Raw genomic sequence first — 57,141 nt, 5'->3', positions numbered from 1 at the left:
GCCCGGATTGTCGGCCTTGAAGATAAGGTCGTAGCGTTCTCCCGGGCCAATAAGCACGGTGTCCGCAATGATCGGGCTTTTCAGCGGCTGGCCATCCTTGAACGCAATCAGGAAATCGTGTCCGTGGATATGAATGCTGTGCATTTTGTCGCCGGTGCCGATCAGGCGAATACGCACCACATCGCCTTCTTTCACGCGAATCGGCTGCACTTCCGGGAATGCTTTGCCGTTGATGGTGAAGTAATCGGGCTGATCGGTGGGCAGGCCTCCGAATCCGGGCTTGTCAGCCCATTTGGAGTCCCACTCCGAAAGCATCAGGATAAAGTCCGCGGTGACGGTCTTTTCCAGTGCGGTCGGGTGTTTCGGGCGAACGATCAGCGGGCCCCACATGCCGCGCAGGTCCACATGCTCATTGGTATTGACGTGGCAGTGGTACCAGAGCGTTCCGGCCGGCTCGGCCTTGAAGTGGTAGGTGAAACTTTCGCCCGGTTTGATCGCTTCCTGCGTTACGCCCGGCACGCCATCCATTTTCCAGTTGTTCTTCTGCAAAAGGCCATGCCAGTGGATGGTGTGGTTCATGGCGGTCAGGTTGTTTACGACAACCGTGACATCGTCGCCCTCATCCACATAAATAAGCGGGGCCGGTACCTGTCCGTTGAATGCGAACGTGTGGTACTTCTGGTTGTTGACCAGGGTGATTTCCGTATCCTGGATATTCATCTCGAAACTTCGACTCGCGGCAACCGCTGAGTTGGTAATGGCAAGAGCCATCATGGCCATTGCGACGATCAGGCATTTCACGTGGTGGTTTCCTTTCGGGCGGTGGAAGAATTTTTGGCGCAGGTTTCCTCCGCAGGGGCGAAATGCGCCCATGCGTGCAGAGGTGTTTGCGTTATTCCCTTGTGATGACCGGGTCTGCGATGACCGGGCCATCGCGATGCGATGCCGGCTAGCCGGAAAGCTCGCTGGTAGCGAGGTCCCGTTTCCATGAATGGCCTTGCAGGCGCAAGGATGGATTCAGGATTTCAGGATGCGCGGGAGAGTGCGACGTGATCATCGGGCGGGACACGCCGGCAGCCCGGCAACCCTGTTTCACAGGCATTCGGTGTGGCGATGGAGAGGCTGTCATCACGGGTCTTCGGGCCTGGCTGCGACGTTATGCACATAAGATGTATCGGTAATACATGTTATGCGCACGCGCCATTGTTGGCAAGGAAAAAAGGCGGAAAACAGCGGTTGCATTGATCGATGTCAGCCCCGGCATCACGACGCATGACCGAGCGGCCCTTTACCCATGCCAGCCGGATGCCGCTGCGACAATGTGTACGGAAACCTCCATCCCGCTCCGTTGTCCATTCACTGTCGTCATGCGGGGCGGCGGCTACAATCCGGAGATCGGCATTGCGAACGGCGGCGGTGCGGACCACGATGGTGCCAATGCAGTTCATCGCGTTCCCGCAGACGCGGCACCGGTTCAATTCGTCGAGGGCAGTGAAGGGCATGCAATGCGTCTGACCACATACACGGACTTCTGCCTTCGGGTGCTGATCTTTGTTGCCGTGCGCCCGGATCCGCTGCCAACCATCGCGCAGATCGCCGAGAGCTACGACATTTCCAAAAATCACTTGATGAAGGTGGTCCATGAACTGGGCCAGGCCGGCTACCTGGTCACCACCCGGGGCAAGGGCGGTGGGCTGCGGCTGGCGCGTCCGGCGGAGTCGATATTGCTGGGGGAGCTGATCCGCCGTACGGAGCCCGACATGGCGACGGCACCTTGCATGGACCCGGTCAAGGCCGATTGCGTGATCGTTTCCGCCTGCAGGCTCAGGAAGGCCATGCATGAAGCCAGGGTGGCGTTCTTCACCGTGCTCGACAGCTATACCCTGGCGGACCTGGCGCAGAACCAGGGCGTCTTGAACGAACTGCTTTCGGGTTTCGCGGTCGATGAGCCGGCGCGTGGACGTCGCCAGCCCGCGAAGCCGGTGGCCAAGGTTGCACGCAAACCGGCGGCGAGTACCGCGCGCAAACCCATCGTGGCCCCGGCGCGCAAGTCCGGGCCCAAGGCGAAGCGCGGCACGTCCTGAGTCGGGCAGCCTTGCGCGCATCAACGCAGCTTTGCCAATTGTTCCGGCGTCAGTGCGCCGCTCAGGCCGTGGCGCGAACCGTCGGCGCGGATCACCAGCGTGCGAGGCATCTCGCCTCCCCATTGCGGATCAATCAGGTAATTGATGCGGTCCGGCGTCGCGTCGGCATAGGCGCGGGCTGGCCAGTGCTCCATGCCGGCGGCGTCCAGGCGCGCGCTTATGGCGTCACGCTGGGCCATGCTGTCGGTGGCGACGGTCACCAGCTCGATCCGCTCCGGATGCGCCTGCTGCAGCCGGGCGAGGGTCTGCATGTTGGCCTCGCAGTACGCGCAATCCAGTGACCACAGCGCAATGAAGCGCTCGCCCTGGGCTGGCGGTTGCAACAGGACATTGACGGCATCGGCGTTCAGCGGCTGCAGCGAGGCGGCGGGGGAAAGGCCCGGCAGGGCGAAGGCGAGCAAAAACAACCAGGGTTTCATCGGGGTGCTCCATCGAGCTTGAGAAGTCGGAAGCCGGTCGAGGTGTTCCATGCCACATAGGCGCGGCGTTGGTGGAGCAGCCATTGGGGTGAGCCCACATCGCCGTGGCTGCGCGCCAGGGTCCGCGGTTCACTGAAGTGCATGCCGCCATCCGTGGATGTGCGCACGACAAGCGCGTAGCCGGCGGCGTCGATCTGGTTCCAGGCCAGCCACACATTCGGGCCGTCAGTCGCAACGTCCGCATGGGCCGCGCCGGCAAAGGCGATCGCCAGCTTGTGGCGCGGCGCGTGTCCCGGATCGAGCTGGCCGTACCAGAGCGTGGGGCCGTGGGCCGCCTCATACCAGACGGCATGGCGGACACCGTCGGCGCCGATCGCCAGGCCCGGTCCCTGATGCGGACACCCGGCGATCTGCCAGTTGCTGAAGGTGGCGCGTGTGGCCCGACCCGTCTGGCCGTCCGTACGCAGTTCGGCATACGCGTGGTCACGCCGGTTGTCGTCCCAGATGCCCCGGAAAAACGCCGCCACGCCACCATGCGCCGTTCGTGCCAGCGCGATGCGGCAGCATTCGCAGCTCTGGTCCATCAGCTTGCGCTCGGGGACAAAGTGGATGCCGTCATCCGCCCAGCTGTAGTACGTCGCCGCACCTTCATAGGGTTTGTCCGCGGCGTTGGCCGCTTCCAGATCGCGCTTGTCGATCCAGGCGATGACCACGCGGCCGTGGCCGTCCACGGCCATCGCGTCGAAGCGGTGAGTGATCTCGCGGCGGTCGCGGTGCACGGTCAATGGGGTGGAGAAATGGTCGCCGCCATCCAGCGAGCGGGCGAAGCGGACGAAACCGGTCCATGGTTTCGCGCGCGGTTGCGACCAGCTCACATACAGCTCGTCATGCGGGCCGAGCGCGATCTTCGGCCGGTTCTCGCCTTCGGCATAAATCGGCTCGGCGGTCATGTTCACGTTGACCGGCGCGCTGAAGGTGGCGCCCTCGTCGTCGGAGTGGCGCAATCGCACGTGGCCATCCGCCGTGTCGACCACGTACAGCCGGCCCAACGTATCGAAGGCCGCGCTGGCGCCCAGCGCCGGGGCGTCGGCAGGCGTCGGCATGTCCCGGGCGGGGATGGTCAAGGGCAACAAGGCCAGCGCGGCTGCCGTCAGCATGCGCGGCAAAGACCATGGGTGCGACATCACAGCTCCCAGCGCAGTTGGCCGAACGCGGTGCGGCCGGCGTACGGGTGGTAGACCCAATAGCGGGCGTTGGTGAGGTTGTCCACGCCGAGCGCGGCCGTCCAGCGCGGCGAGAAGCGCCAGCGCAGCTTCGCGTCGACCACGGTGAAGCGGCTTACCGCGCCGTAGGTGTCGACGAAATCGCTGTTGTCCAACGTGCCGTACTGATGCCCGGAATGACGAACGCCGAGCGAAGCATCCCATTGCGGTGCAAACCGGTAGTTGGCGAACAGGCTGGCGCGGATTCTCGGGATCCGCGGGAAGACCTTGCCATTGGCGGCCGGGTACTGGCGGTCGCGCCGTGTCGTTGCGTCGTTGAGGGCGAGGCTGGCGGAGATGTCGAGCCCCGCGATCCATGCATCGGTCGCGACCAGTTCGCCTTCCACGCCGCGCATACGCGTCAGGTCGATGTTCTGCACGCTGGTGACGGTGGGTGTGACGGTGATATCGGTCTGCGTGTACAGCGCGTCGGCTATGCGGTCCTGGAACAACGAGATGCGCCAGTGGCCCTGGCTCGTCTGCCGGATCAAGGTCAGGTCGGTGGAAGCGTCGATCTCGGGCCTGAGCCGGGGGTTGTTGTTGACGATCGCATTGCCCGAGATGGTGCCCTGGAACAGCTCGGCCACGGTCGGGTAGCGCACCGCCCTGCCATGCGCGAGCCGCAGCTGCCAGACGTCGGCGATGTCCCAGCTCAACGCGGCCTTGGGCGAGAAATCCGTGCGCTGGCGGGTTGCATGACGCAGCGTACTGCTGGCGTTGGCCAGCAGGCCGCCGTAGGCACGCCATTGCTCCAGCCGTCCGCCGAGGGTCAGCGCCCAGGCCGGCGCGAAGCTCCACACATCCTGCAGATAGATGGCGCGGGTGCGAGTGCGCCCGCCGAATGCGCTGATCGGCGTGCCGTCGGCATCGCCACGCCAGTGGCCGGCATGGCGTACCCGGGTATCCAGCACGTAGCGGTCGTCATGCACGCCGGCATGCAATGTGTTCTGTGCGCCGAGCGGGCCGTGGCTGCGCAGATCGAAGGTGTTCCAGCCCGAGCCGTGCATGTCGGCGATGGTGCCGGGGCCACCCGACGGCGTGCCGGCTTCGGCGTGGATGGCGGTGGCGGCCTGCGAGCGCAGGAAACCGTAGTGACTGGCTGCCGCACTCCAGTGCCAGCCGTTGTCGAAGTGGCCATTCAACTGCGCGCCGTAGAGCATGTGCGTGTCGCGCCGCGCCGTCGGCGCCAGGCCGCTGTCCGGCAGTGTCCAGGTCTGGCCCGCCGCATTGATCACGCCACGGCTGACCGCGTGGCCGCCGGCATCGCGGATCAGGCTGCGGGTGCGGCTCACGGCGTCGTCATGCCACCAGCCGAGCGTGAACAGCGCCGCGACACGGTCGCTGATATCCACGCCCAGCTTCAGCTTGGCCTGGGTCTGCACGGTGTGCTCGATACTGTTGGCGCCATAGACCAGTCGCGGCGTGCCATTCGGGTTGCGATCGAGTGTGGCACCGGTGACGGGTGTCGCGACTGCAACATCGTCGCTGCGGGTGGCGATCGCGTACTGCATGGGCTGGCCCTTGTTGTCCAGCCGGCTCAACGCCAGCAACCAGCTCCAGCGCCCCTGTTTGTCGCCCAGTGTTGCAGCGACCTGGTGGCCGCTGTAGTGACCGTCGCTGCCGTAGGCGTCGCGATGGTCCTGACTCATGAGCTGCGTGCTCACACTGGCCACCCGGTGCTTCGGCAGCAGGGTGTGGATCAATACCGTGGTGCCCAGCGAATTTCCCGGGTAGAGCGCCGAATACGGTCCGTAAAGCACGTCAACCGCACCGATTTCCCCGGCGGCCACCATGCCCCAGCGCGGCGCGCCGTCGTAGCCGTTGGTCATCAGGTTGGACAGCAGCAGCCCGTCGGCATAAACCAAGCTGCGCGCGCTTTGCAGCGTGCCGGCATTGCGCCCGCTGATCACCGCGTTCGGATCACCGATGTAGCGCGTGCGCACCATCATGTTCGGCACGTACTTCAGCGCGTCCGCGCTGCTGCTGACGTTCTGCTGCTGCAGCCGTTCACGGCTGACGTGCACGTCGACTGCGGGCGCATTGGCCAGCGGGCTGTCCCCCGTCTGGACGGATACCGTGGACAGGTTGGTTGCCGCCACCGATTCGTCGGCGCGGCATGGCCCAGCCAGCATGCTGGCGATGCAAAGAGCGAGAAGGCAGGGCGTTGCGGTGCGTCGGCGATGCGCAGACGCATGGCGCGGCCCCGGGCGAACGGGGCGACGGTTCTTGTTGGTCACCGGGCGGATAATCCAATGGTGCGCCTGTCGAATTCGCCGGGGGAGAGGCGATCGATGGCGAGCGGGGCGATGTGCCTTGTCAGAAGGCGCGAAACGGATCGCAGGGAGTGTGGAAGCCTGTGCCGATAAACATGTATTCATAGTACATGTTAAGAAATCAGTTTGTAAATGCATGCCGATCACGCGCCCGTGCGTGAGGAGGCTTGTTCAAATGGACGTCCATTCCGGAATATCCACAACGTGGCGGCGCGCGCGGGCGTGGGGTTGGTTCAACCCGAACGGTGGCGTGGAGCAGCCTTCGGCGTGATCACGGCAGAGGCATCTGCCGCGATCGCATCCCGCGTGCATGGATGAATCAGTCGGGCGTGCGGTCGGCGGCCCGATCCACCTTGCGGTCGCGCCGCAGCGCGCTGAGGATCAGGCCCGCGCCCAGCACGCCGGCCACGATGATGAACAGTGCGGACAGGATCGGCAGGCCGAACAGGGTGGCGCCGCCCTGGATGCGGGCGGTGAGCGCGGCGCCGATCACCAGCGCGGCCACGATCACGCCGGTGGCGATGCGGTTGGCGATCTTCTGCAGGCTTTCCATCATGCGGGATTCTTCCAGCCCGTCGATGCGCACGCGCAGCCGGTTTTCCGCCAGTGTGCGCAGGATGGCGCCCATGTGCTGAGGTGTGCGACGGGCCAGTTCCTGCAGGTCCAGCCATTCGCTGGCCAGGTTGGCGGGCGACAGCGACCCCAGCGCCTGCCGCCGCATCATCTGCTGCAGGTGTTGCTCGACCACGGCGCGGGTATCCAGCGCCGGGTCGAGCGCGGTGGTGACGGCTTCCAGGTTCAGCAGGGTCTTGCCCAGGATGGTCAGCTCCGGCGGCGGCCGCAGGCCACAGGCGGCGCCCACCCGGGTCAGCTCCAGGATCAGCCGACCTTCGGAGTACTGGCGACTGGCGTCGTGCAAGCCGGCATAGCCGGATACCAGCTGATCCACGCTGCGACGGTATTGGCTGTGGCGAAAATCCTGCAGCGGCGTGCCCATCGCTTCGCTGATTTCGCCCACCTGGTCGCCGTTGCCGCCGATCGCGCCCAGCATCAGCTTCAGCAGGCTGTGCCGCGTATGTGGCGGCAATCGCGCCACCATGCCCAGGTCGAACAGCGCCAACCGCTGATCGTCCATCAGCAGCACATTGCCCGGGTGCGGGTCGGCATGCACCAGGCCATGCACGAATACCTGGTCGAGATAGGCGCGCAGCAGTTCCTGTGCCTGCTGTTTCAGCGGATGCTCGATGCGCCGCACCGGTGGCACGTGGGTGACCTTGATGCCGTGCACGCGATCCATCGTCAGCACGCGCTCGGTGGTATAGCCGTCCATCGGCTGTGGCACGTACAGGTGGCGGTAGTCGTCCAGGTTGGCGGCGAAGCGGCGCAGGTTGTCCGCCTCCAGCGCAAAGTTGACCTCGTTGGCCAGGCTGTGGCGCAGCTCCTGCACCCAGTCGGCAAAGCCGTAGCGGCGGCCCATGTCGGTGAGGCGGTCGGCGGCGCCGGCCAGCCTGGCCAGGATCGCCAGATCCTCGCGCAGCGTCTGCGCGATGTGCGGACGCTGTACTTTCACCACCACCTCGCGTCCGTCGCGCAAGGTGGCCGCGTGCACCTGCGCCATCGAACCGGCGGCCAGCGGCACATCGTCGAAGCTGCCGAACAGCACGCCGATGCGCGCGCCCAGCTCCGCCTCGATCACCGCACGCACCTCGGCCACCGGCACCGGCGCCACGTCATCCTGCATCCGTTCCAGCGCCGCCAGATAGGCGGGCGGCACCATGTCCGGCCGCGTCGACAGCGCCTGGCCGATCTTGATGAAGGTGGGGCCCAGTGCCTCCAGGTCGTCCACGAAATGTTCCGGCTGGCCCGGCACCACCGGGTCGGCGTCCTGCGCCAGCGCCACCTCCTGCACATCCAGATCCAGCCCGTTGAACAGGCCCGCCTTGCGGTACCGCAGCAGGAACGCACCGATCTGGGCATAACGCGACAGGCTGGTCGATTCGCTCACATGCGTGCTCCGCTGGTTTGACCCAGCATGCAGAGGCGGCCGGCAAGGAGGCGTCAAGGCGCGCCACATCTTCACGGGGCGGTGATCGCCGCGTCGTTTCAATGATCGTCACTGCAAGATCGCCGTTGCCGCCACCAGCGATCGACCGCCCGGAGAATCCCCCGATGTCCTCATTCGCGCTTTATCTGATCGGCATGATCGTCGTGATCGGCGGCCTCGCCTACGTGGCTTTCCTGATGCACGTGCCCTCGCAGTGGATCATCGCCGGCGCCGTGGTGCTGCTGGGTCTGGGCATCGTGGGCGCGGTTACCCACACGCGTCGGCGCGATCCGCCGGAGTCGTGATCGGATCGCGCCGCGGCTGCCGGCTCAGTTCGTGGCCGGCAGGTATTTCTGAAACCAGCCCAGCGCCCGCTGCAGCACGTCGCGCTGATGCGCGGGGTCGACGAAGTGGTGGCCCTCGTTCGGGTACACCACCAGCGAGGTGGGCACATTCTGCGCGCGCAGCGCGTGCCACATCTCGAACGATTGCGGCGCGGGGCATTCGGCGTCGCGGTCGCCGACGACGATCAGCATCGGCGTCTTCACCTGCTTGATGAAGTTGATCGCCGAGCTTTTCGCGTAGACGGCGGGATCGTCGTAGACGGTGGCGCCGAAGAATGGCGGCATCCACTGATCGATCAGGTTCTGGCCGTAGTAGCTCTGCCAGTTGGAAATGCCCGCGCCGGCCACCACGGCGCGGAAACGCTGGGTTTGGGTGGGTACGAACATGCTCATGAAGCCGCCGTAGCTCCAGCCGGTGAGGCCGAGCCGCTGGTCGTCCACCGGCACCTTCTTCTCCACCGCGTCGACGCCGGCCAGGATGTCGCGCAGGTCGCCGTAGCCGAAGTCCTTGCGGTTGGCCTGCACGTACTTCTCGCCCTGGCCGAAGCTGCCGCGCGGGTTGGGCATGAACACGAAGTAGCCCAACGCGGAGAACGGCACCGGCCCGTAACCCACACCCGGCCAGCGCGGGATCACCGCGCTCGACGGACCGCCATGCACGCTGACCACCATCGGATAGGTCTTCTTCGCGTCGTAGTTGGCCGGGTACAGCAGCCAGCCCTGCACATGGAAGCCCTCGTTGTCCCATTCCACCGATTCGGCCTTGCCCCAACTCGGCTCGTGCGTGGCGTTGATCGACGTGACGGCGGGCGGCGGCGTAGAGCCCAGCGCACCGGCATGCACTTCCGGCGCGACGGCGTAGGAGCTTTGCATGAACGCCACGCGTTGCCGGTCATGCGACAGCGACATCGCCATGGCCGCGCTGCCGTCGCCGATGCTGGCCGGCAGCGTGAAATGCACGGCGGTCTGGCGCGCGCTGTTGCCGTCGACCGCGTAATCGGCCAGTTGGCTCTGGCCGTTGCTGATCTGGCTGACCAGCATCGACCGCGGTCCGGTCCAGGTCAGCCAAGACGGCGTGACGCGAATGCCCGGCGTGAGATTCGTCACCGCGCCGCCGCTGCTGGATACCGCATAGATGTCGCCGCCGGTGGCGCCCTGGTCGCTCATCAATCCGCCGATGAAGCTGATGCGAGCTCCGTCCGGCGACCAGCGCGGCAAGGCGATCTGCAGCTGATGCAGCGATCCGCTGTCGGCGCTGGCAGGGTCCGCCAGCACGGTGGCGGCCGCGTCGGCACGTGCAGGTTGCACGTAGAGTTTCGCGATCCACCAGTTGTTGTCGCCCGGCGGTTGCGCCGCGGTATAGGCGATGCGCGTGCCATCCGGCGACCAGCTGAACTCGTAGGCGTAGATGCCGGCCGGGGTCAGCGCATGCACCTGGCCGTCGGCCACGGTGATGCTGGCCACGCGTTGCACCTCCAGCCCACTGACGCCGATCTCGCCGGCGGCGGGTTTTGCGGCGGCTACCGCGCTGGCGTGACGGGTGGCGCCGGGCACGAACAGGAAGCCCAGCGATCGGCCATCCGCCGTCCACTGCAGCGACCGCACGTAGCCGCGCAGTTGCGCCAGCCGGGACGGCGCGGCTGCGCCGGCGGTATCGGCCAGGTACACGTCGTTGTGCATCACCGTGGTGCTGGTGAGATCCACGCGGCAATTCGACACGAACGCGAGATGGCGCGAATCCGGCGCCCACGCGATGTCCGATTCCGCGCACTGCCCGGGTTTCGCCGCGGCGCTGACGCGATGCGGATGGCTGCCGTCGGCCGCCGCCACGGTGATCGCGGGCTGGCCCTGTTGCTCGGTCACCCACGCCAGCTGCCGACCGTCGGGCGAGATCGCCACGGCGCGGATGGGTTGCACCGCGTCCAGCTGGCTCAGCAGCGATTCGATGCGTGGGTCGACGGTGGGCGTTTCGGCGGCGAGCAGGGCGGGCGTTGCCAAGGCCAGCAGCAGGCCGGCGCACTGAGGCAGAAACTTCGACATGGGCGACTCCGGCGCGAAAACACCGACGCTACAACCGGGCCCGCGTCCGGCCCAGTGCATGAAGGCATGCCCACCCGATCGCTGGCGTCGCCAACGCTCTCAATGCGTTGCTGACGCCTGCGGCGCCACGGTGGAGGCCTGGCGCGCCGCCTTCATCGCGGCCAACTTGGCGCGGATGCCGGGGATCGCGGCCAGGACCGCCTGCTCGCCGCGCATGATGGCCTGATCCTTCTGCGTGAAATCCGTCGCGCCCATGCCGTCCAGCTTGGGATGGATCACCACGTCGGCGCGGGCCAGTTCCTGCTCGCCCAGCTGGCGGCCCATGATGGTGATGGACTTGCCGATGATGCCCAGCATGTCGTCGGGGTTGCTGGCGTCCGGCTTCGCCGAGATGTCCACCGCGATGACGAAGTCCGCGCCCAGCCCGCGCGCGGCATCCACCGGCACCGGGCTGACCACGCCGCCGTCGACGTAATGCTTGCCGTCGATGGCGGTGGGTTCGAACACGCCGGGCACGCTGCTGGAGGCGCGCACGGCCTGGCCGGTATTGCCCAGCACGAACACGGTGCGCTGCCCGCTTTCCAGTTGCGTGGCCACCGCGGCAAAGGGCAGTTGCAGCCGCTCGATTGGCCGGTTGCCCACTTCCTTGTTGATGTAATCCTGCAGCTTGCGGCCCTGCACCAGCCCGCCGGAAAACAGCCGCACGTCGCGGATTGACGCTTCATCCAGCGACAGCGCCGCCTGCTGCAACTGGAACGGGTTCATGCCGCTGGCATACAGCGCGCCGACCACGCTGCCGGCGCTGGTGCCGGCCACCACCTCGGCGTGGATGCCGCTGGCCTCCAGCATCTTGATCACGCCGATATGCGCAAACCCGCGCGCCGCGCCGCCGCCCAGTGCCAGTCCGATCTTCAGCTTCACCGGCGCGGGGGCGGCCAGTGCGGGTGGAACGTCGGGCTTGCGCGATGCGAAACAGGCGCTCAGGGCGAGCGAAGCCAGCACGGGCAACAAGAAGCGGGTGCGATAAAACAACATGGTTCGGCCAGAAGGTGGCAGTACGACGAGTGTAGGGCACAACAATCGTGCCGAAAAATTGCCCGCGCGCGCGATGCGGCCAGCTTGCACCCACTCCCGGGCAGGCGATACTGACCCTCCCCACGACGCGCAGGGCCCCACCTGCCGTCTACCCGAGCCGGAGTCGCCGTGGCAACGCACACCCAACTGACCGCTCAATGGCACGACTGGATCGTCGAAAACCTGGCCCGCGGCTGCGCCGTGCAGGCGCTGGTGGAAGACATGTGCCGCAGTGGCTTCGACGCCACCTTCGCCCATGCCGCGGTGGAAGCCCTGGCCCGAGGCGAGCAGCCGCCCGCCGCCACACCGCTGAAAGCACAGGCCACTGCCTATGTCGCGGACGCGCCGCGACTGCCCGCGGGCAATGTCATCCCCACCCACGACCGCGACGTCCGCGTGCTGCTGCGCGTGGCGGCGCCCACCATCGCCGTGCTCGACCAGATGCTCAGCGACGAGGAATGCGACGAGCTGATCCGCCGCTCCGCCGACAAGCTGCAGCGATCGACCACGGTCGATCCGGTCAACGGCGGCTACGAGGTGATCGCCGCGCGCAGCAGCGAGGGCACCTTCTTCCCCGTCAACGCGGACGACTTCATCGCACGGCTCGATCGCCGCATTGCCGAACTGATGAACTGCCCGGTGGAAAACGGCGAAGGGCTGCAGGTGCTGCATTACGGCGAAGGCGGCGAATACCAGCCGCATTTCGACTACTTCTCGCCCGGCGACCCCGGCAGCGAGGCGCAGATGGTGGTCGGCGGCCAGCGCGTGTCCACCTTGCTGATCTACCTCAACGACGTGGCGCAGGGCGGCGCCACCGTGTTCCCCACGCTGGGCCTGCGGGTGCTGCCGAAGAAAGGTATGGCCGTCTATTTCGAATACAGCAACCGCGCCGGCCAGGTCGACCCGCTGACCCTGCACGGCGGCGAGCCGGTGGAAAAAGGCGAGAAGTGGATCATCACCAAGTGGATGCGCCAGCGCAGCTACGGCTTGGCGGCGCCAGCCGAGCCTTGATTCCTTTCCCCCGCAAGCGGCGGGAAGGAACAACATGTCGCCGCACGATCCCTCGCGACCATCCCTGCTGACACGACGTTGGCAGTAGCGCCAGCCCATCCTGTCACTCCAGCAGAGGAGGGCGAGGGTATGCGCGATACGGTTTACTTCCTGGTGTTCGAGGGTTTTGCCGACTGGCAGGCGGCGCTGGCGTTGTGCGAGATCCGCCGCCCCGGCGACTGGCTGGTGCGGACTGCGGGCTTCTCGTCCGCGGCGGTGGTGTCGATGGGCGGCCTCACGGTCTCGCCCGACGTGACCCTGGCGCAGATCGATGTGGAACGCGCCGCCTTGCTGGTCGTGCCCGGCGGGCACCTGTGGCAGCGCGGCGACGGCGACGCGGCGGTGGCGGCGATCCGCCGTGTCCATGATGGTGGTGCGCCGGTGGCCGCGATCGACAGTGGCGTGCTGGCCCTGGCACGCAGCGGCCTGCTCGATGGCTGCCGGCACACCGGCAACTGGGCCGGCCACATCGACAGCCATGTGCCGACGTATGCCGGCGCCACGCAATACGACGCCGGCGTGCTGGCGGTGAGCGATGGCGGCGTCATCACCGCCAGCCACCTGGGCAGCGTGGAGTTTGCGCGCGAGGTGATCCACACGCTGGATCTCTACAGCGCCAGCGACCGTGAACTCTGGTACCGCCTGTTCAAGCACGCGCAAATGCCGCCGTGGTGCGTGGGCGACGTCGCCGCCGCGGCTTGAGCGGCGAGGCTAACCCTGTGGGAAGTCGCTCCCACAAAAGCCGCTCCCACAGACACTCCTTGGAGGACCCCACCATGACCCATACCTTTCACGGCAGCTGCCATTGCGGCGCGGTACGTTTCGAAGCCGATATCGACCTGGCCGCGGGCACTGGCCGCTGCAACTGTTCAATCTGCACCAAGACGCGCCACTGGGGCGCCATCGTGCGGCCCGATGCCTTCCGCCTGCTGGCCGGCGAGGCGGCGTTGTCGGATTACCAGTTCAACACGCAGAGCGCGCATCACCTGTTCTGCAAACACTGTGGCGTGCGGCCGTTCGGTCGAGGATTTATCGAGGCGATCGGTGGCGACTACGTGTCGATCAACCTGGCCTGCCTCGACGACGTCGAACCGCAGCAACTGATCGATGCGCCGCTGCACTTCGCCGACGGCCGCCACAACAACTGGATGTCGCCGCCCGCCGAAACGCGGCACCTCTGAAACACCCTTCGCCCATCAGGAGAGCGCCATGAGCAAGCCCCACGTCAGCTTCTTCCATTCGCCGCAAAGCCGTTCCGCCGGCACCCGCGCCCTGCTCGAAGAACTTGGTGCCGACTACGAGCTGCACCCGCTCAACCTGAAAAACGGCGAGCAACGCCAGGACGCGTATCTGGCGATCAACCCGATGGGCAAGGTGCCGGCGATCCACCACAACGGCGCGCTGGTCACCGAGCAACCGGCGGTGTTCATCTACCTGGGCGATCTCTACGCCGACGCCGGGCTGGCGCCGTCCATCGGCGATCCGTTGCGCGGGCCGTATCTGCGCTGGCTGGTGTTCTACGGCTCCTGCTTCGAGCCGGCGGTGACCGACAAATCGATGCAACGCGAGCCGGCGTCGCCCTCGACCTGCGGCTATGGCGATTACGACACCATGCTGAAGACACTCACCGACCAGCTCGAGAAGGGCCCTTGGCTGCTGGGCGAGACGTTCAGCACCGCCGACGTGTTGTGGGGCACCGCGTTGAACTGGACCACCATGTTCAAGCTGGTGCCGGAGTTGCCGGTGATCCGCGCCTACATCGACCGCGTGTTGGCACGTGCGGGCGTGCAGCGCGCCGCGGCGCTGGACGCCGAGCTGGTCGCGGCGCAATCGGCGTAGGAGCAACCGGAGCAAGGCGCAGATGGCCACCGTGCTCTCCAGCCCGCCTCCCCCGGTGTTGCCGGGGGAGAGGGCCTCAAGTGCATGCTTCCCGTGACATTCGACGCTTTTCCCCATCGCCGGTCTCGGCGATGATGGCTGGATGCGCCGTGCCGACCGCCTGTTCCTCATCATCCACGCCCTGCGCGGTCGCCGCACCGCGCTGCAGGCGCGCCAGCTGGCCGAGACGCTGGATGTGTCGGTGCGCACGGTCTACCGCGACGTGGCCGACCTGCAGTTGTCCGGCGTGCCGATCGAGGGCGAGGCCGGCGTCGGTTACGTGCTGCGCAAGGGCTCGGATATCCCGCCGCTGATGTTCAACGCCGACGAACTCGAATCGCTGGTGGTGGGCACGCGCTTCGTGCGCGCGTTTGCCGGCGCGCGGCTGGCCGCGGGGGCGCAGGCCGCGCTGTTGAAGATCGAGGCGGTATTGCCGCCCGACCTGCGCGAGCGCTCCAGCCGCACGCCCATCTTCGCGCCGACCTGGCGCGACGAGAAAACCCTCGCCTTTGCCGCCCGCATCGACCAATTGCACGCGGCCATCGGCGGCAATCGCGTGCTGGAGCTTGGCTACCGCGATGAAGCCGGCAACCCCAGCACGCGGGAGATCGAGCCGCTGTGCCTGGCGTTCTGGGGCGGCAAGTGGACGCTGGGTGCGTGGTGCCGCCTGCGCGACAGCTTCCGCAGTTTCCGGCCCGACCGGATCGATGATTTCCGTGAAACCGGTGAGCTGTTCGACGAAGTCGCCGGCCGCAACCTGGATGCCTACCTGCAGGCGATGCGCGGTCATTACACGGTTATCGACTAGCCGCGGTTCGGGCGCCCGCAGCGGCATCGCCCTTCTCCATCACACGGTACCCATCCATCGGCACGGTGCCATCACGGCGTTCGGTGCGATGATCGGCGGATATTTTTCGTGGAGACCGTGATGATCCGTTGTTGGCGTTACCTGCTGCTGGCGGGCCTGGCGTGCAGCGCTTTGGCGCATGCCGGCACGGCCGATGACCGCTTTCGCGCGATCTACCAGCAGGAATGGTCGTGGCGCATCGGGCAGGCCGGCATCGTCGCGTCGGGCGAACCGCAACCCAACAACGGCCGGCTCGATACGGTCGACGCGGCCAGCCAGCAGCAGCGGCTGGATTACTGGCAGGACGTGCTCAAGCAGCTGGACGGCGTCGACGCCAGCGCGCTGTCGCGCACCAACCAGGTGAACTACGCGATCTATCGCGACCAGATCAGCAACTTCGTCGCCAACCAGCGCTTCAAGAACTGGCAGATGCCGTTCAACAGCGACTCGGCGTTCTGGTCGGACATCGGCTACGACCTGGGCAGCGACCGGCTGCGCACGGTGGAGGATTACCGCATCTACCTCGACCGGCTGGGCCAGATCCCGGCGTATTTCGACCAGCAGATCGCGAACATGCGCGCCGGCCTGAAGCGCGGTTTTTCCGTGCCGCGCGCCGTGCTGGACGGGCGCGACGCATCGATCGCCGCCGTGGCTGAGCTGACCGACCCCACCCAGGCCAGCCTCTACGCGCCGTTCCTGCACCTGCCGGCCACGTTGCCGGCCGAGCAGGCGCAGGCCATGCAGGGCAAGGCCTTGCAGCGCATCCGCGATGACGTGATCCCCGCCTACGCCAAGCTGCTGGCGTTTTTCCGCGACGAATACGTGCCGCAGGCGCGCACCACGCTGGCGGCCGAGGCGCTGCCCGACGGCAAGGCGTTCTATCGCCAGCAGATCCACGAATACACCACGCTCGATCTCGGCCCCGACGCGATCCACCAGATCGGCCTGGACCAGGTGGCGAAGCTGCACGCGCAGATGCTGGAGGTGATGAAGGAAAGCGGCTTCCAGGGCGATTTCCCCGCGTTCCTGCATTTCCTGCGCACCGACCCGCGCTTCTATGCCAAGACGCCGGAAGAGTTGCTGATGCGCAGCGCCTGGGTGGCCAAGGAAGTGGACGGCCAATTGCCGCGGCTGTTCGGCCACCTGCCGCGCGCGCGCTTCACCATCGTGCCGGTGCCGGCAGCCATCGCGCCGTACTACACCTCCGGCCGCGGCGACGCCAACGAGTACATGGTCAACACCTACGACCTGCCGTCGCGGCCGCTGTACAACATGCCGGCGTTGACCCTGCACGAGTCCTACCCCGGCCACGCGCTGCAACTGGAACTGGCCGAAGAGAACCCCGATCAGCCCGCGTTCCGCCGCGACAGCTACATCTCCGCCTATGGCGAGGGCTGGGGCCTGTATTCGGAATACCTTGGCAACGAGATGGGCATCTACAAGACGCCGTACCAGAAGTTCGGGTACCTCACCTACCAGATGTGGCGCGCCTGCCGGCTGGTGGTCGACACCGGCATCCATCACCTTGGCTGGACCCGCCAGCAGGCGATCGATTACCTCACCGTCAACACCGCGCTGTCGGCCCGCGAGATCGCCAACGAAGTGGACCGCTACATCAGCTGGCCCGGCCAGGCGCTGTCGTACGAGCTGGGCTACCTGAAAATCCGCGAGCTGCGCGCCAGGGCGGAGAAGGCGCTCGGCGCGAAATTCGATGTCCGCCACTTCCACGACACGGTGCTTTCCACCGGTTCGGTGCCGCTGCCGTTGCTGGAGCAGCGCATCGACCGCTTCATCGCCGAAGGTGGGCCGGAGCCGGATTACGGCTGCGCCTGCGCCAGAAAGGGCGATGCGAAGCGTTCAGGCCAGTAACGCCCATCCTGACGACTGCCGTCCCAATAACTGCCGGTATGTAGTAATATTTGACGCAACTTCACAGGGAGAGTAAGCGCATGACGGCTCATTCGACCCGCATCGCCGAAGCCGCGCCCCGCTACACCTCGCCGGATACGCTTGCCGATCCGGCGCTGCGCGCGTTCTTCAACCTCACCGAACAGTGGAAGCTGCGCATTGCCGACCAGCGCAAGCTGCTGGGCGATCCGCCGGAGTCCACCTTCTACAAGTGGAAGCGCCAGCAGGGCGGCAGCCTGGGGCGCGACACGCTGGAGCGGATCAGCTACCTGCTGGGCATCTGGAAGTCGCTGCAGATCCTGTTTCCCGACCCGGCCCAGGCCGACACCTGGCTGCACCAGCCGAACACGGCGCCGCTGTTCGGTGGCCATTCCGCCATGGAGCGCATGTTGTCGGGCAACGTGGCCGACCTGTACGTGGTGCGCCAGTACCTGGACGCGCAGCGCGGTTGAGCGAAGTGCAGATGATGGTCGCGCGCGGCGAGACGAACGCGCGGCATGCTTTTGCCCCTCCCGCGAAGCAGGGGAGGGAGCACATCCTGGAGCTTTGATGCCGACCGATCTGCCACCCGTCAAACGCATCCGCTGGAGCCGCGCCTGGCGCATCGTGCCCAGCCGTTTTCCGCCGGTAGGCGTGTACGACCGCATCGCCGACCCGGCCGATATCGATGCGCTGTTCGCGATCGAGGCGCTGACCAATCCGCGCCTGCGCGAGGAGGCCGACGCGTTGAAGCTGGTGCCCAGGGAGCGGCGCCTCAGCGGCCCGGGCGCCACCCCGGTGATGGCCGCGTTCACCCATCTCAATCCCGAAGGCAGCCGGTTTTCCGATGGCACCTGGGGTGTGTTCTATGCCGCCCACAGCGTGGCCACGGCGGTGGAGGAAACCGTCTATCACCGCGAACGCTTCCTGGCCGCCACCGCCCAGCCCGCCGCCGACATCCAGATGCGCTGCTATCGCACCAGCGTGGACGGCAAGCTGTATGACCTGCGGGGTGGCTGGGCCGCGGCGCAGGCGCCGGACAGCTACGCGGCCAGCGTGGCGCTGGCCCGCGAGCTGCGGGCCGCGGGCGCCAATGGCGTGGTCTATGACAGCGCGCGCGACAGCGGCGGCGAATGCCTGGCCGCGTTCTACCCCGATGTGGTGGCGCCCTGCGTGCAGGCGCAGCACCTGGTCTATCGCTGGGATGGCACCCGCATCGCGCAGGTGCTGGAGGTGAGTGAAGTCAAACGGTCGAGCCTGGACAAACCGTAGGGCCGACTCGCCGTCTTCCGGGCGCAGGCCCGGCTGGCTACAGCTTGTCGAATTCCCGCTTCAGGTCGTAACCCTTGTCGGTGACGATGCGCTCCAGTGTCTGTACGCGCTGCTCCAGCGTATTCATGCGCGCCTGGTATTGCGGATCTTCGCGCGGCTGGGTGTGCTTGAAGCGCAGGTGGTCGCGGAAGATGCGCGCGCCGAGGACGACGATGATGATGCAGAGGATGAAAAATTGACCGTTGTCCATCGTTGATTCCTAGGATTCCAGATCGCGAAACTGGCGATCGAGGTCGTATCGACTCGAGGTGACGTAGCCTTCCATGTGCTGCAGTTTCATGTCCAGCTCGCGGAAGCGGTGGCGCACGTCGCGAAAGGTGTCACCGGCCGAGCGCCGCACGCTGCGCCAGTACTCCTCGTCGGCGTCCCAGTCGTAGAGTGCCTCCGGCTTGGTCGGCAGCACGAAGCCCAGCACCAGGTACGCCGCCAGCGTCACCACGTTGAACCACAGCAGCGCGACGATCGCCAGGCCCCGCACGAGGGTGACGTTCCAGCCGAAGTAATCGGCCAGGCCCGCGCACACGCCCATCAGCTTGCCGTGGCCTGGGTCACGATAGAAGCGCTGCGCGCGCCAGTTGCCGTCGTGTCTCATGGCTCGGCCCGGTGGCGTGGCTGCCAGCAGCTGCGCTCGTCGCCGCGGCCGCAATAGCGCAGCGGCCGCTGCGGCATGACCATCGCGGCGACCACGTAGGCCACCACGGTGGACATCGGGAAGCACCAGAGCAGCACCAGCGCCCCGATGCGGGTCAGCCATGCCGGCCAGCCGAAACCCTCCGCGATGCCCGCGCACACGCCAAAGATCAGGCCGCGTTCCGAGTCGCGGTGGAGTCGGCGCTGATGATAGTCGTCCGTTGAACCGTTCATGCCTTGTCTCTCCAGTTGGGTACTTCGGTATCCAGGATGGTCTCCAGCGTCTTCACGCGGCCCTCCATCCGGTTGGCGAGCTGCCACAGATCCGACAGCATTTTTTCGTCTTCGCGGGTCAGGCACTGGGCGCGTCGGCGCTGGGTCGTGTAGTGCAGGATCAGCCACAGCGGCGCGACGAAAATGCAGAACATGGCGAAGATGGCGGTAACGTCCATGTCGCGTTACTCCTTGGCGGCTGCTGTCTCCGAGCCCATCCGTTCCTTCAGCGCGGCCAGTTCGGCCTCGACGTGGTCGTTGGTTTCCAGGTCGGCGAATTCGCGGTCAAGGTCGCGCTGCTTGCCCAGGTCGTAGGCTTCGACGCGGCCTTCCATGTGCTCCAACTTGCGCTCGTAATGCTCGAAGCGGCCCAGCGCGTTGTTGATGCGTTCGTCATGGGTGCGGCTGCGCGCCTTCAGGCGGTTGGCCGCCGTGTGGTGGCGCAGCTCGAACGATTTCTGCCGATGCTTGGCATCGGCCAGCTTGCCCTGCAGCGCGGCGATGTCGTCATTGAGCTTGGCCAGGCCCAGCTCGACTTCGTGGCATTGCCCCTGCAGCGCCTCGCGCGCCGTGTCCGTGTGTTTCTTCTCGACCAGCGCGGCCTTGGCCAGGTCATCGCGACCCTTGTTGATGGCCAGCTCGGCGCGGCGCTGCCACTCGTCGGACTCGCGCCGGGCGTATTCCACGCGCCGCTCCAGTTCCTTGCGGTCGGCGATGGCGCGCGCCGCGGCGGAGCGCACCTCCACCAGCGTGTCCTCCATCTCCTGGATGATCAGCCGCACCACCTTTTCCGGTTCTTCGGCCTTGTCCAGCATCGCGTTGATGTTGGAGTTGATGATGTCGCTCATTCTCGAAAAAACGCCCATGTCTGCTTGCCTCGTGATGGTGAAGGGGCCACGAAGTGTCTACAGCACGGGTCGTGCCAAACCGGCGCATGCGTTCAAGTCATTGATAGATCGAAACTTGTGGCTTCGAGGCTGAAAGTGGGCGTCGTCCGAGTCGGTTCTATCGACCGATATATGGTTATATTCACCAATACTGAGCGAAAACTAACCATCAGGTCGCGCTGCCTCGCTTCGAGTGATGCCCCATGCCAGATCCGCGTCCATCGGGTACCGAAACCACCGCCATGCTGGGCGAGTCCACGGCGTTCCTGGACTTGCTGGAACACACCTCGCGGGTGGCGGCGGTGAACAAGCCGGTGCTGGTGATCGGCGAGCGCGGCACCGGCAAGGAGTTGATCGCGGCGCGGCTGCATTACCTGTCGCCGCGCTGGGAGGCGCCGCTGGTGAAGCTCAACTGCGCGACTTTGACCGAGGCGTTGCTCGAAACCGAGCTGTTCGGCCACGAGGCGGGCGCATTCACCGGCGCCAGCCGCCGCCACATCGGCCGTTTCGAGCAGGCCCATGGCGGCACGCTGTTTCTGGACGAGCTGGCCACGGTTTCCCTGCGCGTGCAGGAAAAGATCCTGCGCGCGGTCGAGTACGGCCAGTTCGAACGCGTCGGCGGCAGCGAGACGCTGAGCGTGGACGTGCGCATCGTGGGCGCCACCAACGGCGACCTGCCCGCCGCCGTGCGCGCCGGAACGTTTCGCGCCGACCTGCTCGACCGGTTGGCGTTCGACGTGCTGACGGTGCCTCCGCTGCGCGCACGCACGGGCGATGTGATGCAGCTGGCCGAGCATTTCGCCGTCAACATCAGCCGCGAGCTGGGGCGGGACCTGTTCGCCGGCTTCAGCGAATCCGCCCGCGCCGCGCTGGTGCGCTACCCGTGGCCGGGCAATGTGCGTGAGCTGAAGAACGTGGTCGAGCGATCCGTGCACCGCACGCCGGCCGACGAGCCGGTCGACACCATCGTTTTCGATCCCTTCGCTTCCGCGTTCCGGCCAGCGGTCGAAACCGCGCCGGACGCGGAGCAGGGGACGCCGCCGGAACAGGCCTCGATCCGGCTTCCCTGCGATATCAAGACGGAATTGGCGCGGCTGGAAATCGATCTGGTCCAGCGCGCGCTGGTCGAAGCGCGCCACAACCAGGTCGAAGCCGCGCCGCTGCTGGGACTCGGCTACCACCAGTTGCGCGCGTTGCTGCGCAAGCACGGCATGGTGAAATCGCGCCGTCGGCGCGAGGGCCCGTAAAGCGAACGTCTTGCGCTGGACGCCTGCGTATCAGCTGTCCGCGTTGGTCGCCCAGCCCGCGCGATCGCCGCGGGTGAACACGCGGTCACCATCGAGTACGTCGCCGGCGGCGTGCGCGGGCGATTGGCGCAGCTTGGTGTAGATCGGCGTGAAGTCCGGGCGGGTGGCGTCGAACAGCTGCTCGAAGTTCTCGATGACGAAATAAGTTTGCTGGTAGGTGTCGATGCGGTAGCGCGTGTTCATCACACGCTCGATGTCGAAACCGATGCGGTTGGGCGAGGGCGAGTCCAGGCTGTAGACCGACTCGCCCTTGGAGCTGACGATGCCGGCGCCGTAGATGCGCATGCCGTCGGCGGTGCGGATCAGGCCGAACTCCACCGTGTACCAGTACAACCGCGTGAGGTTCATCAGCGCCTCGGGGCCGATCTTGAACGCCTTCATGCCGCCGCGGCCGTAGGCCTGCATGTAGTCGGCGAACACCGGGTTCAGCAGCAGCGGCACGTGGCCGAACAGGTCGTGGAACAGGTCCGGTTCGCTGAGGTAGTCGAGCTGGTCGGGTTTCCTGATCCACCAGCTGACCGGAAAGCGGCGGCTGGCCAGGTGATCAAAAAAAACCTCATCCGGCAGCAGGCCTTCCACCGCCACCACCTGCCAGCCGGTGGCCGCGCCCAGCACGGTGTTGAGCTCGGCGAACTTCGGGATGCCGCCGTCGCCCAGGCCGAAGCGCTCGACGCCGTCGAGGAATTCCTGGCAGGCGCGGCCGCGCAGCAAGTCGCGCTGGCGCTGGAACAACGTGTCCCATACCGCATGCTCGCTGCGGCTGTAGCTCGCCCACGGCTGCTCCACCACGCCGGTGGCGTAGACCGGCACGTAGCCACGGTCGGTCTGCTGGTGTTCGATCTTGCGGGGTGTGTTCATGGCCATTCCTGCGTTGGCGGAGCCTCCCGACAGCTTATCGACGATCCTCAGCACGAAGATTGCTTTCTTGCAAATATAGACCCGCAACACGCCATATAATTGCGCTAGTTGCCGAAAGCTTCGATGAAGGTTGTGTATGAACACGCTTGACCGCACGGACCTGCGCATGCTCGCCGTGCTGCAGGGTGAGGGCCGCATCACCAATGCCGAGCTGGCCGAACGCGTCAGCCTGTCGCCGTCGGCGTGCCTGCGCCGGCTGCAGCGGCTGGAGGCCGATCACGTCATCAGCGGGTACGCGGCGCAAATCGACCCCCAGGCCGTGGGGCTGGGTTTGCAGGCATTCGTGCGGGTGCAGTTGAGCAAACATGAGAGCACGGTGGTCGAAGGTTTTGTCGAGCGCGTCAACGCCTGGGATGAGGTGGTCGCCTGCCACGCGCTGACCGGCGCGATGGACTACCTGCTGCATGTGTACGTGGCGGATCTGGCGGACTTCTCGCGCTTCCTGCTCGACCACCTGTTGAATGCGTCGGGCGTGGCCGACGTGAATTCCAGTTTCGTGCTGCGCACGGTGAAGCGTTCGCCCTCGCTGCCGCTGGCGCATCTGGGCGGGCAGTAGCACTCCTGCAGGAGCGGCTTCAGCCGCGATGCTCTTGTTTGTGGCCGCCTGGAACAAAAGGCGTCGCGGCTGAAGCCGCTCCTACAGAAAGGCAGGTTGACGCGGCGTTCCGCGCGGCGGCGAACTACCGTTAAACTGCTGCGCTCATGAGCGACGCATCCCCCTCCGAACCACACGATCCGTTACGCCCGCTGCGTTATCTGTGGCGGGTGCCGCTGGTGCTGGTGCACATCGTGCTCGGCATCCTGCTGTGCGGCCTGCTGCTCAGCTGGACCCAGCAGGCGGTGATGAAGAACGGCCGCGAGCCGTTTCCCCACCGCATGATCCGGGCCTGGTCGGTGACGCTGCTGCGCATCTTCGGCATGCGCGCACGCCGCTTCGGCACGGCGCAGCGCGATCCGGTGCTGTTCGTGGCCAACCACACCTCGTGGATCGACATCACCATGTTGCACAGCCAGCGCGCCGCGTGTTTCGTGGCCAAGGCGGAGATCGCCAGCTGGCCGCTGATCGGCTGGCTGGCCGCCAGCGGCGGCACGATTTTCCATCGCCGGGGCAACAACCATTCACTGTCGACGGTGATGCAGGTGATGGTCGACCGCCTGCGCGCGGGGCGTTCGGTGGCGGTGTTTCCGGAAGGCGGCACCGGCTACCACGGCGTGCTGAAGGTGTTCCATGCGCGCATCTTCCAGGCCGCGCTCGACGCCGACGTGACCGTGCAGCCGGTGGCCCTGCGCTTCGCCCGCAACGGCCGGCGGCTGCTCGATGCCGGCTTCCGCGAGCATGAGAGTTTCTTCAACAACATCGTGCGCCTGCTCGGCGAGGCGCCGATGGATGCGGAGATCCACTTCCTTACGCCGGTGCCCGCCACCCCCGACGCCCGCCGCCGCATGGCCGAGCTGTCACGCGAACGCATCGCCGCCGCGCTGGAAGACCGCCAGGAATGAGCCTGCTGTACGGGAAGGATTTCCGCCCGCCCTGGCCGCTGCGCAGCGGCCACATCCAGACCATGCTTTCCTCCAGCGGTGTGCGCCGGCTGCTGCTGCCGGCAGCGGCCAAAACAGTGTCTCAGGGTGCCGAGCCGGTGGTGGTCGACGGCGGCAACGGCGTGCGCCTGTCCGGCGCGTATACCGCGCAAACCTCGCGCCCCGAGCCACGCGGACTGGCGGTGCTGTTCCACGGCTGGGAAGGCAGCGTCGACTCGACCTATGTGCTGCAGACCGGCAGCCGCCTGCTGGCCGATGGCTGGGACATCTTCCGGCTCAATTTCCGCGACCACGGTGACAGCCACGGCCTCAACGAGGCGCTGTTCCATTCCTGCCAGCTGGACGAAGTGGTGCACGCGCTGGGCGACATCGCCCGCCGCTGGCCCGCGCGACCGCTGGTGCTGGCGGGGTTTTCGCTGGGCGGCAACTTCGCGCTGCGCGTGGCCATGCACACGTCGCTGGTGGGCATTCCGTTGAGCTACGTGCTGGCGGTGTGCCCGATCATCGACCCGGCGGTGGGATTGTTTTCGCTGGAAGAGTCGGCGCCCTGGTTCTACCAGGCCTACTTCATGCGCAAGTGGCGGCACTCCCTGCTGACCAAGCAGAAGGCGTTTCCCGAGCATCAGTACTTCGAGATGTCGGAGATGAAACAGCACCTGCGCGGGCTGACCGAGGCGCTGGTGTTGCGCCACACGGACTTCAAGTCGCTGCAGCAGTATCTGGACGGCTATTCGGTGGCCGGCGACATCATGCAGGCGATGCAGATTCCCGCCACCATCCTCACCGCGCGCGACGATCCGGTGATCCCGGTGCGCAGTTTCGAGCAGCTGGAACTGCCGCCCAACATCGAACTGGACATCGCACCGTACGGCGGCCATTGCGGTTTCATCCGCGATTTCGGCATGACCAGTTTCACCGACGACTACATCGCCGGGCGGTTCAATGCGGTGGCGGATAGCCGGGAATAGGGAGTCGGGAATGGGGAATCGGAAATGCGCCGTTCCCCCTCACCGATCACCCTGAGCGTAGCTGCGCAGCAGCGGAGTCGAAGGGCGGTTTGCGGCGAGGCTTCGACTCCGCCGCTGCGCGGCTACGCTCAGCCCGAACGGGTCGGGATGGCAGGTTGATGATTCAAAAAGCGCGGCTTAAACCGCGTCCAGCGCCTGCGCCAGATCCTCGATCAGGTCATCGATGTGCTCGATGCCCACGGACAAGCGGATCATATCCTCACTGACACCCGCCTTGGCCAGCTCCGTCGCATCCAGCTGGCGATGGGTGGTGGAGGCGGGGTGGGTGGCCAGCGATTTGGCGTCGCCGATGTTGACCAGCCGCGTGAACAGCTTCAGCGCATCGAGCGCTCGTGCACCGGCGGCGCGCGGATCGGCATCGTTGCCCTTGACCCCGAACGACAGGATGCCCGACGCCTTGCCGCCCATGTACTTCTGTGCCAGCGCGTGGTCGGGGTGATCGGGCAGGCCGGCGTAGCGCACCCACGACACCTTCGGGTGCTTCTGCAGGTACTGGGCGATCGCCAGCGCGTTGTCGCAGGTGCGATCCATGCGCAGGCCCAGCGTGGCCACGCCCTGCAGGATCAGGAACGCGTTCATCGGCGAGATGGCGGCGCCGGTGTTGCGCAGCGGCACCACGCGGGCACGGCCGATATACGCCGCCGGCCCCAGCGCCTCGGTGTAGACCACGCCGTGGTACGACACGTCCGGCTCGTTGAGGCGGCGGAAGCGCTCCTTGTGCTCGGCCCACGGAAACTTGCCGCTGTCCACGATGGCGCCGCCGATGCTGTTGCCGTGGCCGGCGATGTACTTGGTCAGCGCGTGCACCACGATGTCGGCGCCGTGCTCGATCGGGCGGCACAGGTAGGGGCTGGGCACGGTGTTGTCGACGATCAGCGGAATGCCGTGCGCATGCGCGACCTCGGCCAGCGCGGCGATGTCGGTGACGTTGCCCAGCGGGTTGCCGATCGATTCGCAGAAGATCGCCTTGGTGCGCGAGTCGATCAGCGCGGCGAAGCTCTCCGGCTTGCCCGCGTCGGCAAAGCGCACCTCCAGCCCCTGCTGCGGAAAGGTATGCGCGAACAGGTTGTAGCTGCCGCCATAGATGGTGGCGGTGGAGACGATGTTGTCGCCGGCCTCGGCGATGGTCTGGATCGCATAGCTCACCGCGGCCATGCCCGAGGCCAGCGCCAGCGCGGCGATGCCGCCCTCCAGCGCTGCCACGCGCTGCTCCAGCACATCCTGGGTGGGGTTCATGATGCGGGTGTAGATATTGCCCGGCACCTTCAGGTCGAACAGGTCGGCGCCGTGCTGCGCGTTGTCGAACGCGTAGGCCACGGTCTGGTAGATCGGCACGGCTGAGGAACGCGTAGTGGGGTCCGGGGAATACCCGGCGTGAACGGCGAGTGTCTCGATCTTCATGGCGGCGCTCCGTGGTCGATATCCGAGAGGTCATCATGCGCATCCGCAGGATGGGCGCATTCCTCCCTAGCCTACAGGCACGGCGACGCGTTTTGGCCGTCTGGATGGCTGCGCCACGATGCCTCAGCGCCGTGGCGGCGCCTGCCGCAACGGATCGAGCAGGCCGGACAGGCCGTTGTGATCGATTTCCAGCGCCAGCGCCAGCAGGCGCCCCAGTTGCCCGGGCGGGAAACCCTTGCGCGCAAACCAGGCCAGGTACGCGCCCGGCAGGTCAGCGAGCAGGCGGCCCTGGTATTTGCCATACGGCATGCGCGTGGTCACCAGCCGCTGCAGGTCTTCGGCGTCCATGGTTCGTCGTCGTGATGGCCAGGCGACATGGTAAAGGCTGCGGCCGCCGGCGGTTGCGGTATAGGCTTGGGGCAGGGAACAGGGAACAGGGAATGGAGAATGGGTAAAAGCCCGTGCTGGCCGCACGCTGGCTCTTCCGATTCCCTATTCCCGCAACCGCAGGAGACCCCCATGCAACTGCGCAGCGACAGTTTCGAAAACGGCCAGCCCATTCCGGCGGCATTCGCGTTCGGCAAGCGCGCCGATCCGATCGCATTGTCCGACAACCGCAACCCGCATCTGGCGTGGAAGGATGCGCCGGCCGGCACCCGCTCATTCGTGCTCACCGTGATCGACCCGGACGTGCCCAGCCGCGGCGACGACGTCAACCAGCCCGGTCGCAGCGTGCCGGCCGACCTGCGCCGGGTGGAGTTCGTGCACTGGCTGATGGCCGACATTCCGCCCGAATACACCGAGCTGGCGGCGGGTGCGTGCAGCGACGGCGTGGTGGCGCACGGCAAGCACGAGCCGTTCGGGCCACCGCGCAGCGTGCAGGGCATGAACGACTTCACCGGCTTCTTCGCCGGCGACGCCGACATGGTGGGCGAGTACCTGGGCTACGACGGCCCCTGTCCGCCGTGGAACGACGAACTGGTGCATCACTACCACTTCCGCGTATCCGCACTGGACGTGGCCACGCTGGGGTTGGCCCGCGGTTTCACGCTGACGCAGTTGCGCGAGGCGATGGACGGCCATGTGCTGGCCAGCGCGGAATGGGTGGGCACGTACAGCCTCAACCCAGCGCACCAGGGTTGACGAGCCGGCGATTGCAGAGCGCCGGCTGAACGTCGCCGCCGCGTGCAGGCCGGCATCGCCAACCTTCACGCGCGCATGGCATCGGGCTGGGGATGATGCGGGCATGCGGCATATGTCCGCAGCCCCCCACTCCACGAGGACATGTCCATGCTTCACTACGCGCTGGTTTTTCTGGTTATCGCCATCATTGCCGCCGTATTCGGTTTCGGCGGTATCGCGGGCACCGCCGCCGGTATCGCGAAAATCCTGTTTGTCATCTTCCTGATCCTGGCGATCATTGCGTTCTTCCGCCGCGCCAGGTAACGGGCGTAGCCCGTCCATCCACCCACGTATTTTCCGGAGCAAGCAATGAGCAACCAGGTACCCGACCATTCCGCACCGCTGAGCGGCAACCGGATCGACGAGAAGGCCGAGCGCGTGAAGCAGGCCACATCCAGTGCCGTCGCCAGCACCAAGGAGGCGGTGGATCGCGCCGCCGACCATGTCGAGGACAGCCTCCACCGCGCCACCGACAAGACGGCCGAAGCGGCCAATCGCGCCGCCGACACCGCCGCCGACGTGGCCGAGCGCGGCCGCGAAGTCTGTGACCGCACGATGGACACCGCGGACGCATGGCTGGAGCAGGCACGGCTCTATGTGCGCGAGAAACCGGTGCAATCGGTGGCCATGGCATTGGGGGCGGGCTGGCTGCTTGGCCGTATCCTGCGGCGCTGATCGGCGCCAGGGGATATTCCATGCAAGAAGCAAGGAGCGACCGGGGCGATACTCCCGGTGAATCTGCAACGGCGCCGGAATCAAGGGCGCCGTTGCCGTCTGGATTGCTCGCCGAAATCGCCCAGCTCGGGCGGGCGCTGGGCCATTTGTTCGGCGCGCAATGGGACCTGTTGGCGGCTGAGCTTGGCCTGGCCCGCAGCGCCGTCTCGTGGCTGTTGCTGGCCGGGCTGGTCGCCACCGCGGCCGGGGTGGCGTTGGCGCTGACCTTGATGGCCTTGCTGGGGTTGGCGCTGGCGCAGTGGTTCGGCTCGTGGCTGTGGGCGCTGACGACGCTTTGCGTGTTGCAGATCCTGCTGCTGGCTGGCGCGGTGTGGTTGTTCCGTCGCTGCATGCACTGGATGACCTTGCCCGCCACGCGCGACGAATGGGGTGCGATGATGCGCGATACCCTGCACGAGGCACGGCAGGGCGACGCGGCCACTACCGCGCCGACGGGGGAGGCGTCATCGACAGCATCATCGGACACGCCGTTGCAGCCGCAGGACCGGGGGGATCGAACATGAGCATGGTGTCGAAACTGGCCAGGGTGAAACTGGCGAAGGCACGCGTGGGGCTGGCGCGCCACCGCGTCGGCTTGCCCGCGACCGCGCTGCTGGCGCGCGGCCGCGCCCATCCGCTGAGCACGGTAGGCATCTCGGCGGCGACCGGTTTCGCGCTGGGCCGGCTCAACGTGCATCCGCTGCGGCTGCCGGGTCTGGGTGCGCTGCTGGGCGGCGGGCTGTCCGAACTGGTGACGATCGGCTCGCGCATGATCGCCGAGCTGGGCGTGGCCGGCCTGGGTGCGGCCGCCGCCGCCGAGGCCGACCGCGTCGATGCCGAGCCGCACGCCGACCAGCCATGAGCGAGATCGACCCGCTGCCATCCGCTCCGGCCATGCTGTCGGAACCCTCCACCGAACCTGCCATCAGCATGGATGCCGAGCTGTCGCCCGAGCTGCCCTTGCGCCGGGCCGCGTCGGGCACGCGTTACGTGCGCGGCATGCGTCGCCACCTGCGCGCGCTGCGAGTGGTGATGAACGCGCTGTTGCTGCTGGCGTTGCTGTACACCATCACCATCACCCGCGCGCTGCTGATACCGCTGGTGCTGGCCGCCTTCATCGGCCTGGCGCTGAACCCCATCGTGGCGGCCGGCGCCCGCGTGCGCCTGCCGCGCTGGCTCACCGCCAGCGTGCTGGTGATCAGCCTGATGGTGGGCATCGGCACTGGCGTAGGGCAGTTGGCGCAGCCGGCGGTGGGCTGGTTCCAGGGTGCACCCGCGGCCATCCGTCATTTCGTGCCCAAGCTCAAGGGCCTCACCCAGCCACTGGAGGCCGCCAACCGCGCCACCCAGACCCTGGTGGCCGGGCACCCCGTGCGCAGTTCGTCGAGCCAGCCATCACCGGTATCGTTCAGCACCTGGGACGTGGTTTCCACCGCGCCCAAAGTGCTGGCCGCCGTGCTGAGCGTGGTGTTGCTGGTGTTCTTTTTCCTGATCTACGGCGACTCCATGCTGCGAAGACTGGTGGAGATCACCCCCGGCTTCACCTACAAGCGCCACGCCGTGACCATCGTGCGCAGCATCCAGACCGAGATATCGCGCTACCTGCTCACCGCGCTGTCGATCAACGCGGGGTTGGGCGCGGTCACCGCCTGCATGCTGTGGCTTTACGGCGTACCCGACCCGCTGCTGTGGGGCGCGGTGGCGATGTTCGCCAACTTCATCCCGTACGTGGGCGCCATCGTCACCACCATCGTGCTGTCCATCGTGTGCATGCTGTATGCGAACGACGCCAGCTTCGACGTGTTCCTGCCGGTGCTGACCTTCGCCGGCATCACCGCGATCGAAGGCAACCTGATCACCCCGTTCATCCAGGGCCGCAGCATGCGCCTGAGCCCCATCGCGATCCTGCTGTGGCTGCTGATCTGGGGTTGGCTATGGGGCATCCCCGGCGCCCTGCTGGCGGTACCGATACTCACCTGCACCAAGCTCATCACCGAACGCGTGCACGGCTGGGAGTGGTTCGCGCATATCGTGCAGCGTTAGCCCCGGGGCACCTGTCCCTGTGGGAGCGACTTCAGTCGCGATGCTCTCGCGTGTTCTCGCCAGGCTTCCAAAGCGAGAGCCTACGGTTCCCCATAGCTACGCAGGCCATCGGCCCGCGACGTCCTTCCGACATAGCCCAGTTCCCGACGGGCAGCGGTGTCATCGATGGTGAACGCGCGTCCGATCATGCGGATCATCGAACGCGAAATCGGCGGATCGCCATCCTTCCGCGCCACGGCCCAGATGGCATCAAGCAGCCGGCCCAAGGTTGAAGCGAGCCAGTAGGGCATGGAACGCAGCTTGTCGATCGACAACCCCTGCAAACTTGCGAGGGATGCGACGAACGCGCGGAAGGTTTGCCCCTCCTGATCCTTGATGAAGAAGGCACGTCCACCTTCACCACGTTCCAGCGCGCACCGTATCGCTTCGACCACGTTGTCCACGTGGCAGGTCGAGAACGCATAGTCGCCGCGGCCGATGAAGGCGAATCGCCCTGAGCCGATGGCGTCGGGAAGCGCTTTGCTGAACGGATCGCCCGGCCCCCAGATCGCCGGTGGGCGTAGCGCGATGGTGCGAAACCCGGGTTGGTTGGCGGCCAGAACCAACCGCTCGGCCCGTGCCTTGCTCGCCAGGTAGGCGGAGAAGTGGTTCGGAAAAGTCGGCGCGCTTTCATCGGCGTTGCGGATGGGCGTGCCGCCGTCATCCATGATGATCCCTGCCGCACTGATGTAGACGAAGGTCTGCGCGCCTGCGGACCGGGCGGCCTTCAGCAACGCTGCGGTGCCATCGGTGTTGGTGCGGAAGAAAGGCTTGCGGGGGCCGGAAAAGCGGAACATGGCCGCCGCATGCACAACCGCATCGATTGCAGGCAGCACCAGCGGCGCGCCGCTTTCCAGATCCGCGTCAACCGGCGTCGACCCCATCGCCTGCAGCCCGGCGTGCGATGACGTGGAGCGGGTGAGGGCGAAAACCTGGTGGTCGTCGTCCACGAGCCTGGGGATCAGGCGACCACCGAGCAGGCCGGTGCCGCCCGTGACGAGAATTCTCATCGCGATCGGCCTTTCGTTGCGGGTTTCAGGATGGACCGCAGAGCGTTCTCACGGATTTGCTCAAGGACGGCTGCCGTGGGTGGCGCGCCCTTCCGCAGCCGGGCCGTCACGTGAAGCATGGATGCCGCGTTTGCCGATGCCCACATGAGATCGGCCGCCGACTGGACCGTGCGCGCGAGCCGTCCCTTGGCGGCAATGGCGCCGATGCGTGCGATCAGCAGCGCAAAAGCCTGCTCGGCGGCAGGGATGTCGGCGCCGTCGAGAACGCGGCTCATCATCGCCGCGTAGAGCCGGGGCCGCGCCGCGGCGAAGCGCACGTAATCGTTCCAGCCCTCGCGCAGCACCACCACCGGATCGGCTGATTGAACGACGGACTTTTTGCTTTCGAGGAACTGCCCGAAGGCTTCCGCCATCGCCGCGCTCAACAGCCCATCGGCGCTGCCGTAATGGTGGTAAAGCGTCGGTGCCGTCACGTTGGCGATCGCACAAACCTTGCGCGTCGAGAACTGTGCCTCGCCGTCTTCCTCCAGCACCTTCAGGGCGGCGTTGAGCAGGATGTCGCGTGTATCCATGGGACCAATATAGCGTCGCTATATTGGTATGTCTATAGCGACGCTATATAGGTTGCCGTAATGCTGGCGGTCGACGTGGGCAGGGGTTGTTGTGACGCAGTGAGTCGCAGCCCGACTACCAGGCGATGGGCCGGCCGTCGCGATAAAACCCACCGGTGAGGGATTCGGTGAGGCAGGCGGCCCAGACGATGCCGGCGGCGCCGTCGCTGACGGGGCGTCCGCCGGGGCCGCCCATGTCGGTGGCGACCCAGCCGGGGCAGACGGCGTTGACCAGGATGCCGCTGCCTTCCAGTTCACTGGCGAGGGTGCGGGTGTAGCTGTTCAGGGCGGCCTTGGAGACGCGGTACGCCGGGCAGTTGGCGCCGCTGGTGGTGGTGGCGCCGTAGCCGCTGGAGACGTTGACGATGCGGCCGTAGCCGTGGCGGTGCATCAGTGGCGACATCGCGCTGCATACGCGCCAGGTGCCGAACAGGTGGGTGTCCATCGCCTCGCGCGCGGGCGCGATGTCGACTTCCACCGGGTTGGTGCGTGGGTGATAGTAGCCGCCGGCGTTGTTGACCAGCACGTCGAGCCGGCCGTAGGTGATGGTGATCCAGCGCGCCAGCGTATCGACCTGGTCCTGCCGGGTGATGTCGAGTTGCACCGCGATCATTTCGCCGGGCAGGTGGGCCAGCTGCCGCGCGGCATGCAGGCCCTTGTCCATGTCGCGGGCACCCAGCAGCACGGTCATGCCGCGCTCGCCGAGTTGGCGCGCCACCTCGAAGCCCAGCCCGCGGTTGGCGCCGGTGACCAGCGCCACGCGATGGATCGGCGTGGCCGCCGACGCGCCTGCCGCTGCCGGCAGGCGCCTTGCCGGTGCGCTCATGGCGCGGCGTCGACCTTGGCCACGGCGCTGCAGTGTTCATCACCGCAGGCCTGCCAGCCGCCGCCGAGCGATTTGTACAGGGCGACGGCGCGCGTGTTGATCGCCGCCTCGGCCTGCGCCAGATCGTCCTCGGCGGCCAGTTGGGTGCGCTCGGCGTCGAGCAGTTCGAGGAAGCCGGTGGCGCCTTCCTGATAGCGGATGCGGGCCAGGTCGGCGGCGCGCTTGCTCTGCGTGGCCTGCTCGATCAGGTGATCGACGCGCACGCGTTGCTGGTTGAAGCCGGTGACCGCGTTGTCGATGTCCTCGATCGCCTCCAGCACGGTGCGCTGGTAGTTCGCCTTCGCCGCATCGGCACGCGCCTCGCTGACGTGCAGGTTCGCACGCACGCGCTGCACGTTGAGGCCGGCCCAGCTGATGCTGGGCGCCAGCGACCACGCCCGCGTCGACGGGCTGCCGAAGTCGTTGCTGCGACCGGACAGGAAGCCCAGGAAGCCACCCAGCGAGATGTGCGGGAAGAAGTCCGCCTTGGCCACGCCGATGCGGGCGTTGGCGGCGGCGTACTCGCGTTCGGCCATCTGGACGTCCGGACGGCGCGACAGCACGTCGCCGGCGTCGCCGATCGGCAAGGTGGTGGCGATCGGGGTGAAACTCTTCGGCGACACGTCGATGTCGAGCTCGCCCGGCCGCTCGCCCAGCAGCACGGCGAGACGGTACTCGCTGGCGCTGGCCTGCGTCTGCAGCAGCGGCAGTTGCGCCTGCACCGCGCTGAGGCGGGCCTTGGCGCTGGCCACGTCCTGCTCGGCGCCGGTGCCGACCTGCTGGCGTACCTCGGTCAGGTGCACGGTCTGGCGCTGGTTTTCGATGTCGCGTTTGGCGATGTCCAGCCGCAACTGGGTGCCGCGCAATTCGAAATAATTGCGCGCCACCTCGGCCAGCAGGCTGACCTGCACATCGTGCAATGCCGCCTCGCTGGCACCCAGGTCGGCGCCAGCCGCCTCCACCGAACGACGCACGCCGCCGAACACGTCCAGCTCCCACGAGGCATCGAAGCCGGCCTGGTAGGTGGTCGTGGTGACGCGCTGGTCGGTGAAGCCCGGTTGCTGGCCGCGGCTGCGGGTGTAATCCACGCCGGTGTTGATGGTGGGCAGGCGATCGGACTTGGCACCGCTGAGCAGCGCGCGCGATTCATGCAGGCGCGCCACGGCGATGCGCAGGTCGAGGTTGTTCGCCGCGGCGCGCTGGATCAACGCATCCAGCGTCGGATCGTTGAACTGCTTCCACCACGCGGCCTGAAACTGCGCGTTGCTTTCCTGCGCGGCGTCGAGACCCTGCAGCTGCGGTGCGGCGATTTTCTCGGCGTGATAGTCGGGGCCGATGCTGGCGCAACCGGCCAGGATCATGGCCGCGCTGAGCGCGGCGATTTTCAGTAGCGGTTTCATCTCAATGGTTCTCCATCCCGGCAGCGTGGGCGCGCGACTCGCGGCGCCCCGCCAGGGCGTGAATGACGTTGTAGACCAGGGGTGTGTAGATCAGCCCCGCCAGGGTCACGCCGAGCATGTCCGAGGCCACGGCGACACCGACGCCGGCGATCCTGCGTACGGTTTTCATCAGTGGTTCTCCAGCGCCGGCAGCGCATCGGCGGCGGCGCGCTCGGCCGCGCGGGCCTCGCGACGCTCGACCAGGGCGCGGATGACGACATAGAACAGCGGCGTGTAGATCAGCCCGAAGATGGTCACGCCCAGCATGCCGGCAAACACCGCCACGCCCATCGCATGGCGCATCTCGGCACCGGCACCGCTGGAAGTGACCAGCGGCACCACGCCCATGATGAACGCGATCGAGGTCATCAGGATCGGGCGCAGGCGCAACCTGGCGGCTTCCAGCACGGCCTCATGACGCGGCACGCCTTCCAGCTGCAATTCGCGGGCGAACTCCACGATCAGGATCGCGTTCTTGCACGCCAGGCCCACCAGCACGATCAAGCCGATCTGGGTGAAGATGTTGTTGTCGCCACCGCTGAGCCACACGCCGGCAATCGCGGACAGCAGCACCATCGGCACGATCAGGATCACCGCCAGCGGCAGCGACCAGCTTTCGTACAGCGACGACAGCACCAGGAACACCAGCAGCACGCACAGCGGGAACACCAGGATCGCGGTGTTGCCGGCCAGGATCTGCTGGTAGGTCAGCTCGGTCCACTCGAAGCTGATGCCGTTGGGCAGGTTGTCCTTCGCCAGCTTTTCCATCGCCGCCTGCGCCTGGCCGGAGCTGAAGCCCGGCGCCGGGCCACCGTTGATCTCGGCGGTCGGGTAGCCGTTGTAATGCTGCACGCGATCCGGGCCCGCGCCTTGCGACACGGTGACGAACGAACCCAGCGGCACCATCTGGCCCTGCGCGTTGCGCGTCTTCAGCTGCAGGATGTCCTGCGGCGTGTGGCGGAACGCGGGGTCGGCCGAGACATTGACCTGGTAGGTGCGGCCGAAGCGGTTGAAGTCGTTGACGTAGAGCGAGCCCATGTACGCCTGCATGGTCTGGTACACGTCGCCCAGGTTTACGCCTTCGGCCTTGGCCTTCTCGCGGTTCACGTCGGCGTCCACCTGCGGCACGCTGACCTGGAAGCTGGAGAACAGCCCGGCCAGCGCCGGATCCTTGCGGCTGGCGGCGATCAGGTTCTGCGTCTGCTTGTACAGCTCGTCGAAGCCGCGGTCACTGCGATCCTCGATCTGCATGCGGAAGCCGCCGATCGTGCCCAACCCCATCACAGGCGGCGGCGGGAACACGGCGATGTAGGCGTCCTGGATGGCGCCGAACTTCTGGTTCAGCGCACCGGCGATCGCACCGGCCGACAGGTCCGCGGTCTCGCGTTCCTCGAACGGCTTCAGCGTGACGAACACGATGCCGGAGTTGGTCGAGTTGGTGAAACCGTTGATCGACAGGCCTGGGAAGGCCACAGCGTGTTCCACGCCCGGCTGCTTCAGCGCGATCGCGCTCATGCGCCGGATCACGTCTTCCGAACGATCCAGCGAAGCGGCGTCGGGCAGTTGCGCGAACGCCACCAGGTACTGCTTGTCCTGGCCCGGCACGAAACCGGTCGGCACGTGCGAGAAGCCGAACCAGGTCAGGGCGATCAGGCCGGCATAGATCACCAGCGCCAGCTTGCCCTTGCCGACGACGCGCTTGACGCCGCCCACGTAGCGCTCCGAACCGCGCTGGAACATGCGGTTGAAGGGACGGAACAGCCAGCCGAACGCACGGTCGATGCCGCGGGTGAGGCGGTCCTTCGGCGCGTTGTGCGGCTTCAGCAGCACGGCGGCCAGCGCCGGGCTCAGGGTCAGCGAGTTGAACGCGGAGATCACCGTGGAGATCGCGATGGTCAAGGCGAACTGGCGGTAGAACTGGCCGGTGAGGCCGCTGACGAACGCGGTCGGGATGAACACCGCGCACAGCACCAGCGCGGTGGCCACGATCGGGCCGGTGACTTCGCGCATCGCCTTGCGCGTCGCCTCCTTCGGCGACTCGCCCAGTTCGATATGCCGCTCGACGTTCTCCACCACCACGATCGCGTCATCGACCACGATGCCGATCGCCAGCACCAGTCCGAACAGGCTCAGGGCGTTCAGCGAGAAGCCGGCCAGGTACATGATCGCGAACGTGCCGATCAGCGACACCGGCACCGCCACCAGCGGAATGATCGAGGCGCGCCAGGTCTGCAGGAACAGGATCACCACCAGCACCACCAGCAGGATCGCCTCCAGCAGCGTGTGCGCCACCGCCTCGATCGAGCCGCGCACGAACACGGTCGGGTCATAGACGATCGAGTAGTCGACCCCCTGCGGGAAATCCTTCTTCAGCTCCGCCATGGTGGCGCGCACTTCGTCGGAGATCTGGATCGCGTTGGAGCCGGGCCGGGCAAAGATCGGCATGGCCACCGCGGGCGTGTTGTCGAGCAGGCTGCGCAATGCGTAGCTGTTCGAGCCCAGGTCGATCTTGGCCACGTCGCTGAGGTGGGTGACGCCGCCGTTGGCCGCGGTGCGCACGATGATGTTGCGGAAATCGTCTTCGCTGACCAGTCGGCCACGCGTGTTGATGTTGAGCTGGAACGCGGAGTTGCCGGGGCCGGGCGGCGCATTCAGCGCACCGGCGGCGACCTGCACGTTCTGCTCGCGGATGGCGTTGATCACGTCGCCGGTGGTGAGCGACCGTTGCGCCAGCTTCTGCGGGTCCAGCCACACGCGCATCGAGTACTCGCCGGCACCGAAGATCTGCACGTCGCCGATGCCATTGAGCCGGCCCAGCACGTCTTTCACGTGCAGCCGCGCGTAGTTCGACAGGTAGAGCATGTCGTAGCGCTGGTCGGGCGAGATCAGGTGCACGACCATGGTGAGGTCGGGCGAGCTCTTCTGCGTGGTCACGCCGAGCCGCTGCACTTCCTCGGGCAATTTCGGCAGCGCCTGCGCCACGCGGTTCTGCACGTCGACCTGGGCGTTGTTGAGATCGGTGCCGAGCGCGAACGTCACGGTGAGCGTGAGCGCGCCGTCACTGGTGGCCTGCGACGAGGTGTACAGCATGCCCTCGGCGCCGTTGATCTGTTCCTCCAGCGGCGTGGCGACGGTCTGCGCGATCACCTTCGGGTTGGCGCCGGGGTAGCTGGCGTGCACCACCACGGTCGGCGGCACCACTTCGGGGTACTCGCTGATCGGCAGCTGGAACACCGCGATGGAGCCGGTGATCACGAACAGCAACGACAGCACCGCGGCCATGATGGGTCGGTCGACGAAGAATTGGGCGATGTTTTTCATGCAAAGAGTCCTCGACGAAGCCGGTGTGCGGCTTCGGTCTTTCTTTTGCTCCTCCCCCTGCGTCGCAGGGGGAGGTTGGGAGGGGGTGACGCTGTTGCTATTGGCTTTGCGGCTGACTGGAGGGCTTCACCCCTCCCCAACCCTCCCCTGCTGCACGTCCCGCAAGGGGACTTCCTTCGGTCGCAGGGGAGGGAGCAGGTCAGCTCTGCGGGTCCGGTGCCTTCGCGGGCTTGACCTGCGCGGTACGCGAATCCGTGTCGACATTCGCGTCGCCGCGCTCGACCAGCGCCTTGTCGGCCGGATCGAGCCGGTAGCTCATCGCCACCTTCTGCGGGTTCACCTCGGCGCCGGGGCGCACGCGTTGCAGGCCGTTCACCACCACCAGGTCGCTGGGCTTCACGCCGCTTTCGATCACGCGCAAGCCATGCACCAACGCGCCGGTTTCCACCTTGCGGTATTGCACCTTGTGGTCCTTGTCGACCACGTAGACGAACTGGTTGCCCAGGTCGGTGCCGATGGCGCGGTCGTCCACCAATACGCGCGACTTCACCTGGCCGCTCTGCAACTGCACGCGGGCGTACAGGCCGGGCGTATACAGGCCGTCGGCGTTGTCGAACACGGCGCGCAAACGCATCGTGCCCGAGCCGGTGTGCAGCTGGTTGTCCACGAAATCGAGGCGGCCTTCATGCGGATAACCCGATTCGTCGGCCAGGCCCATTGTCGCTTCGATGCGGGCGCTGCGGCCGGCCTGCTTGGCGTCGGCGCGCAGGTGATCGAGCTTCAACCAGGTGTGCTCGTCCACGTCGAAATAGACATAGACGGGGTTCACCGAGACCACGCTGGTCAGCACGTCGTTGCTGGTGACCAGGTTGCCGGGGGTGACGCGGGCGTTGCTGACGCGGCCGTCGATCGGCGAGCGCACCTTGGTGAAATCCAGGTTCAACCGGGCGGCGGCCAACGCGGCGGTGGCGGCGCCCAACTGGGCACGCGCGCTTTGCGCGGTGGTTTGCTGGCGGTCGGCTTCCTGTTTGGCGATCGCGTGCTGGGCCAGCAGCATCGTGGCGCGTTGCTGGTTGGTCTCGGCCAGGCTCAGCTCGGCGCGGGCCTGCGCCTGGTTGGCGGCCAGCCGGTCCACCTCGGCCTGGTACGGGCGGGCATCGAGCTGGAACAGCACGTCGCCCTTGTGCACCACGGCGCCTTCCTGGAAATGCACCGACTCCACGAAGCCGCCCACGCGAGGCTGCACCTGCACCGTATTGACCGCTTCCAGCCGGCCGGTGAACTCGGCGCTGTCGCTGACCTTGCGGCTCAGTGCCTGCGCCACGGTGACTTCCGGCGGCGGCGCGCCGACGGGGGTTTGCGCCTGGCTGTCATCGCCATGCAGCACCATCCAGCTGCCCAGCACGGTGACCGCGATCAGGGGTATCAGCATCCATTGTTTCTTCATCTTGCGCTCCGAACACCTTGTTGGCCGGACAGGGGGTACCGGCGAGGGTCGAGAGAATAGGTGTACCTAGCGGTATAGAAAATCCCCTTTTCAGGCATTACACTCATGCGCCGCAGTCATGAATCGACGAGGAATGGGACCGATGGAAGACTTTTCAGCAATTTCGACCTTCGTCCGCGTGGTCGAGGCCGGCAGTTTCGCCGCTGCCGCCGGCCAGTTGGGCATGACCCCGTCAGGCGTCAGCCGCGCCGTGTCGCGGCTGGAAACCCAGCTCGGCGCGCGGCTGCTGTTCCGCTCCACGCGCTCCTTGCGACTGACCGACGATGGGGCCTCGTTCCATGCACGTTGCCGGGAGATACTGGCCGATCTGGCCGAGGCCACCGAGGCGCTGAACTTCGCCAACAGCAAGCCCACCGGCAAATTGCGGGTGGGTATCTCGCTGTCGGTGGGGCGCGCCGCGGTGATCCCGCGGCTCACCGAATTCGAGCAGCGCTACCCCGACATCCGGCTGGAGCTGTCGATGAGCGACTCGCCGTCGGATCTCAACGGCGAAGGGCTGGACTGCGCCATCCGCGTGGGCGAACTGGAGGATTCCAGCCTGATCGCGCGCAAGATCGGCTACCTGCGCAACGTGGTGTGCGCCTCGCCCGAGTACCTGCGCAAGTACGGCGCCCCGCGCAGCATCGAGGATCTGAAGGATCACCGCTGCATCAATTACGTGTACCCGAACGGCCGCCCGCGGCAATGGCAGTTCGACACGCCGGATGGCCAGGTGAGCGTGGATATCGACGCGCACATGCTGATCAACGACGGCGAATCGGTGCTGCAGGCCGTGGCGGCGGGGCTGGGCATCACCCAGGTGCCGCGCATGCTGGCCGCCTGCATGCTGGAAAAAGGCATGCTGGAACTGGTGATGGCCGATACCAACTCCACCGGCAAGCCGGTGTGGATCGTCTATCCGCAGAAAAAACACCTGTCGGCCCGCGTGCAGGCCTTCATCGAATGGGTGCGTGAATTGTTCGAGCGTACCAACCGATGCACGGTGGCCACACCCAATACCGTCCCCGCTGTCGCCCGGCCAAAACCGGTACGCACCGAAACGCTGGCGGAAGTGGCGTAAGCCGCGGCTGGAGCGGCCGCGCTGGCCTCAGCCGCCGGCCGGCACCAGCACCAACAGCGCCACGCCGAACGCGATGCGGTAGATCGCGAACGGCGTGAACGTGTGCGTGCGGATATAGCCGAGCAGCCACTTCACCGCGATAAACGCCACGATCGCCGAGACCACGAAACCCAGCCCCAGCGCGGTCCAGTCCTCATGCGCCGCGCCACCGCTTTTCACCACCTTCAGCAACTCGTAGCCGGTCGCCGCATACATCGTGGGAATGCCCACCAGGAATGCGAACTCGGTCGCAGCCGCGCGGTTGCTGGTGCCGAACAGCATCGCCGCGAAAATCGTCGACGCCGAGCGCGACAGGCCAGGGAAAATCCCCGCAACCATCTGCGCGATGCCCACCAGGATGGCCACCCGCCACGTCACCTCGGTGCGGTCGGGCTGGCGCGCCGCCAGCCGCTCCGCAGCGATCATCCACACGCCACCGATCACCAGCGCCCACGCCACCGGCGTCACCGTCTCCGGCAACTTGAAACCCATCTTCACCGCGATAAAGCCCAGCACCGCCGTGATCAGGAACGCCACCGCCAGCTTGAACAGGTAGTCGCGGTTCGCCGCGTCGCGCCATTGCGTCAGCAACTGCCAGATGCGCTTCCAGTAGATCAACGTCACCGCCAGGATCGCGCCCGCCTGGATGCCGATATTGAACAGATCCGAGCGCGCCCCCAGCCCGAACTTCTCGGCAATCAGCAGATGGCCCGTGCTGGAAATGGGCAGAAACTCGGTAACGCCCTCGATGATGCCGAGCAAGGTGACGCGGATCAGGTCGCTCAAGAACAGATACTCCGCAGCAAGTAAGGCCGGCCTGCGCCGGCTTGGGAGCGCATAGCTTACGTGGATTGCGCATCCGTTCGACCCGATGCCTTGCTGATGCGGACCGACGGGGCTTGGCGAGGTCTTCCGAAAAAAGTGACGCATTCGACACTTTTTGGTTGGGGTGCATTCGGTTTTTGTCAGGTCGCGTGTAAGGTTTTCCGGTCGTGCATCGGGCGTCTTCCGCCGCCGCCGAAGCTTTCGGGGGGCGAGGCGTACTCGCCCGCTCAGCCGGTGCGGCATCGGTAACAGGGGAAAGGATTGGATACGGAAGGGATCTCCACGTCTCGTCGCAGTGTTGCGACCGCAAAATGGTTGTTCGCATGCATCGCACTGCTGCCATGCATTGGCTTGGCGCAAACCACGCTGGACCAGCAGGAGCAACGCGAACGCGCGCAGCGCGAGGCGCAGGCGCGGCAGCAGCAACGCGCAACGCCGGATGTGCGGTTGACCACCGCGCGCGGCACCGACTTTCATCGCACCGACCTGCCGGCCGAGCAGCCCTGCTTTCGGCTTGACAGCGTGCGTCTGGAAGGCCCGCGGCTGGCCGATTTCACCTGGGTGCAACGCTATCTCGATCGCTATGCCGGCAAATGTGCGGGCCGCCGGGGCATCGAGCTGATCGTGCGACGCACGTCGGACCTGATCATCGATCGCGGCTACGTCACCACCCGCGTCGGCGTGGCCGCGCAGGACCTGTCCGGCGGTGTGTTGCGCCTTACCCTCGTGCCGGGTGTCATCCGCCGCATCCGCTATGCCGACGCAACGCTGTCCGGTGCCTGGCAGACCGCACTGCCGATGCGCCCGGGCGACCTGCTCAACCTGCGTGACGTGGAGCAGGGGCTGGAGCAGATGAAGCGGGTGCCCTCGCAGGACGTGAGTATCGACATCGCGCCCGGCGACACGCCCGGTGCCTCCGACCTCGTGATCGCGGTCAAGCGCAGCCGGCCCTGGCATTTGGTGGCCACGCTGGACGACGCCGGCTCGCGCGCCACCGGGCGTGGGCAAGCCGGCATCAGCGCGGGATTCGACAACCCGCTGGGCATCAACGACATCCTCTCGCTGGGCTACAACCACGACGTGTGGCAAAGCACCGGCCACGGCACGCGCGGCGTCAATGCCAGTTACTCGGTGCCGTTCGGTCGCTGGCTGTTCACCCTGTCGGCATACGACTACGCCTATCACCAGACTCTGGCTGGCTACCAGACCACGTTCGTCAGCCGTGGCAAGTCGCGCACCACCGATCTGACCGTGCAGCGCATGCTCCACCGCACCGGGTCGGGCAAGACCTCGTTGGAGCTGCGCCTGGTCAAACGCAAGGCGCACAGCTTCGTCGAGGACACCGAGGTAACCTCCCAGCGGCGTGACGTCACCTCGGCGGAACTGGCGCTGGTACAACGCCAGTATCTGGGTGCGGCCCAGCTCGATCTGCGCCTGGCGCAGCGCCGCGGCGTGAACTGGTTTGGTGGCCAGCGCGATGCTCCCGGGCACCAGCCCTCGGACCCCAGCTTCGACTACCGGCTGTGGATACTCGACGCCTCGCTGAACCTGCCTTTCCAGGCCGGCGCGCTGCCGCTGCAATGGATGTCTGAACTGCATGCGCAACGCAGCGGCGACACCCTCTACGGATCCGAGTTCATCACCTTGGGCGGGCGCTACACCGTACGTGGCTTCGACGGCGAACAGACCTTGGCCGCCGAACGCGGCTGGACCTGGCGCAACACCCTCACCGCGCCGCTGGGCGCTCTGCCGGCGGCGCTCTACGTCGGTGTGGACGTAGGCCACATCGGCGGCCCCAGCAAGAATATCTACGGCACCGAACACACGCTGCGCGGCAGCGTGATCGGCCTGCGCGGCCAGCTTGGCCGCCTCGGCTGGGACGTTTTCGCGGGCTGGGCACTGACTGGCGGCCGTGTGCTGGAAACACGCCGGCCGGCCACCGGTTTCCAGCTCGTGTACCAGTACTGATCACGCAGCACAGGGGCTATCGCATGGAGATTGATCGCTTCACCTGTCGCCAGAAAAGCACGCAGCACCATGCTCCCTCCCCTGCTAGCAGGGGAGGGCTGGGGAGGGGTTTCGCTCTTGATCTTTGCGGCAAGCCCGAGCTCCCCCCTCCCAACCTGCCAGCAGAGGGAGGAGACAGAAGCGTTCCGTTCCGCCGGGCGGCAGCCATGAACCAGGGAAGAACCAGACCATGACCACCATCGACACCTCGCATCCGTTCCGCCAGGGCCTCAACGCGCTTGCTGTCGCCATCGGCATAGCGCTGCTCGGTGTTCCGGTAGCCGGTCAGGCGCAAGCGGTGCCGGACGCGCGGGCCGGCGTGCATCGCCCCGGCATCGATACCGCGGCCAACGGCACGCCGGTGGTCAACATCGTCGCGCCCTCGGCCGGCGGCGTGTCGCACAACCGGTTCCAGTCGTTCGATGTCGACAGCAAGGGGCTGATCCTCAACAACAGCGGCGCGGTCAGCCAGACCCAGCTGGCCGGCATGATCGTCGGCAACACCAACCTGGGCACCGGGTCATCGGCGCGGATCATCCTCAACGAGGTCACCGGCACCAGCCCCAGCGCGCTCAATGGCTACACCGAGGTTGCCGGCAAGGCCGCCGATGTGATCGTGGCCAACCCCAACGGCATCAGTGTCAATGGTGGTGGCTTCATCAACACCACCCGCAGCGTGCTGACCACCGGTACGCCAGTGTTCGGCGGCGACGGCAGCTTGCAGGCGTTCCGAGTTACCCGCGGCGCTATCGCCATCAATGGCGGCGGCCTAGATGCCACGCGCCCCGACCGGCTCGATCTGATCGCGCGTGCAGTACAGGCGAATGCCAAAGTGTGGGCGCATAACCTCAACGTGGTGACCGGCGCCAACCAGGTCGGCTATGCCGATCTGGCGACGCAGGCGATCAAGGGTGAGGGCGTAGCGCCGGGCGTGAGCCTGGATGTGGCCGTACTGGGCGGCATGTACGCCGACAAGATTCACCTGCTGGGCACCGAGGCCGGCGTGGGCGTCCGCACCAGTGGCGAGATCGCCGCGCAGGCCGGCGACTTCCAGCTCACCAGCGCCGGCAAGCTGGTGGTCACCGGCAAGCTCACCGCCACCGGCAACCTTGCCGTGCAGGCGGGCGGAATCGACAACAGCGGCACGCTGGCCGCAAATGGACGTCTGGACGTCCGCGGCAATGGCAATGTGGGCAACGGCGGCACGCTCTACGCGGGCCAGGGCGCCAACCTCACCAGCACCGGTGACATCCGCAACAGCGGCAAGCTGTATGCCGCAAGCGGCGCGGTTGCCGTGGACGCCGCCGGCGCGCTTTCCTTGTCCGCGGCCAGCGATGTCTATGCGGGGCAGGGCATCACCATGCACGCGGCCGACATGGACAACGCCGGCACCGTCGAGGCGCTGACGAGCCTTGATCTCCGCGCCGACGGCCGGCTTTCCAACAGCGGCCATCTGCTTGCCGATGGTGGCGACGCAACGCTCGGCGCGCTGGTGCTCGACAATGCCGGCGTGCTCAGCGCGAATGGCCGCGTGCAGCTCACTGGCACGCAGTCACTGGGCAACGCCGGCACCGTTATCAGCGGCGGCAGCAGCACCTTGCATGGCGGCCAGGTCGAAAACAGCGGTCAATGGCAGTCCGGTGGCGCACTGACGATTACGGCGGACGCCCTGCACAACCAGGGCCTGATCGACGGCATGAGTGATGTCAGCCTGACCATCGGACGGCTGGATGCCGACGCCGGCAGCAACCTGCTGGCCGCCCGCCACCTGACCGTTGCGGTGACCGGCCCGGTGCGTGCCGACGGTGTGCTGCAAGCCGGGCAGGGTCTGCAACTGACCGCCGGCGACGCCGTCGACGTGGGCGCGCAAGGCTGGCTCTATGCCGCCCAGGCATTGAACCTGGCCAGCATCGGCAAGGTCACCAATACCGGCCTGATCTACGCCGGTACCGACGCCAACGTACACGCCGGGAGCCTCTCCAGCAGTGGCACGCTGCGTGCGGACCACGACCTGACGACCACCCTCACCGGCGATCTGCAGAACACGGGCCTCTTGCGCAGCGGTGCCGCGCAGACGATCCGCGTCGACGGTCATGCAGACAATCAAGGCACTGCCTACGCCGGCACCGCCGCGCAATGGATGGTCACCGGCCAACTGGCGAATACAGGCACGCTGGCCGCCCAGGGCGATCTGGACATCGGCGCTGGCAGCCTCGATTCCAGCGGCGTGCTCGGTGCCGGCGTGCAGGCCGACGGCAGCCTTGCCGGCACCGGCGCCCTGAGTGTCGACACCACCGCCGCGCTGGTGGCGCAGGGCCGCAACCTTGCCGCCACCACGCTGAATCTGCACGGCGCCAGCCTCGACCTGGGCGGTGCCACCACGCGTGCCGGCGGCGCCATTGGGCTGACCGCCACCCTGGGTGGCTTGAGTCTGCGCAACGGCGACCTCGCCACCCACGACAACCTCGCCCTGCAGGCCGCCGGCCAACTCGACAACAGCGGCGGCACGCTGCAGGCCGGATCGGTCGGCTTGAACGCGGCCAGCATCGTCAATCGCGGCGGCCACATACTGCAAACCGGTACGGCCGCATCCACGTTGGCGGTGAGCGGCACGTTCGACAACAGCGCGGGCAGCATCGCGAGCAATGCCGGCACCTTGACCCTCGATGCGGGCAGCCTGCTCAATGCCGGCGGCAGCATTGCCCACGCCGGCAGCGGCCAGCTCAGCCTCGATGTGGACGGCCAGTTCGAGAACAGCGCCGGATCGATTGCCAGCAACGGCGCATTGCAAATCATCACTGGCGGCGCGTTCACCAATGCCGCCGGCAGTGTTTCCGCCGCAGGCAATACCAGCCTTCAGTCGCAATCGCTCGATAACCGTGGTGGCACGCTGGCTGCCGATACCGTCGACATCACCCTGACCCAGGCACTGTTCAACACCGGCGGTGCGTTGCAGGCCAGCGGTGGGCTCACCGTGCATGCCGATACCTTGACCAACGGCACCGGCCAGATCAAGGCGCTGGGCAGCGATGCGTTGTCGCTGTACATCACGCACGGGCTGAGCAATGCCGCGAGCGGCTTCATCGCCGGCAACGGCGCGGTGAATCTGTTTGCGGGCAGCGTCGTCAACGCCGGGCAGATCTATACCGCTGGCGATCTGGTCGTAACCAGCGGAGGCGCCCTGGACAACCGCAGCGGTGCGCTGCAGGCCATGGGCGCGCTTGCGGCCACTGCCGCTGGCGCCTTGAGCAACGGTAACGGCCGCATCGAGGCTGGCCGCGGCCGCAGCAACGCCACGCTGTCGCTCACCGCGGCATCGCTGGACAACAGTGCCGGCCGCATCGCCAACGCGGCCCAGGGCGCGACCACGCTGAACCTCGGCAGCGGCGCGCTTACCAACACCGGCGGTACGCTGGGTGGCCAGGGCGACGTGGCGGTCAGCGCTGGCGCCATCGGCAACACCGGTAGTGGCACCGTGGTCGCCGGGCGCGATCTGAGCCTTGCCGCCACCAGTCTCGACAACACCAGCGGCACCCTCTACGCCGCCCGCAACCTGGCCTGGTCCAACCGGCTCGCCACGCTGACCAACCGCAGCGGCCACCTCGGCGCCGGCGGCAACATCGTGCTTGCGTTGGCCACCTTGGAAAATACCGGTGGCGAGACCGCCGCCAGCGGCAACGTCACGCTGGACCTGGGCAGCCTCGCCGGCAGCGGCCGCGTGGTGGCCGGCAACGACCTGGCCCTGACCCTTGCCGGCAACTACACCAACGTGGCCGGCAACACGCTCAAGGCCAACCGCAACGCCAGCCTCACCTTCAGCGGCAATCTCGACAACGCCAGCGGCGCCACGCTCAGCGCGGTCGGCGCGCTTGCGGTCAAGGCCGCCGGCATCACCAACAGCGGCACCGTCGACAGCGCCGCCACCTCGCTCACCGCCACCGGCGCGCTCGCCAACAGCGGCCGCATCGAGGGCGATACCGTCGCCATCACCGCCGCCAGCGTCGGCAACACCGGTACGCTGATCGGCGACGGCATCACCGTCCACGCCGGCAACCTCACCAACGGCAGCGATCTGGGCAGCGTCACCGACAACGCCGCCTACGACTCGGCTGTCATCGCCGCCACCGGCAACATCGACCTGTACCTCACCGGCACGTTGCTCAACCGCGATGCGCTGATCTACGCCATGGGCGACCTCACCGTGGCGGCCAACGCCAGCGGCGGCCGTGCCAACGCCATCACCAACCGCTCCGGCAGCATCGAAGCCGACGGGAACATCGCCCTCGCGGCCAGTCAGATCACCAACCAGCGGCGCGTGTTCGACACCGAAACGTACGTGCTCTCCGCGGCCGAGCAGGCCAGCAACACCACGGTCGAACAGCACGTGGTGGACAAGACCACCGACCCTGTTGCCGTTGCCTACTGCGCCAGCCTGGGCGACAACCACCGTTGCGACCCCGACGAAAATGCCACCGGGCAGACCACCACCACCGTGATCAGCCAGCAGCGCCTGCTGCGCACCAGCGCGCAGGGCCGGATCGTCTCCGGTGCCGACATCGCCCTCGGCGGTTCGGTGCTCAACGACAAATCCACCATTGCGGCGGCCGGGCAACTGGTGGTGAACGGCCAGTCGGGCAGCGTGGCCGATGGCACCGGCACCCTCGGCGGCGAGAGCATCGTCAACACCGGCTGGGTGCCCACGGTCTCCCTGCGCACCGACGTCGACAACTGGATCCAGGTGCAGAAGAAAAGCAAATGCGCTCTCGGCACCAAGACCTGCTGGGACGACAATGGCGTCGAGCACTTCGGCCAGACTTCCACCACCGCCGAGCTGGCCATCGCGGGGACGCCGCCCTACTGGATGCACCTCACGCCGGGACCCGACGCGCCGGCCTACATGACCGCCGGCGGCACCCTTTCGATCACCGGCACCACCATCGCCAACACCACCGTCGGTGCCGATGGCCGGCCCGTAAACGCCGTGGCGGCACTGGGCAGCAACGGCAATGGCCAGGCCGTCACCGGCAGCGGCACCGGCGGCGTCAGCGCCGTCGGCGGAAGCATCAACCTGGGCACGGTGGGCGGGTTGGGCGGTACACCGGCCGCCCCCGGTGCGCAAACCGTGGGCTCGTTGGGTGCGCCCGGCGGCCAGATCCAGCTGCCCACCAACGGCCTGTTCACCACCCACCCCGGCAACAGCGCGGGCTACCTCGTCGAAACCGACCCGCGCTTCGCCAGCATGAGCGGCTTCTACGGCAGCGATTACCTGATGGATCGCCTGCCGTGGAACGGCGAAGACACCTTGAAGCGCCTCGGCGACGCCTTCTACGAAAACCGCCTGGTGCTCGACCAGATCACCGCGCTCACCGGCCGCCGTTTCCTCAGCAACAGCACCGACACCGTGGCGCAATACCGCGAGCTGATGGATGCCGGCGTGGCCGCCGCCGGCCGGTTCGACCTGGCCGTGGGCGTGGCGCTCACCGCGCCGCAGATGGCCAGCCTCACCGACGACATCGTGTGGCTGGTCAGCCAGGAGGTGAATGGCGAAAAAGTGTTGGTACCGGTGGTCTACCTGTCCGCGCAGCACGCGAAAAACCTGGCCAGCGAACGCGGCGCCGTCATGGCCGGCCAGGACATCATCCTCGACGCCAGCGGCACCCTCAGCAACACCGGCAACGTACTCGCCAGCCGCGACGCCAGCCTCAAGGCCGGCACCCTGCTCAACAGCGGCAACCTCCGCGCCGACGACACCCTCAGCATCAGCGCCGCGCAGGATGTGCTCAACGCCGGCCGCATCCAGGGCGGCAACGTCGCCGTGGTGGCCGGGCGCGACGTGCTCAGTGGCGCCGATATCGGCAAGGTCGACCTGGGTGGGGGCCTGTCTCTCGCCGACGCGCAGCGCCTGGGCCTGGCCACCGGCGGCAGTATCACGGCCAGCAGCAACCTGGCCTTGCAGGCCGGCCGCGACCTGTTGCTCAGCCAGGCGCCAGTCAGCGCCGGCCGCGACCTCAGCCTGGTCGCCGGCCGCGATTTGACCGCCATCGCCACGCCGATCACAGCGGGTGGCGATGCTGCACTGGTGGCCGGCCGCGACCTGGATTTTGCGGCCACCGCGCAAACCGCCGTCACCGGCGGCGGCACCTCGATTTCCCACACCACTACACACGCCGTCAGCCACGTCACCGCCGGTGGCAATCTCGCGCTGTCCGCCGGCCGCGACATCACCAGCGAAGGCGCCGCCTTCAAGGCCGGCGACGTGCTGGCCGCCAGCGCCGGGCGCGACGTCAACTTGAACGCCGTCACCGACGTCACCACGACCCGGGAGCACCACAAGGAAGGCCGCACCGCGGTCAACACCAGCAGCCTCGACGAAACCGTGCGCGGCACCGCGCTCGACGCCGCCAACGGCATCGTCATCAGCGCCGGCCACGACATCGCCGCCACCGCCGCCAACCTGGCCAGCAGCGACGGCACCATCGCACTCGGCGCCGGTCATGACATCACGCTTGATGCCGGCGTGGAAAACCACGACACCACCCGCGACACCAAATACAAAAAGAGCGGCCTGTTCTCCAGCAAGACCACCACCACCCACGACGAAACCCACGACACCTACGCCATCGGCAGCACGCTATCCGGCGACGCGGTGACCATCGCGGCGGGTCACGACCTGACGACCCGGGCCGCCCAGGTGGCCGGCACGCACGACGTCGCGCTGGTTGCCGGCCATGACGTCACCCTCGGCACGGCCGAGGAGGTTTCCACCGACGCGTACAGCATCAGCAAGAAAAAGAGCGGCGTGTTCGGCGGTGGCGGCGCCAGCGGCCTGGGCGGTATCGGCTTTACCGCCGGCAGCCAGAAAGCCAGCGCCACCAGCACGGTGGAGCAGCACATCACCGTCGGCAGCCTGATCGGCAGCACCCAGGGCAACCTGACGGTCGCCGCCGGCGGCGACCTGGCGGTGATCGGCAGCGACCTGATCGCCGCCCGCGCCGCCGGTTCCACCACCGGTGGCAACATCGCCCTGCAAGGCAACAACATCACCGTCACCACCGCCACGCAGACCGACCACGAAACCGGCACCCAGCAAAGCAGCAGCCATGGCCTGTCGATGGCGCTGGTGGGCACGGCGCTGGACGGGGTGCGCAACGTAAAGCAGACGCGGCGGGAGCAGGCCGGGTCCGGCAAGAAGGCACAAGACACCTTGCACGCCGTCAGTGCGTCCGGGCTCGACATGCCCAGCGTCGCCATCAGCTACGGCAGCCAGCGCAGCAACCAGTCGAGCCAGCTCGACACCCGCAGTGAGCGGGGCAGCACCCTGCGTGCGGCCGGCGACCTCACGCTCAACGCCACCGGCGGCGACCTCACCGTGATCGGCAGCGCCTTGAGCGCCGGCGGCACGGCCACGCTGGCCGCGCAGCGCAACGTGGCCCTGCTGACCAGTGCCGACACCCAGTCGCAAAGCAGCCAGAGCACCCACCACAGCAAGAGCTTCACCGCCGCGGCGGTCGGCTGGGGCGACGCGGCGCGCAGCCTGCAGGGCGGTGCCAACAGCAGCGGCGTCAGCATGTCGCCCTACAACAGCCAGTCGGGCATCACGCAGAACGCGCAGCAGGTCGTCAACGAAACCGGCACCACGGTGGACGCCGGGCAGATCAGCGTGATCAGCCGCCAGGGCGACATCACCGCCGAGGGCGCGCAACTGACCGCGCAGCACGACATCAACGTGCTGGCCGCGCAGGGCAAGATCGACCTGGGCACCGCCGAGTCCAGCCAGCAGCAGCAAACCTACCAACGCAGCCACCAGGTCGGCGACCTGGGCGGCAACGGCTACGCCGGCACCATCGGCGAACGGCAGGAGCTGCATGACCAGAGCGGCGCGCAAACCTGGCAAAGCACGCTGCGCACCGGGCTGACCAGCACGCAGGGCGACGTCACCGTGGTCGCCCACGACGACCTCACCGGCCAGGGCGTGGACATCGCCGGCCGCGACGTCACGCTGGTGGGCCGCAACGTCAGCCTCACGCCCAGCGCGGACACCGCCGAGCAGCAGCAGCGCGACAAGATGAAGCAGGCAGGCGTGACGGTGGCGCTGTCTGGCGTGGCAGTGCAGGCCGCGCAGGCGGTGGACGCCGCCGTGGATGCGCACGACCGCGGCGACAACCGGCTGGCGGCGTTGTATGCGGCCGAGGCGTACTACGGCGCGAAGGACGCAGGCGAGGTGGCCGGCGGCATCGACTACGGCCGAGCGGCCCAGTCGGCCACCGGCAATGCCGCCACGGCCGCCCCGCCCGGCGGCAATGCCGAGGACCCCAACGGCAGCACCGGTTTGGTCAAGGTCACCGTCAGCATCGGCAGTAGCCACCAGTCCAGCAACACGTCGTACCAGCAGCAGACGCAGCAGGGAAGCACGGTAAACGCCAGCCGCGACGTCACCATCGTGGCCACCGGTGACGGCACGAAGGGCGCCGACGGCTACGCCGCCACCGGCGACGTGGTGCTGCAAGGCGCCCAGGTGCAGGCCGGTCGCGATGCCACGCTGGCGGCGGCCCGCGACATCACCCTCACCGCCGGCCAGGACACCACCAAGAGAGACAGCGCCAACCACAGCGGCAGCGCCAGCATCGGCGTGGGCTTCGCGCTGGGCGGCCAGCAGAACGGCTTCACCATCGAGCTCGCCGCTGCCGCGGCCCGGGGCAAAGGCAACGGCGACAGCACCACGAACCACGCCACCACCATCAATGCGGGCGACATGCTGAGCCTGACCAGCGGAAGAGACACCACGCTGGAAGGCGCCCAGGCCTACGGCAACACCATCCTGGCCGACATCGGCCGCAGCCTCAGCCTCACCAGCACTCAGGACACCGACCACTACAAGGAGACTTACCAAGCGGCCAGCGCCGGCTTGAGCCTGTGCATCCCGCCGATCTGCTACGGCGCCACCAGCGGCGGCGCCAGCTACAGCCAGTCCAACATCAGCAACAACTACCAGAGCGTGACGGATCAGACGGGGCTGGCGGCGGGGAGCGGTGGTTATGACATCCACGTGGGCGACACCACCACGCTGACCGGTGCCGCCATCGCCAGCACGGCGGATGCCAGCAAAAATCGGCTGGATACCGGCAGCCTGGTCGTCAACGACCTGCACAACAGCGCGCACAGCAGCGCCACCCAGATGGGCTTCTCCTACAGCAGTAGCAGCTCGGCTGCGGGCAACGTAGCCAGCAACGCCATGGGCGCGGCGTTGAACATGGCGATACCGCAAGGCGGCAGCGACAGCAGCGATACGCGAAGCAGCATCGCGCAGGGCACGATCGTGGTGCGCGATAAACCCGATCAAGACCTGAGCAGCATCGACCGCAGCGCGACGACGCTGAACGGCAATGGCGTCAGCAACGACTTTGATGTGGATGAGATCAAGGAGAAGCAGGCGCTGGGGCAGGCGGCGGGGTATGTGGGGATGCGGTCGGCGGGTGGCTTGGCCGACTACATGGCGGAGCACGCGACCACGGACGAAGAGCAGAAAGCGTGGCGCGATGGTGGTACCAACAAAATCCTGCTGCACGGGTTGGTCGGCGTAGCGACCGCAGCGCTGGGCGGGGGCGATGCCGCACAGGGGGCGCTGGGTGCGGCGGCGAGTGAAGCCGCCAGCGGGGCGATGGCCAACTACCTCGTCGATCACCACATCGATCCGAACAGCGCCCAAGGGAGAACGCTGATGGAACTGGCCAGCGTGGCTGTGGGTGGCGCCGTGGGTGGCGGCGCGGGTGCGACGACGGCGCTGGATGGGGAGAAGTACAACAGGCAGTTGCACCAAGATTCAGACCCCACCAAGGATGAGAAAAAGATCATTGACGACGTGCTGGCGAAGGAATACGCCGCAAAGCATCCGGGCATGAGCGAGGAACTGGCCGCGCAAATCCTAGAGGGTGCGGCTAAGGTAATGCTGGATCAAACGACGGCTGCCAATTCAACGTACGACCCGGAGGCCATGTACGAAGCCCAAAGCTTCCTGCATGCCTACGCCCTCTCGCAGGGCAATCCGACGATTGGCCATGACCAATGGGGGCAGCCGGTTCCGTTGTTTGGCGTGTCCGCGCCATACCAGCGGCAAGATTCCACCATTTTCGGCGCTAACCCACAAACTACGAATGCGCCACAAAGCTTGGGCGGCAGCCAACTGATCGATTGGGGTAAGGGGTGGCTTGAGGGAGTCGTTGGAGTTCTTAACCCAGCCAACATCCCGGCAGCACTGAATTCCACGTTGCAAGCGATCACTGATCCAAAGGGTTGGGCAAGCGATCAGCAGCAAGGCATGGATTATGTCTTCTATCAGGCGCAGCATGGTGACTTTGGTCCGGCTGGGAAGGTAGAAGGGGCTCAGGCGGGGAGTGCGGCGCTGGGGTTAGCTCTTCAGTACAGCGTACTTCGATGGGAGGGCGTGGGAAGCACTCGTGATATTACTTCAGGAGGGACGCTCCCACCGAACGGAAGCGGTGGAAGATCCGCAGTGACTGACGGTTGGGCTGTGGATGCGGAGGCCGGCGGATGGTCTCAATACGATCAATACCGGTTGTCAAGCGGAAACTGGGATTGGCCAGCAGCTAATGGGGCATTACCGAGCACAACCACCAATTATACACTTGAGGCCGGAGTGGTTATTGACCGGATAGGATCGACGCGCGGGTATTATCTGTCACCGATAGGTACACCTTTGACAAACAGAGCTATGGCACCTGGCTCTTTTGCAGAGACCTATAGCCAATACGTGGTGCTCAAGCCATTTGTTGTAGAAAAATCCGGTGTCGCGCCCGCTTTTGGTGAGGCTGGAAATGGTATTCAATACAAGATACCCGAAGTTCCGTCCGGCAAGAAAGTGACCGTGGAAGATCTCATAAAAAATGGGTATTTAGGCGAAAAGAAATGATTCAATTGATATGTGCGGCATGTTAATTGTGCCGTACTCCAAATAACTTCCTCGTGAGGTATGCGCTTTGATTTGGATTGTTGCGAGTGATGCTCAGTTAGCTCAATATTTTGAAAGAGAGAATGTTTGGTCAAAAACATGGACCTCTGTTATAGGAGATAATGTTATCGTTGTCGATCGAAGTGGAAAGGAGTTGACTCTCTCATTATGGGAGGCAACCTTCAAAGGAAAACGTAAGCTATTTGCGGCAGCTGAAGTTTCTAACAGTGTATGGGTCTTTGCCTTGCCCCAGTCATGATTAAAAAAATGGTTTCCCGCCCAAGATATCCAGAAAAGGCGAAACAGGATCCATGAGCAGAAAAGGAATTAAAGGGGACGTGGCTAATTAAAGTCAGCAGAACGGCTTCACCATCGAGCTGGCCGCCGCCGCGGCCCGGGGCAAAGGCAATGGCGACAGCGCGACCCACCACGCCACCACCATCAACGCGGGCGACATGCTCAGCCTGACCAGCGGAAGAGACACCACGCTGGAAGGCGCCCAGGCCTACGGCAACACCATCCTGGCCGACATCGGCCGCAGCCTCAGCCTCACCAGCACTCAGGACACCGACCACTACAAGGAGACTTACCAAGCGGCCAGCGCCGGCTTGAGCCTGTGCATCCCGCCGATCTGCTACGGCGCCACCAGCGGCGGCGCCAGCTACAGCCAGTCCAACATCAGCAACAACTACCAGAGCGTGACGGATCAGACGGGGCTGGCGGCGGGGAGCGGTGGTTATGACATCCACGTGGGCGACACCACCACGCTGACCGGTGCCGCCATCGCCAGCACGGCGGATGCCAGCAAAAATCGGCTGGATACCGGCAGCCTGGTCGTCAACGACCTGCACAACAGCGCGCACAGCAGCGCCACCCAGATGGGCTTCTCCTACAGCAGTAGCAGCTCGGCTGCGGGCAACGTAGCCAGCAACGCCATGGGCGCGGCGTTGAACATGGCGATACCGCAAGGCGGCAGCGACAGCAGCGATACGCGAAGCAGCATCGCGCAGGGCACGATCGTGGTGCGCGATAAACCCGATCAAGACCTGAGCAGCATCGACCGCAGCGCGACGACGCTGAACGGCAATGGCGTCAGCAACGACTTTGATGTGGATGAGATCAAGGAGAAGCAGGCGCTGGGGCAGGCGGCGGGGTATGTGGGGATGCGGTCGGCGGGTGGCTTGGCCGACTACATGGCCAACCACGCGACGACACTAGGCGAACGGAAACAGGGGTCAGTGTGCACTTTCCGACGAACTAGCGAGGTTGGGACTGACAGACGCTCATTTGGACGCGCGGCAAGCTCGATCGGGCCTTTCCGCGTGAGATCGCCAGATGCCCCGCCAACCGAGACTCGACTTGGCCGGTGTGCCTCAGCACATCGTGCAGCGGGGCAATGACCGCCAGCCCTGCTTCTTTCAGGACATCGATCGTGTCCGCTACCTAGATGAGCTGCGCGGGATCTGCATGCGCGAAAGTTGCGCTGTACATGCCTACGTGTTGATGACCAATCACGTGCATCTATTGATCACGCCTTCGGCGCAGGGACAGGTGACGAGGGTGATGCAATCGTTAGGGCGACGCTATGTGCGCTATGTCAATGATCGCTATCGCCGTACGGGCACGTTGTGGGAGGGCCGGTACAAGGCGTGCCTGGTGGATAGCGAAAGCTACTTGCTACGGTGCTATCGCTATATAGAACTCAATCCACTACGGGCGCGCATGGTGAACTATCCCACGAACTATCCATGGTCGAGCTTCGCCTGCAATGCGCTCGGGGTCGCCGATCCGCTGATTCGACCGCATTCGTCCTATTTGAATCTCGGTGGCAACGCGGACGAGCGCTGTTCGGCCTATCGAGCGCTCGTTGAGCAGGCGATTACACCCGACGAGTTGGACGACATCCGGCTACATATACAGCGTCAGCACGCGTATGGAACCGAACGCTTCCGCGCGGCGATAGAGGCGCAACTGTCTCGGCGTGTCGGTCCGGCCAAGATCGGCAGACCGAAAAAGCTCCCGCTTCCTTTAGAAAGTGCACACTGACCCCTGTTTCAGACGCGCGGCAAGCTCGATCGGGCCTTTCCGCGTGAGATCGCCAGATGCCCCGCCAACCGAGACTCGACTTGGCCGGTGTGCCTCAGCACATCGTGCAGCGGGGCAATGACCGCCAGCCCTGCTTCTTTCAGGACATCGATCGTGTCCGCTACCTGGATGAGCTGCGCGAGATCTGCATGCGCGAAAGTTGCGCTGTACATGCCCACGTGTTGATGACCAATCACGTGCATCTATTGATCACGCCTTCGGCGCAGGGACAGGTGACGAGGGTGATGCAATCGTTAGGGCGACGCTATGTGCGCTATGTCAATGATCGCTATCGCCGTACGGGCACGTTGTGGGAGGGCCGGTACAAGGCGTGCCTGGTGGATAGCGAAAGCTACTTGCTACGGTGCTATCGCTATATAGAACTCAATCCACTACGGGCGCGCATGGTGAACTATCCCGCGAACTATCCATGGTCGAGCTTCGCCTGCAATGCGCTCGGGGTCGCCGATCCGCTGATTCGACCGCATTCGTCCTATTTGAATCTCGGTGGCAACGCGGACGAGCGCTGTTCGGCCTATCGAGCGCTCGTTGAGCAGGCGATTACACCCGACGAGTTGGACGACATCCGGCTACATATACAGCGTCAGCACGCGTATGGAACCGAACGCTTCCGCGCGGCGATAGAGGCGCAACTGTCTCGGCGTGTCGGTCCGGCCAAGATCGGCAGACCGAAAAAGCTCCCGCTTCCTTTAGAAAGTGCACACTGAAGACTCATGTCGCCGCCTCCCGCGCTTGGCGGTACGTTGGAACTACCACGGTTTCAACGTCGCCCAGCGACAGGAGGCAGCCATGTCACTTTACGCAGCCATCGATTTGCATTCCAGCAACAG

At 66.3% G+C, this 57,141-nt stretch carries 49 protein-coding genes (1 of these 49 only partly in view); 26 read left to right on the top strand and 23 right to left on the bottom strand.

Annotated features, from left to right (window positions below; translation table 11 throughout):
• Nucleotides 1-801, bottom strand: the 5' portion of a protein-coding gene (locus tag ACFPK0_RS00245) for a multicopper oxidase domain-containing protein (protein ID WP_377337514.1). It extends 219 nt beyond the left edge of the window; 801 of the gene's 1,020 nt are visible here — the first part of the coding sequence; the start codon lies at nt 799-801; its stop codon lies beyond the left edge, outside the window.
• Nucleotides 802-1,184: 383 nt separating this feature from the next.
• Here ACFPK0_RS00245 and ACFPK0_RS00240 point away from each other — a divergent pair, with 383 nt between their 5' ends.
• Nucleotides 1,185-2,084, top strand: coding sequence for an RrF2 family transcriptional regulator (locus ACFPK0_RS00240; protein ID WP_377337512.1), 900 nt, complete (start codon nt 1,185-1,187; stop codon nt 2,082-2,084).
• Nucleotides 2,085-2,104: 20 nt separating this feature from the next.
• Here the strand turns inward: ACFPK0_RS00240 and ACFPK0_RS00235 are convergent, their stop codons facing one another.
• The 4 genes from ACFPK0_RS00235 to ACFPK0_RS00220 form a co-directional block, all read right to left on the bottom strand.
• Nucleotides 2,105-2,563, bottom strand: a complete 459-nt coding sequence (locus tag ACFPK0_RS00235; RefSeq protein ID WP_377337510.1) for a thioredoxin domain-containing protein — start codon at nt 2,561-2,563, stop codon at nt 2,105-2,107.
• A complete protein-coding gene (locus tag ACFPK0_RS00230) occupies nt 2,560-3,747 on the bottom strand; it encodes an exo-alpha-sialidase (protein ID WP_377337506.1) in 1,188 nt (395 codons plus the stop codon). Before ACFPK0_RS00230 ends, ACFPK0_RS00235 begins: the two co-directional genes overlap by 4 nt.
• On the bottom strand, nt 3,747-5,957 hold the full coding sequence (locus tag ACFPK0_RS00225; protein WP_377337504.1) for a TonB-dependent receptor: 2,211 nt from the start codon (nt 5,955-5,957) through the stop codon (nt 3,747-3,749). Before ACFPK0_RS00225 ends, ACFPK0_RS00230 begins: the two co-directional genes overlap by 1 nt.
• A gap of 460 nt (nt 5,958-6,417) precedes the next feature.
• Entirely contained in the window at nt 6,418-8,172 is a 1,755-nt protein-coding gene (locus ACFPK0_RS00220; RefSeq protein WP_377340179.1) for an ABC1 kinase family protein, read from the bottom strand.
• A gap of 95 nt (nt 8,173-8,267) precedes the next feature.
• Between ACFPK0_RS00220 and ACFPK0_RS00215 the strand changes: the two genes are divergently transcribed.
• Nucleotides 8,268-8,447, top strand: coding sequence for a hypothetical protein (locus ACFPK0_RS00215; protein WP_056607088.1), 180 nt, complete (start codon nt 8,268-8,270; stop codon nt 8,445-8,447).
• A gap of 24 nt (nt 8,448-8,471) precedes the next feature.
• On the opposite strand, the gene ACFPK0_RS00210 is transcribed toward ACFPK0_RS00215, so the two are convergent.
• Together ACFPK0_RS00210 and ACFPK0_RS00205 are read right to left on the bottom strand one after the other, a co-directional pair.
• Nucleotides 8,472-10,526 (bottom strand): S9 family peptidase, encoded by a 2,055-nt coding sequence (locus ACFPK0_RS00210; protein ID WP_377337502.1) that lies wholly within the window; start codon nt 10,524-10,526, stop codon nt 8,472-8,474.
• Between the two features lie 99 nt (nt 10,527-10,625).
• Nucleotides 10,626-11,561 (bottom strand): patatin-like phospholipase family protein, encoded by a 936-nt coding sequence (locus tag ACFPK0_RS00205; RefSeq protein WP_377337500.1) that lies wholly within the window; start codon nt 11,559-11,561, stop codon nt 10,626-10,628.
• 168 nt (nt 11,562-11,729) lie between these two features.
• Between ACFPK0_RS00205 and ACFPK0_RS00200 the strand changes: the two genes are divergently transcribed.
• The 8 genes from ACFPK0_RS00200 to ACFPK0_RS00165 all read left to right on the top strand — a co-directional run bounded on the left by ACFPK0_RS00200 (nt 11,730) and on the right by ACFPK0_RS00165 (nt 18,534).
• Complete coding sequence (locus tag ACFPK0_RS00200) at nt 11,730-12,611, top strand: 2OG-Fe(II) oxygenase (protein ID WP_377337498.1); 882 nt, start codon at nt 11,730-11,732, stop codon at nt 12,609-12,611.
• A 129-nt stretch (nt 12,612-12,740) separates the two neighbouring features.
• A complete protein-coding gene (locus ACFPK0_RS00195) occupies nt 12,741-13,352 on the top strand; it encodes a DJ-1/PfpI family protein (RefSeq protein WP_056083517.1) in 612 nt (203 codons plus the stop codon).
• Nucleotides 13,353-13,426: 74 nt separating this feature from the next.
• The gene (locus tag ACFPK0_RS00190; RefSeq protein WP_056083520.1) at nt 13,427-13,831 is read left to right on the top strand and encodes a GFA family protein; all 405 of its coding nucleotides are present in this window, start codon (nt 13,427-13,429) and stop codon (nt 13,829-13,831) included.
• Nucleotides 13,832-13,859: 28 nt separating this feature from the next.
• Complete coding sequence (locus tag ACFPK0_RS00185; protein ID WP_377337495.1) at nt 13,860-14,489, top strand: glutathione S-transferase family protein; 630 nt, start codon at nt 13,860-13,862, stop codon at nt 14,487-14,489.
• Nucleotides 14,490-14,631: 142 nt separating this feature from the next.
• Nucleotides 14,632-15,336, top strand: coding sequence for a helix-turn-helix transcriptional regulator (locus ACFPK0_RS00180; RefSeq protein WP_007082447.1), 705 nt, complete (start codon nt 14,632-14,634; stop codon nt 15,334-15,336).
• A gap of 120 nt (nt 15,337-15,456) precedes the next feature.
• Complete coding sequence (locus ACFPK0_RS00175) at nt 15,457-17,244, top strand: DUF885 domain-containing protein (RefSeq protein WP_377337492.1); 1,788 nt, start codon at nt 15,457-15,459, stop codon at nt 17,242-17,244.
• 80 nt (nt 17,245-17,324) lie between these two features.
• The gene (locus ACFPK0_RS00170; RefSeq protein ID WP_056083525.1) at nt 17,325-17,735 is read left to right on the top strand and encodes an MbcA/ParS/Xre antitoxin family protein; all 411 of its coding nucleotides are present in this window, start codon (nt 17,325-17,327) and stop codon (nt 17,733-17,735) included.
• Nucleotides 17,736-17,832: 97 nt separating this feature from the next.
• Nucleotides 17,833-18,534, top strand: a complete 702-nt coding sequence (locus ACFPK0_RS00165; protein WP_056083528.1) for an RES family NAD+ phosphorylase — start codon at nt 17,833-17,835, stop codon at nt 18,532-18,534.
• 37 nt (nt 18,535-18,571) lie between these two features.
• On the opposite strand, the gene ACFPK0_RS00160 is transcribed toward ACFPK0_RS00165, so the two are convergent.
• The 5 genes from ACFPK0_RS00160 to pspA are packed head-to-tail and all read right to left on the bottom strand — an operon-like array spanning nt 18,572 to nt 20,363.
• On the bottom strand, nt 18,572-18,784 hold the full coding sequence (locus ACFPK0_RS00160; protein ID WP_056083530.1) for a hypothetical protein: 213 nt from the start codon (nt 18,782-18,784) through the stop codon (nt 18,572-18,574).
• A gap of 9 nt (nt 18,785-18,793) precedes the next feature.
• Complete coding sequence (gene pspC, locus ACFPK0_RS00155; protein WP_056083533.1) at nt 18,794-19,186, bottom strand: envelope stress response membrane protein PspC; 393 nt, start codon at nt 19,184-19,186, stop codon at nt 18,794-18,796.
• A complete protein-coding gene (locus tag ACFPK0_RS00150; RefSeq protein WP_056607107.1) occupies nt 19,183-19,458 on the bottom strand; it encodes a PspC domain-containing protein in 276 nt (91 codons plus the stop codon). Before ACFPK0_RS00150 ends, pspC begins: the two co-directional genes overlap by 4 nt.
• Nucleotides 19,455-19,676, bottom strand: a complete 222-nt coding sequence (pspB, locus tag ACFPK0_RS00145) for an envelope stress response membrane protein PspB (RefSeq protein WP_056083539.1) — start codon at nt 19,674-19,676, stop codon at nt 19,455-19,457. Before pspB ends, ACFPK0_RS00150 begins: the two co-directional genes overlap by 4 nt.
• Nucleotides 19,677-19,682: 6 nt before the next feature.
• On the bottom strand, nt 19,683-20,363 hold the full coding sequence (gene pspA, locus ACFPK0_RS00140; protein ID WP_056607108.1) for a phage shock protein PspA: 681 nt from the start codon (nt 20,361-20,363) through the stop codon (nt 19,683-19,685).
• A 224-nt stretch (nt 20,364-20,587) separates the two neighbouring features.
• Between pspA and pspF the strand changes: the two genes are divergently transcribed.
• On the top strand, nt 20,588-21,631 hold the full coding sequence (pspF, locus tag ACFPK0_RS00135; protein WP_056607111.1) for a phage shock protein operon transcriptional activator: 1,044 nt from the start codon (nt 20,588-20,590) through the stop codon (nt 21,629-21,631).
• A 30-nt stretch (nt 21,632-21,661) separates the two neighbouring features.
• Here the strand turns inward: pspF and phhA are convergent, their stop codons facing one another.
• Nucleotides 21,662-22,555, bottom strand: coding sequence for a phenylalanine 4-monooxygenase (phhA, locus tag ACFPK0_RS00130; RefSeq protein WP_377337487.1), 894 nt, complete (start codon nt 22,553-22,555; stop codon nt 21,662-21,664).
• Nucleotides 22,556-22,685: 130 nt separating this feature from the next.
• On the opposite strand from phhA, the gene ACFPK0_RS00125 reads away from it, so the two are divergent.
• From ACFPK0_RS00125 to ACFPK0_RS00115, 3 genes are all read left to right on the top strand, one after another.
• The gene (locus ACFPK0_RS00125) at nt 22,686-23,165 is read left to right on the top strand and encodes an Lrp/AsnC family transcriptional regulator (RefSeq protein WP_377337485.1); all 480 of its coding nucleotides are present in this window, start codon (nt 22,686-22,688) and stop codon (nt 23,163-23,165) included.
• Nucleotides 23,166-23,311: 146 nt separating this feature from the next.
• Nucleotides 23,312-24,109, top strand: coding sequence for a lysophospholipid acyltransferase family protein (locus ACFPK0_RS00120; RefSeq protein ID WP_056083555.1), 798 nt, complete (start codon nt 23,312-23,314; stop codon nt 24,107-24,109).
• On the top strand, nt 24,106-25,116 hold the full coding sequence (locus tag ACFPK0_RS00115) for a YheT family hydrolase (RefSeq protein ID WP_056607119.1): 1,011 nt from the start codon (nt 24,106-24,108) through the stop codon (nt 25,114-25,116). The genes ACFPK0_RS00120 and ACFPK0_RS00115 overlap by 4 nt, the downstream gene beginning before the upstream one ends.
• Nucleotides 25,117-25,293: 177 nt before the next feature.
• Here ACFPK0_RS00115 and ACFPK0_RS00110 read toward each other — a convergent pair whose 3' ends face one another.
• Together ACFPK0_RS00110 and ACFPK0_RS00105 are read right to left on the bottom strand one after the other, a co-directional pair.
• A complete protein-coding gene (locus tag ACFPK0_RS00110; RefSeq protein WP_377337483.1) occupies nt 25,294-26,577 on the bottom strand; it encodes an O-acetylhomoserine aminocarboxypropyltransferase/cysteine synthase family protein in 1,284 nt (427 codons plus the stop codon).
• A 123-nt stretch (nt 26,578-26,700) separates the two neighbouring features.
• Entirely contained in the window at nt 26,701-26,925 is a 225-nt protein-coding gene (locus ACFPK0_RS00105) for a DUF3820 family protein (protein ID WP_056083562.1), read from the bottom strand.
• Nucleotides 26,926-27,096: 171 nt separating this feature from the next.
• On the opposite strand from ACFPK0_RS00105, the gene ACFPK0_RS00100 reads away from it, so the two are divergent.
• From ACFPK0_RS00100 to ACFPK0_RS00075, 6 genes are all read left to right on the top strand, one after another.
• Nucleotides 27,097-27,720: a YbhB/YbcL family Raf kinase inhibitor-like protein gene (locus ACFPK0_RS00100; protein ID WP_056083565.1), complete on the top strand. Its 624-nt coding sequence runs from the start codon at nt 27,097-27,099 to the stop codon at nt 27,718-27,720.
• 147 nt (nt 27,721-27,867) lie between these two features.
• The gene (locus ACFPK0_RS00095; protein WP_007082429.1) at nt 27,868-28,023 is read left to right on the top strand and encodes a DUF1328 domain-containing protein; all 156 of its coding nucleotides are present in this window, start codon (nt 27,868-27,870) and stop codon (nt 28,021-28,023) included.
• Nucleotides 28,024-28,068: 45 nt separating this feature from the next.
• Nucleotides 28,069-28,434 (top strand): ElaB/YgaM/YqjD family protein, encoded by a 366-nt coding sequence (locus tag ACFPK0_RS00090; RefSeq protein WP_056083568.1) that lies wholly within the window; start codon nt 28,069-28,071, stop codon nt 28,432-28,434.
• A 104-nt stretch (nt 28,435-28,538) separates the two neighbouring features.
• The gene (locus ACFPK0_RS00085; protein WP_056083571.1) at nt 28,539-28,997 is read left to right on the top strand and encodes a hypothetical protein; all 459 of its coding nucleotides are present in this window, start codon (nt 28,539-28,541) and stop codon (nt 28,995-28,997) included.
• Entirely contained in the window at nt 28,994-29,335 is a 342-nt protein-coding gene (locus tag ACFPK0_RS00080) for a hypothetical protein (RefSeq protein ID WP_056083572.1), read from the top strand. The genes ACFPK0_RS00085 and ACFPK0_RS00080 overlap by 4 nt, the downstream gene beginning before the upstream one ends.
• Nucleotides 29,332-30,516 carry an AI-2E family transporter gene (locus ACFPK0_RS00075; RefSeq protein WP_377337478.1) on the top strand — a complete coding sequence of 395 codons (1,185 nt, stop codon included), beginning with the start codon at nt 29,332-29,334 and terminating at the stop codon, nt 30,514-30,516. The genes ACFPK0_RS00080 and ACFPK0_RS00075 overlap by 4 nt, the downstream gene beginning before the upstream one ends.
• A gap of 80 nt (nt 30,517-30,596) precedes the next feature.
• On the opposite strand, the gene ACFPK0_RS00070 is transcribed toward ACFPK0_RS00075, so the two are convergent.
• The 7 genes from ACFPK0_RS00070 to ACFPK0_RS00040 form a co-directional block, all read right to left on the bottom strand.
• Nucleotides 30,597-31,565 carry an NAD-dependent epimerase/dehydratase family protein gene (locus ACFPK0_RS00070; protein ID WP_377337475.1) on the bottom strand — a complete coding sequence of 323 codons (969 nt, stop codon included), beginning with the start codon at nt 31,563-31,565 and terminating at the stop codon, nt 30,597-30,599.
• Nucleotides 31,562-32,137, bottom strand: coding sequence for a TetR/AcrR family transcriptional regulator (locus tag ACFPK0_RS00065; RefSeq protein ID WP_377337472.1), 576 nt, complete (start codon nt 32,135-32,137; stop codon nt 31,562-31,564). The genes ACFPK0_RS00070 and ACFPK0_RS00065 overlap by 4 nt, the downstream gene beginning before the upstream one ends.
• A gap of 115 nt (nt 32,138-32,252) precedes the next feature.
• Entirely contained in the window at nt 32,253-33,002 is a 750-nt protein-coding gene (locus ACFPK0_RS00060; RefSeq protein ID WP_377337469.1) for an SDR family oxidoreductase, read from the bottom strand.
• Nucleotides 32,999-34,441 (bottom strand): efflux transporter outer membrane subunit, encoded by a 1,443-nt coding sequence (locus tag ACFPK0_RS00055; RefSeq protein WP_377337466.1) that lies wholly within the window; start codon nt 34,439-34,441, stop codon nt 32,999-33,001. The genes ACFPK0_RS00060 and ACFPK0_RS00055 overlap by 4 nt, the downstream gene beginning before the upstream one ends.
• A 1-nt stretch (nt 34,442) precedes the next feature.
• On the bottom strand, nt 34,443-34,610 hold the full coding sequence (locus tag ACFPK0_RS00050; RefSeq protein WP_156458390.1) for a hypothetical protein: 168 nt from the start codon (nt 34,608-34,610) through the stop codon (nt 34,443-34,445).
• On the bottom strand, nt 34,610-37,801 hold the full coding sequence (locus tag ACFPK0_RS00045; RefSeq protein ID WP_056083588.1) for an efflux RND transporter permease subunit: 3,192 nt from the start codon (nt 37,799-37,801) through the stop codon (nt 34,610-34,612). The genes ACFPK0_RS00050 and ACFPK0_RS00045 overlap by 1 nt, the downstream gene beginning before the upstream one ends.
• A gap of 199 nt (nt 37,802-38,000) precedes the next feature.
• Nucleotides 38,001-39,248 (bottom strand): efflux RND transporter periplasmic adaptor subunit, encoded by a 1,248-nt coding sequence (locus ACFPK0_RS00040; protein ID WP_377337462.1) that lies wholly within the window; start codon nt 39,246-39,248, stop codon nt 38,001-38,003.
• A 142-nt stretch (nt 39,249-39,390) separates the two neighbouring features.
• On the opposite strand from ACFPK0_RS00040, the gene ACFPK0_RS00035 reads away from it, so the two are divergent.
• Nucleotides 39,391-40,368 carry a LysR family transcriptional regulator gene (locus tag ACFPK0_RS00035; RefSeq protein ID WP_056084288.1) on the top strand — a complete coding sequence of 326 codons (978 nt, stop codon included), beginning with the start codon at nt 39,391-39,393 and terminating at the stop codon, nt 40,366-40,368.
• A 27-nt stretch (nt 40,369-40,395) separates the two neighbouring features.
• On the opposite strand, the gene ACFPK0_RS00030 is transcribed toward ACFPK0_RS00035, so the two are convergent.
• Complete coding sequence (locus tag ACFPK0_RS00030) at nt 40,396-41,193, bottom strand: undecaprenyl-diphosphate phosphatase (protein WP_056083591.1); 798 nt, start codon at nt 41,191-41,193, stop codon at nt 40,396-40,398.
• A gap of 390 nt (nt 41,194-41,583) precedes the next feature.
• Between ACFPK0_RS00030 and ACFPK0_RS00025 the strand changes: the two genes are divergently transcribed.
• From ACFPK0_RS00025 to ACFPK0_RS00005, 5 genes are all read left to right on the top strand, one after another.
• Nucleotides 41,584-43,200, top strand: a complete 1,617-nt coding sequence (locus tag ACFPK0_RS00025) for a ShlB/FhaC/HecB family hemolysin secretion/activation protein (protein ID WP_377337458.1) — start codon at nt 41,584-41,586, stop codon at nt 43,198-43,200.
• Between the two features lie 229 nt (nt 43,201-43,429).
• On the top strand, nt 43,430-54,166 hold the full coding sequence (locus ACFPK0_RS00020) for a hemagglutinin repeat-containing protein (RefSeq protein WP_377337456.1): 10,737 nt from the start codon (nt 43,430-43,432) through the stop codon (nt 54,164-54,166).
• Between the two features lie 410 nt (nt 54,167-54,576).
• Complete coding sequence (locus ACFPK0_RS00015; protein WP_377340172.1) at nt 54,577-55,605, top strand: hemagglutinin repeat-containing protein; 1,029 nt, start codon at nt 54,577-54,579, stop codon at nt 55,603-55,605.
• Nucleotides 55,541-56,251: a transposase gene (locus ACFPK0_RS00010; protein ID WP_377337454.1), complete on the top strand. Its 711-nt coding sequence runs from the start codon at nt 55,541-55,543 to the stop codon at nt 56,249-56,251. The genes ACFPK0_RS00015 and ACFPK0_RS00010 overlap by 65 nt, the downstream gene beginning before the upstream one ends.
• A gap of 56 nt (nt 56,252-56,307) precedes the next feature.
• Nucleotides 56,308-57,018 (top strand): transposase, encoded by a 711-nt coding sequence (locus ACFPK0_RS00005; protein ID WP_377337452.1) that lies wholly within the window; start codon nt 56,308-56,310, stop codon nt 57,016-57,018.
• Nucleotides 57,019-57,141: the final 123 nt, after the last annotated feature.

Origin of the sequence: Rhodanobacter ginsenosidimutans (genome assembly GCF_042655685.1) — a bacterium.
Taxonomy (GTDB): domain Bacteria; phylum Pseudomonadota; class Gammaproteobacteria; order Xanthomonadales; family Rhodanobacteraceae; genus Rhodanobacter; species Rhodanobacter ginsenosidimutans.
Note: the sequence above shows the minus strand (reverse complement) of the source record. Positions and strands in the feature narration are given on the sequence as shown.

Excerpts from the sequence above, each read along its gene's own strand:
- pspC (WP_056083533.1), bottom strand. The coding sequence starts at position 19,186 with ATGAGACACGACGGCAACTGGCGCGCGCAGCGCTTCTATCGTGACCCA.
- ACFPK0_RS00230 (WP_377337506.1), bottom strand. The coding sequence starts at position 3,747 with ATGTCGCACCCATGGTCTTTGCCGCGCATGCTGACGGCAGCCGCGCTG.
- ACFPK0_RS00070 (WP_377337475.1), bottom strand. The coding sequence starts at position 31,565 with ATGAGAATTCTCGTCACGGGCGGCACCGGCCTGCTCGGTGGTCGCCTG.
- ACFPK0_RS00110 (WP_377337483.1), bottom strand. The coding sequence starts at position 26,577 with ATGAAGATCGAGACACTCGCCGTTCACGCCGGGTATTCCCCGGACCCC.
- ACFPK0_RS00115 (WP_056607119.1), top strand. The coding sequence starts at position 24,106 with ATGAGCCTGCTGTACGGGAAGGATTTCCGCCCGCCCTGGCCGCTGCGC.
- ACFPK0_RS00160 (WP_056083530.1), bottom strand. The coding sequence starts at position 18,784 with ATGGACAACGGTCAATTTTTCATCCTCTGCATCATCATCGTCGTCCTC.
- ACFPK0_RS00020 (WP_377337456.1), top strand. The coding sequence starts at position 43,430 with ATGACCACCATCGACACCTCGCATCCGTTCCGCCAGGGCCTCAACGCG.
- ACFPK0_RS00170 (WP_056083525.1), top strand. The coding sequence starts at position 17,325 with ATGACGGCTCATTCGACCCGCATCGCCGAAGCCGCGCCCCGCTACACC.
- ACFPK0_RS00035 (WP_056084288.1), top strand. The coding sequence starts at position 39,391 with ATGGAAGACTTTTCAGCAATTTCGACCTTCGTCCGCGTGGTCGAGGCC.
- ACFPK0_RS00050 (WP_156458390.1), bottom strand. The coding sequence starts at position 34,610 with ATGAAAACCGTACGCAGGATCGCCGGCGTCGGTGTCGCCGTGGCCTCG.
- ACFPK0_RS00005 (WP_377337452.1), top strand. The coding sequence starts at position 56,308 with ATGCCCCGCCAACCGAGACTCGACTTGGCCGGTGTGCCTCAGCACATC.
- ACFPK0_RS00190 (WP_056083520.1), top strand. The coding sequence starts at position 13,427 with ATGACCCATACCTTTCACGGCAGCTGCCATTGCGGCGCGGTACGTTTC.
- ACFPK0_RS00165 (WP_056083528.1), top strand. The coding sequence starts at position 17,833 with ATGCCGACCGATCTGCCACCCGTCAAACGCATCCGCTGGAGCCGCGCC.
- ACFPK0_RS00210 (WP_377337502.1), bottom strand. The coding sequence starts at position 10,526 with ATGTCGAAGTTTCTGCCTCAGTGCGCCGGCCTGCTGCTGGCCTTGGCA.
- ACFPK0_RS00125 (WP_377337485.1), top strand. The coding sequence starts at position 22,686 with ATGAACACGCTTGACCGCACGGACCTGCGCATGCTCGCCGTGCTGCAG.
- ACFPK0_RS00065 (WP_377337472.1), bottom strand. The coding sequence starts at position 32,137 with ATGGATACACGCGACATCCTGCTCAACGCCGCCCTGAAGGTGCTGGAG.
- ACFPK0_RS00075 (WP_377337478.1), top strand. The coding sequence starts at position 29,332 with ATGAGCGAGATCGACCCGCTGCCATCCGCTCCGGCCATGCTGTCGGAA.
- ACFPK0_RS00180 (WP_007082447.1), top strand. The coding sequence starts at position 14,632 with ATGCGCCGTGCCGACCGCCTGTTCCTCATCATCCACGCCCTGCGCGGT.
- ACFPK0_RS00045 (WP_056083588.1), bottom strand. The coding sequence starts at position 37,801 with ATGAAAAACATCGCCCAATTCTTCGTCGACCGACCCATCATGGCCGCG.
- ACFPK0_RS00175 (WP_377337492.1), top strand. The coding sequence starts at position 15,457 with ATGATCCGTTGTTGGCGTTACCTGCTGCTGGCGGGCCTGGCGTGCAGC.
- ACFPK0_RS00215 (WP_056607088.1), top strand. The coding sequence starts at position 8,268 with ATGTCCTCATTCGCGCTTTATCTGATCGGCATGATCGTCGTGATCGGC.
- ACFPK0_RS00240 (WP_377337512.1), top strand. The coding sequence starts at position 1,185 with ATGTTATGCGCACGCGCCATTGTTGGCAAGGAAAAAAGGCGGAAAACA.
- ACFPK0_RS00055 (WP_377337466.1), bottom strand. The coding sequence starts at position 34,441 with ATGAAACCGCTACTGAAAATCGCCGCGCTCAGCGCGGCCATGATCCTG.
- ACFPK0_RS00040 (WP_377337462.1), bottom strand. The coding sequence starts at position 39,248 with ATGAAGAAACAATGGATGCTGATACCCCTGATCGCGGTCACCGTGCTG.
- ACFPK0_RS00060 (WP_377337469.1), bottom strand. The coding sequence starts at position 33,002 with ATGAGCGCACCGGCAAGGCGCCTGCCGGCAGCGGCAGGCGCGTCGGCG.
- ACFPK0_RS00095 (WP_007082429.1), top strand. The coding sequence starts at position 27,868 with ATGCTTCACTACGCGCTGGTTTTTCTGGTTATCGCCATCATTGCCGCC.
- phhA (WP_377337487.1), bottom strand. The coding sequence starts at position 22,555 with ATGGCCATGAACACACCCCGCAAGATCGAACACCAGCAGACCGACCGT.
- ACFPK0_RS00120 (WP_056083555.1), top strand. The coding sequence starts at position 23,312 with ATGAGCGACGCATCCCCCTCCGAACCACACGATCCGTTACGCCCGCTG.
- ACFPK0_RS00090 (WP_056083568.1), top strand. The coding sequence starts at position 28,069 with ATGAGCAACCAGGTACCCGACCATTCCGCACCGCTGAGCGGCAACCGG.
- pspA (WP_056607108.1), bottom strand. The coding sequence starts at position 20,363 with ATGGGCGTTTTTTCGAGAATGAGCGACATCATCAACTCCAACATCAAC.
- pspB (WP_056083539.1), bottom strand. The coding sequence starts at position 19,676 with ATGGACGTTACCGCCATCTTCGCCATGTTCTGCATTTTCGTCGCGCCG.
- ACFPK0_RS00205 (WP_377337500.1), bottom strand. The coding sequence starts at position 11,561 with ATGTTGTTTTATCGCACCCGCTTCTTGTTGCCCGTGCTGGCTTCGCTC.
- ACFPK0_RS00185 (WP_377337495.1), top strand. The coding sequence starts at position 13,860 with ATGAGCAAGCCCCACGTCAGCTTCTTCCATTCGCCGCAAAGCCGTTCC.
- ACFPK0_RS00225 (WP_377337504.1), bottom strand. The coding sequence starts at position 5,957 with ATGCTGGCTGGGCCATGCCGCGCCGACGAATCGGTGGCGGCAACCAAC.
- ACFPK0_RS00100 (WP_056083565.1), top strand. The coding sequence starts at position 27,097 with ATGCAACTGCGCAGCGACAGTTTCGAAAACGGCCAGCCCATTCCGGCG.
- ACFPK0_RS00150 (WP_056607107.1), bottom strand. The coding sequence starts at position 19,458 with ATGAACGGTTCAACGGACGACTATCATCAGCGCCGACTCCACCGCGAC.
- ACFPK0_RS00010 (WP_377337454.1), top strand. The coding sequence starts at position 55,541 with ATGCCCCGCCAACCGAGACTCGACTTGGCCGGTGTGCCTCAGCACATC.
- ACFPK0_RS00105 (WP_056083562.1), bottom strand. The coding sequence starts at position 26,925 with ATGGACGCCGAAGACCTGCAGCGGCTGGTGACCACGCGCATGCCGTAT.
- ACFPK0_RS00220 (WP_377340179.1), bottom strand. The coding sequence starts at position 8,172 with ATGTGGCGCGCCTTGACGCCTCCTTGCCGGCCGCCTCTGCATGCTGGG.
- ACFPK0_RS00080 (WP_056083572.1), top strand. The coding sequence starts at position 28,994 with ATGAGCATGGTGTCGAAACTGGCCAGGGTGAAACTGGCGAAGGCACGC.
- ACFPK0_RS00235 (WP_377337510.1), bottom strand. The coding sequence starts at position 2,563 with ATGAAACCCTGGTTGTTTTTGCTCGCCTTCGCCCTGCCGGGCCTTTCC.
- pspF (WP_056607111.1), top strand. The coding sequence starts at position 20,588 with ATGCCAGATCCGCGTCCATCGGGTACCGAAACCACCGCCATGCTGGGC.
- ACFPK0_RS00195 (WP_056083517.1), top strand. The coding sequence starts at position 12,741 with ATGCGCGATACGGTTTACTTCCTGGTGTTCGAGGGTTTTGCCGACTGG.